This window comes from Shewanella sp. MF05960, assembly GCF_050849305.1.
Taxonomy (GTDB): domain Bacteria; phylum Pseudomonadota; class Gammaproteobacteria; order Enterobacterales; family Shewanellaceae; genus Shewanella.
On the sequence record NZ_JBOZPS010000009.1, the window covers coordinates 1 to 57,671 of the forward strand.

Annotated in this window: 45 protein-coding genes (1 of these 45 running past the window's edge); 25 read left to right on the top strand and 20 right to left on the bottom strand. The window is 41.3% G+C overall.

Features of this window, described 5'->3' with window-relative positions:
- Nucleotides 1–127 precede the first annotated feature (127 nt).
- On the bottom strand, nucleotides 128–1,300 hold the full coding sequence (locus ACROAE_RS10695; RefSeq protein WP_432401567.1) for a phytanoyl-CoA dioxygenase family protein: 1,173 nt from the start codon (nucleotides 1,298–1,300) through the stop codon (nucleotides 128–130).
- A gap of 109 nt (nucleotides 1,301–1,409) precedes the next feature.
- Between ACROAE_RS10695 and ACROAE_RS10700 the strand changes: the two genes are divergently transcribed.
- On the top strand, nucleotides 1,410–2,084 hold the full coding sequence (locus ACROAE_RS10700) for a TetR/AcrR family transcriptional regulator (RefSeq protein WP_432401569.1): 675 nt from the start codon (nucleotides 1,410–1,412) through the stop codon (nucleotides 2,082–2,084).
- A 70-nt stretch (nucleotides 2,085–2,154) separates the two neighbouring features.
- Here ACROAE_RS10700 and ACROAE_RS10705 read toward each other — a convergent pair whose 3' ends face one another.
- Nucleotides 2,155–2,718, bottom strand: coding sequence for a TetR/AcrR family transcriptional regulator (locus ACROAE_RS10705; RefSeq protein ID WP_432401571.1), 564 nt, complete (start codon nucleotides 2,716–2,718; stop codon nucleotides 2,155–2,157).
- Between the two features lie 171 nt (nucleotides 2,719–2,889).
- Here ACROAE_RS10705 and ACROAE_RS10710 point away from each other — a divergent pair, with 171 nt between their 5' ends.
- From ACROAE_RS10710 to ACROAE_RS10725, 4 genes are all read left to right on the top strand, one after another.
- Nucleotides 2,890–3,534 (top strand): peroxiredoxin-like family protein, encoded by a 645-nt coding sequence (locus ACROAE_RS10710; protein WP_432401573.1) that lies wholly within the window; start codon nucleotides 2,890–2,892, stop codon nucleotides 3,532–3,534.
- An 11-nt stretch (nucleotides 3,535–3,545) separates the two neighbouring features.
- Nucleotides 3,546–4,616, top strand: a complete 1,071-nt coding sequence (locus tag ACROAE_RS10715) for an L-dopachrome tautomerase-related protein (protein ID WP_432401575.1) — start codon at nucleotides 3,546–3,548, stop codon at nucleotides 4,614–4,616.
- Between the two features lie 415 nt (nucleotides 4,617–5,031).
- Complete coding sequence (locus ACROAE_RS10720; protein ID WP_432401577.1) at nucleotides 5,032–9,918, top strand: PAS domain S-box protein; 4,887 nt, start codon at nucleotides 5,032–5,034, stop codon at nucleotides 9,916–9,918.
- 3 nt (nucleotides 9,919–9,921) lie between these two features.
- Nucleotides 9,922–10,881 (top strand): diguanylate cyclase, encoded by a 960-nt coding sequence (locus tag ACROAE_RS10725; protein ID WP_432401579.1) that lies wholly within the window; start codon nucleotides 9,922–9,924, stop codon nucleotides 10,879–10,881.
- 33 nt (nucleotides 10,882–10,914) lie between these two features.
- On the opposite strand, the gene ACROAE_RS10730 is transcribed toward ACROAE_RS10725, so the two are convergent.
- Entirely contained in the window at nucleotides 10,915–11,880 is a 966-nt protein-coding gene (locus tag ACROAE_RS10730) for a DUF3187 family protein (RefSeq protein ID WP_432401581.1), read from the bottom strand.
- Nucleotides 11,881–12,481: 601 nt separating this feature from the next.
- Between ACROAE_RS10730 and ACROAE_RS10735 the strand changes: the two genes are divergently transcribed.
- A complete protein-coding gene (locus ACROAE_RS10735) occupies nucleotides 12,482–12,820 on the top strand; it encodes a hypothetical protein (RefSeq protein WP_432401583.1) in 339 nt (112 codons plus the stop codon).
- A gap of 31 nt (nucleotides 12,821–12,851) precedes the next feature.
- On the opposite strand, the gene ACROAE_RS10740 is transcribed toward ACROAE_RS10735, so the two are convergent.
- Together ACROAE_RS10740 and ACROAE_RS10745 are read right to left on the bottom strand one after the other, a co-directional pair.
- Nucleotides 12,852–13,163, bottom strand: a complete 312-nt coding sequence (locus ACROAE_RS10740; protein ID WP_432401585.1) for an EscU/YscU/HrcU family type III secretion system export apparatus switch protein — start codon at nucleotides 13,161–13,163, stop codon at nucleotides 12,852–12,854.
- A 52-nt stretch (nucleotides 13,164–13,215) separates the two neighbouring features.
- Nucleotides 13,216–15,276, bottom strand: coding sequence for a flagellar hook-length control protein FliK (locus tag ACROAE_RS10745; RefSeq protein ID WP_432401587.1), 2,061 nt, complete (start codon nucleotides 15,274–15,276; stop codon nucleotides 13,216–13,218).
- Nucleotides 15,277–15,618: 342 nt separating this feature from the next.
- Here ACROAE_RS10745 and ACROAE_RS10750 point away from each other — a divergent pair, with 342 nt between their 5' ends.
- A complete protein-coding gene (locus ACROAE_RS10750; RefSeq protein WP_188957907.1) occupies nucleotides 15,619–16,398 on the top strand; it encodes an MlaA family lipoprotein in 780 nt (259 codons plus the stop codon).
- A gap of 46 nt (nucleotides 16,399–16,444) precedes the next feature.
- Nucleotides 16,445–17,566, top strand: coding sequence for a response regulator (locus ACROAE_RS10755; RefSeq protein ID WP_223418449.1), 1,122 nt, complete (start codon nucleotides 16,445–16,447; stop codon nucleotides 17,564–17,566).
- Between the two features lie 104 nt (nucleotides 17,567–17,670).
- On the opposite strand, the gene ACROAE_RS10760 is transcribed toward ACROAE_RS10755, so the two are convergent.
- The gene (locus tag ACROAE_RS10760) at nucleotides 17,671–19,179 is read right to left on the bottom strand and encodes a peptide MFS transporter (RefSeq protein ID WP_432401589.1); all 1,509 of its coding nucleotides are present in this window, start codon (nucleotides 19,177–19,179) and stop codon (nucleotides 17,671–17,673) included.
- Between the two features lie 530 nt (nucleotides 19,180–19,709).
- Between ACROAE_RS10760 and ACROAE_RS10765 the strand changes: the two genes are divergently transcribed.
- The 5 genes from ACROAE_RS10765 to ACROAE_RS10785 all read left to right on the top strand — a co-directional run bounded on the left by ACROAE_RS10765 (nucleotide 19,710) and on the right by ACROAE_RS10785 (nucleotide 23,517).
- Nucleotides 19,710–20,351, top strand: coding sequence for an OmpA family protein (locus tag ACROAE_RS10765; RefSeq protein WP_223418446.1), 642 nt, complete (start codon nucleotides 19,710–19,712; stop codon nucleotides 20,349–20,351).
- A gap of 25 nt (nucleotides 20,352–20,376) precedes the next feature.
- Entirely contained in the window at nucleotides 20,377–21,210 is an 834-nt protein-coding gene (locus ACROAE_RS10770; RefSeq protein ID WP_223418444.1) for a mechanosensitive ion channel family protein, read from the top strand.
- Nucleotides 21,211–21,276: 66 nt separating this feature from the next.
- On the top strand, nucleotides 21,277–21,867 hold the full coding sequence (tpx, locus tag ACROAE_RS10775) for a thiol peroxidase (protein WP_188957897.1): 591 nt from the start codon (nucleotides 21,277–21,279) through the stop codon (nucleotides 21,865–21,867).
- A 47-nt stretch (nucleotides 21,868–21,914) separates the two neighbouring features.
- Nucleotides 21,915–22,934, top strand: a complete 1,020-nt coding sequence (gene ltaE / locus ACROAE_RS10780; protein WP_432401591.1) for a low-specificity L-threonine aldolase — start codon at nucleotides 21,915–21,917, stop codon at nucleotides 22,932–22,934.
- 214 nt (nucleotides 22,935–23,148) lie between these two features.
- Nucleotides 23,149–23,517, top strand: a complete 369-nt coding sequence (locus tag ACROAE_RS10785; RefSeq protein ID WP_160053957.1) for an acyl-CoA thioesterase — start codon at nucleotides 23,149–23,151, stop codon at nucleotides 23,515–23,517.
- 91 nt (nucleotides 23,518–23,608) lie between these two features.
- On the opposite strand, the gene ACROAE_RS10790 is transcribed toward ACROAE_RS10785, so the two are convergent.
- Both ACROAE_RS10790 and yiaY read right to left on the bottom strand, forming a co-directional pair.
- Nucleotides 23,609–23,974 carry a cytoplasmic protein gene (locus tag ACROAE_RS10790; protein ID WP_188957893.1) on the bottom strand — a complete coding sequence of 122 codons (366 nt, stop codon included), beginning with the start codon at nucleotides 23,972–23,974 and terminating at the stop codon, nucleotides 23,609–23,611.
- Nucleotides 23,975–24,200: 226 nt separating this feature from the next.
- Nucleotides 24,201–25,349: an L-threonine dehydrogenase gene (yiaY, locus tag ACROAE_RS10795; protein WP_223418440.1), complete on the bottom strand. Its 1,149-nt coding sequence runs from the start codon at nucleotides 25,347–25,349 to the stop codon at nucleotides 24,201–24,203.
- Between the two features lie 421 nt (nucleotides 25,350–25,770).
- Between yiaY and ACROAE_RS10800 the strand changes: the two genes are divergently transcribed.
- The 3 genes from ACROAE_RS10800 to ACROAE_RS10810 all read left to right on the top strand — a co-directional run bounded on the left by ACROAE_RS10800 (nucleotide 25,771) and on the right by ACROAE_RS10810 (nucleotide 31,332).
- The gene (locus tag ACROAE_RS10800; RefSeq protein ID WP_432401867.1) at nucleotides 25,771–28,836 is read left to right on the top strand and encodes an EAL domain-containing protein; all 3,066 of its coding nucleotides are present in this window, start codon (nucleotides 25,771–25,773) and stop codon (nucleotides 28,834–28,836) included.
- 157 nt (nucleotides 28,837–28,993) lie between these two features.
- The gene (locus ACROAE_RS10805) at nucleotides 28,994–30,268 is read left to right on the top strand and encodes a DEAD/DEAH box helicase (protein WP_432401593.1); all 1,275 of its coding nucleotides are present in this window, start codon (nucleotides 28,994–28,996) and stop codon (nucleotides 30,266–30,268) included.
- Nucleotides 30,265–31,332, top strand: a complete 1,068-nt coding sequence (locus ACROAE_RS10810; protein WP_188957885.1) for a CobW family GTP-binding protein — start codon at nucleotides 30,265–30,267, stop codon at nucleotides 31,330–31,332. The genes ACROAE_RS10805 and ACROAE_RS10810 overlap by 4 nt, the downstream gene beginning before the upstream one ends.
- A 91-nt stretch (nucleotides 31,333–31,423) precedes the next feature.
- Here ACROAE_RS10810 and ACROAE_RS10815 read toward each other — a convergent pair whose 3' ends face one another.
- The 3 genes from ACROAE_RS10815 to nadK form a co-directional block, all read right to left on the bottom strand.
- On the bottom strand, nucleotides 31,424–34,228 hold the full coding sequence (locus ACROAE_RS10815; RefSeq protein ID WP_432401595.1) for an FAD-binding and (Fe-S)-binding domain-containing protein: 2,805 nt from the start codon (nucleotides 34,226–34,228) through the stop codon (nucleotides 31,424–31,426).
- 135 nt (nucleotides 34,229–34,363) lie between these two features.
- A complete protein-coding gene (locus tag ACROAE_RS10820) occupies nucleotides 34,364–36,016 on the bottom strand; it encodes an L-lactate permease (RefSeq protein WP_432401597.1) in 1,653 nt (550 codons plus the stop codon).
- Between the two features lie 329 nt (nucleotides 36,017–36,345).
- Nucleotides 36,346–37,224 carry an NAD(+) kinase gene (gene nadK, locus ACROAE_RS10825; protein WP_432401599.1) on the bottom strand — a complete coding sequence of 293 codons (879 nt, stop codon included), beginning with the start codon at nucleotides 37,222–37,224 and terminating at the stop codon, nucleotides 36,346–36,348.
- Between the two features lie 154 nt (nucleotides 37,225–37,378).
- Between nadK and grpE the strand changes: the two genes are divergently transcribed.
- A complete protein-coding gene (gene grpE / locus ACROAE_RS10830) occupies nucleotides 37,379–37,984 on the top strand; it encodes a nucleotide exchange factor GrpE (RefSeq protein ID WP_432401601.1) in 606 nt (201 codons plus the stop codon).
- Between the two features lie 156 nt (nucleotides 37,985–38,140).
- Here grpE and dxs read toward each other — a convergent pair whose 3' ends face one another.
- Genes dxs through xseB form a run of 3 tightly spaced genes read right to left on the bottom strand, consistent with a single transcriptional unit; the run spans nucleotide 38,141 to nucleotide 41,183 of the window.
- Nucleotides 38,141–40,006 (bottom strand): 1-deoxy-D-xylulose-5-phosphate synthase, encoded by a 1,866-nt coding sequence (dxs, locus tag ACROAE_RS10835; RefSeq protein ID WP_432401603.1) that lies wholly within the window; start codon nucleotides 40,004–40,006, stop codon nucleotides 38,141–38,143.
- 21 nt (nucleotides 40,007–40,027) lie between these two features.
- Nucleotides 40,028–40,909 carry a (2E,6E)-farnesyl diphosphate synthase gene (gene ispA / locus ACROAE_RS10840; RefSeq protein WP_432401605.1) on the bottom strand — a complete coding sequence of 294 codons (882 nt, stop codon included), beginning with the start codon at nucleotides 40,907–40,909 and terminating at the stop codon, nucleotides 40,028–40,030.
- A 37-nt stretch (nucleotides 40,910–40,946) separates the two neighbouring features.
- Complete coding sequence (gene xseB / locus ACROAE_RS10845) at nucleotides 40,947–41,183, bottom strand: exodeoxyribonuclease VII small subunit (protein ID WP_432401607.1); 237 nt, start codon at nucleotides 41,181–41,183, stop codon at nucleotides 40,947–40,949.
- A gap of 388 nt (nucleotides 41,184–41,571) precedes the next feature.
- On the opposite strand from xseB, the gene pomA reads away from it, so the two are divergent.
- From pomA to thiI, 3 genes are all read left to right on the top strand, one after another.
- Entirely contained in the window at nucleotides 41,572–42,339 is a 768-nt protein-coding gene (pomA, locus tag ACROAE_RS10850; RefSeq protein ID WP_432401609.1) for a flagellar motor protein PomA, read from the top strand.
- A 2-nt stretch (nucleotides 42,340–42,341) separates the two neighbouring features.
- Nucleotides 42,342–43,268 carry a flagellar motor protein MotB gene (locus ACROAE_RS10855; RefSeq protein WP_432401611.1) on the top strand — a complete coding sequence of 309 codons (927 nt, stop codon included), beginning with the start codon at nucleotides 42,342–42,344 and terminating at the stop codon, nucleotides 43,266–43,268.
- A gap of 299 nt (nucleotides 43,269–43,567) precedes the next feature.
- Nucleotides 43,568–45,022: a tRNA uracil 4-sulfurtransferase ThiI gene (gene thiI, locus ACROAE_RS10860; protein ID WP_432401613.1), complete on the top strand. Its 1,455-nt coding sequence runs from the start codon at nucleotides 43,568–43,570 to the stop codon at nucleotides 45,020–45,022.
- A 127-nt stretch (nucleotides 45,023–45,149) separates the two neighbouring features.
- Here the strand turns inward: thiI and ACROAE_RS10865 are convergent, their stop codons facing one another.
- Nucleotides 45,150–45,374 (bottom strand): hypothetical protein, encoded by a 225-nt coding sequence (locus ACROAE_RS10865; RefSeq protein ID WP_432401615.1) that lies wholly within the window; start codon nucleotides 45,372–45,374, stop codon nucleotides 45,150–45,152.
- A gap of 176 nt (nucleotides 45,375–45,550) precedes the next feature.
- Between ACROAE_RS10865 and ACROAE_RS10870 the strand changes: the two genes are divergently transcribed.
- The 4 genes from ACROAE_RS10870 to rlmM all read left to right on the top strand — a co-directional run bounded on the left by ACROAE_RS10870 (nucleotide 45,551) and on the right by rlmM (nucleotide 48,752).
- Nucleotides 45,551–46,462 (top strand): transcriptional regulator GcvA, encoded by a 912-nt coding sequence (locus tag ACROAE_RS10870; RefSeq protein ID WP_432401617.1) that lies wholly within the window; start codon nucleotides 45,551–45,553, stop codon nucleotides 46,460–46,462.
- On the top strand, nucleotides 46,443–47,153 hold the full coding sequence (locus tag ACROAE_RS10875; RefSeq protein ID WP_432401619.1) for an alpha/beta family hydrolase: 711 nt from the start codon (nucleotides 46,443–46,445) through the stop codon (nucleotides 47,151–47,153). Before ACROAE_RS10870 ends, ACROAE_RS10875 begins: the two co-directional genes overlap by 20 nt.
- A gap of 31 nt (nucleotides 47,154–47,184) precedes the next feature.
- Nucleotides 47,185–47,565, top strand: a complete 381-nt coding sequence (locus ACROAE_RS10880; RefSeq protein ID WP_432401621.1) for a DUF423 domain-containing protein — start codon at nucleotides 47,185–47,187, stop codon at nucleotides 47,563–47,565.
- 98 nt (nucleotides 47,566–47,663) lie between these two features.
- A complete protein-coding gene (gene rlmM / locus ACROAE_RS10885) occupies nucleotides 47,664–48,752 on the top strand; it encodes a 23S rRNA (cytidine(2498)-2'-O)-methyltransferase RlmM (protein ID WP_432401623.1) in 1,089 nt (362 codons plus the stop codon).
- A gap of 370 nt (nucleotides 48,753–49,122) precedes the next feature.
- On the opposite strand, the gene ACROAE_RS10890 is transcribed toward rlmM, so the two are convergent.
- Nucleotides 49,123–50,133 carry an isocitrate dehydrogenase gene (locus tag ACROAE_RS10890; RefSeq protein WP_432401625.1) on the bottom strand — a complete coding sequence of 337 codons (1,011 nt, stop codon included), beginning with the start codon at nucleotides 50,131–50,133 and terminating at the stop codon, nucleotides 49,123–49,125.
- A 396-nt stretch (nucleotides 50,134–50,529) separates the two neighbouring features.
- Between ACROAE_RS10890 and ACROAE_RS10895 the strand changes: the two genes are divergently transcribed.
- On the top strand, nucleotides 50,530–53,349 hold the full coding sequence (locus tag ACROAE_RS10895) for a prolyl oligopeptidase family serine peptidase (RefSeq protein WP_432401627.1): 2,820 nt from the start codon (nucleotides 50,530–50,532) through the stop codon (nucleotides 53,347–53,349).
- Nucleotides 53,350–53,473: 124 nt separating this feature from the next.
- Here ACROAE_RS10895 and xni read toward each other — a convergent pair whose 3' ends face one another.
- The 4 genes from xni to ACROAE_RS10915 form a co-directional block, all read right to left on the bottom strand.
- The gene (gene xni, locus ACROAE_RS10900; RefSeq protein ID WP_432401629.1) at nucleotides 53,474–54,238 is read right to left on the bottom strand and encodes a flap endonuclease Xni; all 765 of its coding nucleotides are present in this window, start codon (nucleotides 54,236–54,238) and stop codon (nucleotides 53,474–53,476) included.
- Nucleotides 54,231–55,595, bottom strand: coding sequence for a nucleotide 5'-monophosphate nucleosidase PpnN (ppnN, locus tag ACROAE_RS10905; RefSeq protein ID WP_432401631.1), 1,365 nt, complete (start codon nucleotides 55,593–55,595; stop codon nucleotides 54,231–54,233). The genes xni and ppnN overlap by 8 nt, the downstream gene beginning before the upstream one ends.
- A gap of 62 nt (nucleotides 55,596–55,657) precedes the next feature.
- Nucleotides 55,658–57,214: a GGDEF domain-containing protein gene (locus ACROAE_RS10910; RefSeq protein ID WP_432401633.1), complete on the bottom strand. Its 1,557-nt coding sequence runs from the start codon at nucleotides 57,212–57,214 to the stop codon at nucleotides 55,658–55,660.
- 190 nt (nucleotides 57,215–57,404) lie between these two features.
- A protein-coding gene (locus ACROAE_RS10915; protein ID WP_432401635.1) for a tetratricopeptide repeat protein crosses the window boundary here: on the bottom strand, nucleotides 57,405–57,671 show its 3' portion. It continues 1,890 nt past the right edge of the window; the window shows 267 of its 2,157 coding nt (coding positions 1,891–2,157); its start codon lies beyond the right edge, outside the window — the gene reads right to left on this strand; it ends in the stop codon at nucleotides 57,405–57,407.

Genomic DNA, 57,671 nt, shown 5'->3' on the forward strand with positions numbered 1-57,671 from the left:
GACCTGCTGATCAGTGATTCGTGTTCCCGGCACAGTGAACTCCTCCGTTCTGCTGTACCGAACCTTATCAGATCAACCGGCCAAGATAATTGTCGCTAGACCGGCCACCGTAATTGTCGCTTAATAGTTATATACTGAGATCGCGTAGGTTGTAATCTTTAATGTCTTTTTTAGCGTGTTGATCCCAGGTGTATTGCACACCTTTATCGATAAATGGTTGATATTGATAAGGGGTTTCGTCTGGGTATTTTTGCTGACGGGCATCAATAGCGTAACCAATCACTTTAGAGCGTTCATCGATAAGTGCTTCTGTGTATTCTTGCGCTTCACTGTGCATGCCTGCCCCCATGACGCCGAGCACTGATGAGCGACGATGAAATCCAAAATTGACAGTGACGCGTGGCTCAAAGCCGGTATTGGCAAATGATCCATGTAGCAGTTGTCTGTTGCAAATGACCACATCGCCTGGGCCACATAGTAAAGGTACCAGCCCTTCAATACGCTCGCTTCCTGATGCTTCGATAAGATTTTTGATGTCGATTTTGCCGGTTTTATGGCTGCCAGGTAATACCCAAACGCCATTTACAGCTGTGCTGCCATACACTTGAGCCATAAAGTTAAATCCATGAATCCCGTCATCAAAATGCTGGCTGTTCCAATGCGTATCACCGTCTTGATGCCAGGATACTGCGGCGCCTACACCCGGATCTTTAATAAATAAGCATTCATGAAAAGGCGCAAAATCGGCGCCATTGATACACTCGGCCACACGTAATAATTGTGGGTGGCCGTAAATTCGTAAACACGCTTCTGAAAATTGCAGCGAGCCGAGTAATACAAATGGCGCATATTCTGGCGAATCTTTAGCGGCTGTTGGTTCAAATAGTTTTACCTGGTGACGGCCATTTGCAATAGCGGTGCCACCGAGAGGATCGCCTAACGATTTAGACCAGATTAAACTTGGCGCAATATTGTCTGCACCGAGCGCAGGCTTACCGTCAGCGGTTGTTTTACCATAGGGCGCGGCTGAAAATGTGCTGCGCATTTGGGCTAAATCAGCTTTAACATCATCAAGCTCGGCTTCACTGAGTACATTTTCAAATATGTAAAACCCACATTGTTGATATTCAGCAAGGATATCTTTGGCAAGGGCGCCGTTTTCATCAAACTTAATCGGGCCGCGGTTATTCATTTTATAAGCCTGGGCTTGACCATTAAGCAGGTAGGATTTCATTTGTTCAGCGTGTTCGCCATAGTGCGCGGCACATGCGTTGATTGATTTAGTTATATCTTGGTTCATAATGAGGGCCTTGTTTTTATTTTACAGTTTTTATTCTGCAGTTTTTATTGTAAGTAAAATTTAACGCACAATAAAATCTGTGGTCAAGTTTTATTTTAGGCTCATTCCCATGACACAGATAAGTAATGCCCGTGGCAATGCCACTCGCCAAGCCAATAAAGCGTTAAGAAAAGAGAGGTTACTCTCTATCGCCAGAGAGCTTATTTCGAATAATGGTTTTGAAGCCTTTACCATCAATGAGTTGGCGTCTAAGGCGCAGTTGAGTATTCCTACTGTTCATAACTTATTGGGTAAAAAAAGCGATATTTTTGAACAGCTTGTTGTTGAGATGGTGGCTAAGGTTGAAGTCGCTTTAGCGCAGCCTAATATTCACGATCCTATTGTGGCTACCGAAGCGTTTATTGACAGTTTGTTAGATCTTTTTGCGGCCAATGAAGCCTTTTATAAAGCAGCATTTGTTGCAGGTGAACGCACTCAGTTTTTTGATCATGAATTACCTAACGGCATCTTTAATAAATCGTTAGCGATTGCTACACAAGTGTGTGTCGATGCCCAAAACAATGGTTTTTTAAAGGGACAGGTTGACGTAGCCTGGTTGGCTAAACAGCTGTTTGGTTGCCAACGTTTGGCCAGACATGATTGGGTAAATGGTTATATTAGTTTGGCTGAATATCGTGTCCAGGTGTTGATTGGTGCTTTTATCACGCTGGCCGCAGATGCGACACCGTCATTTCAAGAGCGGCTTTATGAGGTCATTAAATCACTTACAGATACACAGCTTTAGCTTTCAAGCCGTTTTTGACCTGAAAGCTCTGTTGATAAGGTGATAATGAGCATTTATCGCACTTATCGGATTAGTGCTCATTTAACCAGGGTAGCAGCGCGTTGAATGTTTGGGTGATGGTATTGGCCGAATCTGCCTGGTAACCGTATATACGAATACCAAAAATGACCGTCATCAGTTGTGCTGCATACGTTTTAGCCAGTTGGTCGCTATAAACGCGACTGAGGTAATCGACATAAATTTTTTCTATGCTGGCTAATTGCGCTGATGCAAATTGGTACAAGGTATTACCTTGTGAAGCCAACTCAAGTTGTGTTTTGATCAAAAAACAGCCGCAATAATCACAGGCTTTTGACTGTTCTATTAAATCAGTCAATATTTGCTTGATACCTTCATTGACGTTAGAGGCATTGGCTATTTTTTGGTGAATGGAAGCAATTGAAGACGCGGCATAGCGAGCTAACGCTTCCTGAAACAGCTTCTCTTTACTTTCAAACTCATGGTAAATACTGCCCGGCTTCAATCCCGTCGCTTTGGTGATCTGTTGGACACTTGATGCGGCATAGCCTTGTTGCCAAAATAAAGTAATAACCTTATCTAATACGTCTTCGCGTTGATAATGTTTCTTCGCCATAGCGCTTATTCCTCAATCCTACTGCATAGTTAAAATAGCCTGATTGAATGAGTTATCCATAAGGCTTGTTTAGAATAATAACACCACTTGAATGATTGTTCAAAAAAGCTTGCTTATCTTAGCAATAATCGTTATTTTGAATGTATATTCAAGTTAGAAGTGAGCGTAACAATGTCTTTATCTACCCAACTCGATCAACAACGCGAAGCCAGTGCCGTTAAAATTCCTCCTGAGTTAATGGCGATTATGTCGGATGCGACACAAAAACTGCAATTATCAGGTGTAATTGAAAAAGCGCCGAAAATCGGTGATGTATTAACGCATTTTGAGTTACCTAATCAATTAGGCCAAATTCGTAATTTGGGGGATTTGCTCGCCAATGGGCCATTAGTGGTTACGTTTTATCGTGGTGGTTGGTGTCCTTATTGTAATTTAGCGTTACGTGCATATCAGCAGCATTTGGACACGTTTGCACAGCTGGGGGCCACGTTTGTCGCGATAACCCCTGAATTACCCGATATTTCATTATCGACAACTGAAAAAAATGAACTTAAATTTGAAGTCTTGTCTGATATCAATGCCGATTATGCGCGAGCACTTGGGGTTGTATTTTCATTACCCGATGAAATCCGTGCTTTGTACGCTAAATTTGGTGTGGAAGTTGAAAAACATAATGGTTCTGGCCAATTTGACTTCCCATTAGCGGCGACGTTTGTGGTAACGAAAGACGGTATCATTGCCGATGCATTTGTGAATGCTGATTATACTTATCGCATGGATCCACAAGACATTATTGCAACGCTGAAGACACTATAAGGTTTATATTCATGTCGATTAAATGGGTATTGGTATCAATGTTTACCGCATTGACGCTATTGAGTAGTACAACATTTGCAGCTGATTATTCTGTTTTTCGTGAGCTCGATAAACAACACCCTCCAGGTAATGTAGCTGTGTCTGCAACAGGCCGTGTCTTTATGAGTAATCATCACTTTTACGGTGTGGATGCGCGAATTGTAGAGCTTAAGCAAGACGGTACGATAATGGATTATCCAAGTCGTGAATTTAATCAAAAACTTAACCCTGTGCTCGGCGTTGTGATTGATGAACAGGGTATTTTATGGATGCTTGAAACGGCTACTGGTCATGACAGAGCAGGGCATTTAATCGGTTGGGACACGTTAAATAACCAACTGTATAAAACCATTGAGTTATCGGCCGCAGTATTGCCGGTCAATTCATTTTTGAATGACTTAGCGGTCGACCGCGATCATGAAGCTGTTTACATCAGCGATCCTGCTGGTGGCGATAACGCCGGTTTACTTGTGGTTAATTTAACCACTGGTCAGGCCCGCAGAGTCTTAGACAGCAGCATTTATACTCGTCCAGAAGATATTGATGCCGTGATTGATGGCAAAACATTATCGATTGGCGGTCAGCCTATTCGTATTGGTATCGATTCGATTACGTTAGACATTAACAATGAGTGGGTTTATTTTGGCGCGTTGAGCGGTGAGAAGCTGTATCGAGTTCACACTCAATATTTATTAGACGCTAAAATTTCGGCCAATATGTTGCGCAGCAAAGTCGAATTTTATGCCAATAAGCCTATCAGTGATGGTATCACCATAGACAATAGCGGCAATATTTATGTGACTGACATGACCCACAATGCAGTGGGCTATATTGATACGGATCGCCAATACCATATTTTGCATCAAGACGCCGATAAGTTCAGTTGGGCAGATGGTTTTGCCACCACGGCAGATGGCAAAATTCTGGTTGCGGTGAATAAGTTACACTTATCGCCAGCGGTGAATAACCAACAAGATAGGAGCGATGGGCGTTATTACATTATCCAATTTGACGCCCTGGCCGAGACAACCGTAGGCCGATAATGATGAACAGATAACAAAAAGGCTACCTTGGGGTAGCCTTTTTTGTGCGAGCGATATTGCATGACTGTTCAATACTAAAAGCTCAACGTTGTTGATGCTTGTGTAGATTTTGGATGATGTGTTTGATGTCAATAAAGATGACTGGCTGCACGATTTTACGGACTTAAATTTGATTGCCGCACTCTATTTCAATTTCTTTTTTTACGATTAAGGGGTTCAGCTACGGTTGTAACTCACCTTTGTGCAGTACGATTAACAATATACCTTTGAGTAATCCCAAGTGCAGTGTCACCAACGTAGTCATTGTAGCGCAACGGCCTTTAATTTGTGAAAATACTATGTTTTTCAATGTGTAGCTTGTAAAAAAGAAGGTTATCGTCCACAGTTAAACTCCCTTAACTTGAAACGCATAAACATGACCAGATTTGCTAATTATAAAAACGCGCTTAAATTGGGTGTCGGAGTCTTCGCTTTTGGCATAGTCATGAGTGTGGGCGCGATGTTAAGTGTTAAAAATCAAAATAATAACATCATTGTTAATGAACTTAAGGCCGTCACAGAGCAGGTCGCCAATAACATTACTGACCGTATTCAGCTATATCAGTATGGCTTACGCAGTGCGCGCGGCATTATTTTTACCGCAGGTGAAGAGAGCATTAATCGGCAAGGGTTTCAGAAATACAATTTGACGCGCGATATCGATGAGGAGTTTCCTGGCGCTAGAGGTTTCGGGTTTATTCGGCGCGTGAGTGTTGCTGAAGAAACCAATTTTATTACCGCAGCGCAATTAGATGATTGGCCCACCTTCGGTGTTAGGCAGCTCAGTACTCACAATGGTGAGCGCTATATCATCCAATATATTGAGCCTGTAGCGCGTAACTTTTCCGCTGTCGGATTAGATATCGCCTCTGAAGCAAATCGTAAAAAAGCGGCTTTAGATGCGATGTTAACTGGAGAGGTGAGATTAACCGGGCCAATAACATTAGTACAGGCTACGGGGAGTCCGTTACAGGCATTTTTAATTTTAATGCCGATTTATCGTACAGGTGGAACCCCTGACACACCAGCGTTAAGGGAGCAGCAAGCTTTTGGTTGGAGTTATGCGCCGCTGGTGGCCAATGAAGTGTTTGACGATTTATCGCTATCGCGACTAAATACTAAGTTATTGGTCAAAGACATTACCGATGATGCCAATGTTGTGCCTTTTTATGAAACCCATGTCGATGACTCAAGTCAGTTAACTGAGCATATTGTTACCGTCGAACGTGAAGTTTTTGGTCGTCATTGGCAAATATCATTAGTTGCTTACCCTAACTTTGTCAGTAGATTGCATTTAACATCGCCGAATATTGCATTTATTTATGGCTTTATTTTGAGTTTATTGTTGGCGTCTTTTGTTGCCTTTTATAGTTATGCCTTAGGCAGAAGGCAACTGGTCTTAGCCGATAATGAACGACGCGCCAACATTTTAGAGCACTCACAAGATGCCATCATTAGTTACGATTGCGACGGTGTTGTCACAGGGTGGAATCAAGGTGCGGAACTTACTTTTGGCTACACCAATCGTGAGGTTGTTGGGTATAAAGAGCATGGTTTTATTGTTGCCGACGAAGGGCAAAGCCAGGAAAATACACATTTTGATCACGTGTTAAACGGTAAACCATTATTGAACTTTATTGGTCATCACAAGCGTAAAGATAATGAGTTACTCACAACCACAATGACCTCATTAGCCATTTACAATGAGTCCGGTGTGATTACTGGGGTGAGTCAAACCATTCGAGATATTACTGCGCAACAAAACGCAGAAAAACAAATTTTAAGTTTGAATGCTAGCCTTGAGCTAAAAGTCACTGAGCGTACACAAGCTTTGCAGCAAGCCCTTTCTGAAAATAAAACCTTACTCGATAATATTAACCAACAGCTCTTATATTCTGAAACAGATAAAAATGGCGTGATATTAGCGGTTAACGACAACTTTTGTATTGCTTCTGGCTATACGCGTGCGCAAATGGTAGGCCAAAAACATTCTATTTTAAAATCGAATCAACATGATGAAGCATTTTGGAAAGACATGTGGGAAACCATTATTAATGGTAAAAGCTGGCATGGTGAAGTGTGTAACCATGATAAGCAAGGTGATGAGAAATGGTTTGATACCGTCATTACTCCCATTATGGATAGTCATGGTGAGTTAGAACGCTGTGTTGCTCTGCGAATTGATATTACCGAGCGTAAGCATACTCAACTTGAAAACCTTAAACTGACCTCATTATTGACCAATGTGCTTGCTGCAGCTTCTGAAATTGCCATTATTTCAACTGATAGCGATGGCATAATTACCATGTTTAATCGTGGTGCTGAATTGTTGCTGGGTTATAGTGCGAGTGAAATTGTCGGCAAAATGAGCCCGGCAATTATGCATGTACCTGCCGAAGTTAGGGCGCGCGGTAAAGAGTTAACCGAGGAATTTGGCGAAGAGATCAGTGCATTTGATGTGATGGTTTACAAGCCCAGAAACTTTGGTCCCGAGACGCGTATTTGGACCTATGTCCGTAAAGATTACACTCAATGCCAGGTGTCATTATCTGTTACCGCAATGCGTGATGAGTCTGGTGAGCTTGTAGGTTATCTTGGGGTTGCCGTTAATATCGATACCATGTTGAAACAGCAGGAAGCGTTAGTGTCTGCCAGTAATCAATTAGCCAAAGCCGCCGAGGTTGCAGAGCTGGGTATATGGGACTTTGATTTATTAACGGATGAATTGCAATGGAACGATCGTATGTTTGTGATGTACGACTACCCGATTGAGATAAAAGAAAAAGGCCTTAATTATCGACATTGGCAACAGCGCATTCATCCTGATGATCTTAATATGGCTGAACAAGCATTACAGGAGGCCATTGAAAACCATTCGACTTATGAACCGACGTTTAGGATCATCAATCGTGCAAACCAGGTGCGTTATATTCATGCTGGTGCGCAAATTAGTTACGATAAAATAGGCAAAGCGGTCCGTGTTGTGGGTATTAATCGGGATATCACTGAGCAACGAGAACTAGAGCAAACATTACGTTTAGCTAAACAGGCTGCGGATTCCGCGAGTGCAGCTAAGTCGGCATTTTTAGCCAATATGAGTCATGAGATCCGCACCCCGATGAATGCAGTATTGGGGATGCTCCAGTTAGTACAACATTCTGATATGACTCGCCAGCAACTCGATTATGTGACCAAAGCAGAAATAGCGGCTAAATCTTTATTGGGGTTACTCAATGACATCTTGGATTTCTCAAAAATTGATGCAGGTAAGCTTGAGCTTGATTTACATCCATTTCAAATGGAAACCTTGATGCGTGAACTTGCGGTGATGTTGGCGACCAATGTTCACAGCAAAAGTATAGAAGTGATTTTCGACCTCGATCCAAACCTTCCTTATCTTATCGAAGGTGATGAGCAGCGCTTAAGGCAAGTTTTACTCAATCTTGCTGGTAATGCGATTAAGTTTACCTCACAGGGACATGTGATTGTTGGGGTGCATTGTCATCAGCTTAACCAGGATGAAGTGAAACTGACCATTTCAGTATCAGACAGCGGCATCGGGATCAGCAAAGAACAGGCTGATAAAATATTCCAAGGTTTTGTGCAAGCGGAGTCCTCTACCTCAAGGCGATTTGGTGGCACTGGGTTAGGGCTTGCTATCACTAAACGTTTAGTGGAGTTAATGGGTGGCGAATTAACCTTAACCAGTGAGTTAGGTCACGGCAGTCGTTTTGGCTTTGATTTGTCTTTTACTGTAGTCGAGATGAAAAATACTTATTTGGATATTGATTTACAAGGTAAAAATATTCTTATTGTTGATGACAGTAAAATGAGTCGTAAAATTTTATCAAAAACGCTGATGGCTCATGGTGCTTATGTTAACGAAGCAAGTAACAGTAAACAGGCTATTAATCTTATTGAACAAAGTTTACATGCCACCAACCACTATGACGTGATTATTATGGATTGGCGCATGCCTGACATGGATGGCCTAGAAACCGCACAGCATATTCAATTAATGTTTCCAGAAGGCGCTGCACCAGCCATTATTATGTTAACGGCTTACGGTTCTGAGGTGATGAAGCAAACCAAGCAGTATGAGCAACAACCTTTTGTGAATATGTTAACCAAACCGATTACGGCTAACTTAATGCTTGAGGCGGTACATCAGGCTATTAGCGGTGAAGAAATACCGTTAGAAACGAAAAAAGTAACCCACTTAGCCTTGCAAGGCATTAGAGTGCTGGTGGTTGAAGATAATCAATTAAATCGTCAAGTTATTGATGAGTTACTTAGATTACAAGGTGCAGTTGTTACATTAGCCGAAGGCGGTGTTGAAGGTGTGGAGTGGGTTACCCAATCTAGCAACACATTTGATATTGTTATTATGGACATGCAAATGCCGGATATGGATGGTTTAGAGGCAACGCGTTTAATCCGTGCTGATGGTCGATTTAATGATTTGATGATTTTAGCGATGACCGCCAACGCTTCGTTGGCGGACAAGGCGTTATGTCTTGATGCTGGGATGAATGAACATATTGGCAAGCCGATAGACATGACGCGTTTACTGCCTTGTATGTTGGGATTGTTAGGTCAAAGCGCACCTTCATTGGGCGGTGTAAATGATATAAATGCATTTGTTGAGTTACCTGATGAATCCACTAACGACGATGATGTGATTATTGAAGACCCTGAGTCGATATTAAGGCGCTTTGGTGGTGAGTTAGCATTTTTTATCGATGTAAAACATCACTTTGCTGTAGAAATGTCAGAACAACTCTCAGCATTAACCCAGGCGTTTACACAACAAGACACCGATAAAATAAGCATAATTGCTCATACCATTAAAGGTACAGCCAGTAATATTGGTGCAAAGCGTTTAGCCGCTTTTGCTGCATTGCTTGAACAAAACATAAAACATAACGTTAAAATAGATCCGGATGTTTATTTGAGTCAGATCCAAGGGCAAATTAACGACAGTTTACATGTGCTCGACACTTTATTTCCTGATGAAACGGTGGCGCTAACAGCAAATGAGCTGGATAAAACGCAATTATTGCCGATAACCAGTATATCGTCAGTCAAAATGGATAAGTTAATGGCATTATTAGTTGAGCAAAATTTAGATGCTATTAGCTATCTTGAGCAATTATCAGATAATATAGCGACAGATAAAGAGTGGTTAAGATTGAAGTCTCAGGTCAGTCAGCTCGAGTTTTTGGATGCTATCGATACCCTAACATCGATAATTAAGGAGTGATGCGTGTTCATAGATGAGTATATTTCTGGTGCAGCTCCAGTAAAAGGCAAAATACTGATCGTTGATGACCAAGTCGTCAACATTAAAATATTGCACCAGTTACTGCAAAATGATTACGATATTTATATGGCCAGAGATGGACATCAAGCGATTGATATGTGTAAAAAAGTCAATCCTGATATGGTGTTGTTAGACATTGAAATGCCAATATTGAATGGATTTGATGTTTGCGCACACCTTAAAAATGATCCCGTTACACAAGACATTGCGGTTATTTTTATCAGCGGACATTTTGATGAAGAGAAAGAAGTTAAAGGTTTTAATTTAGGGGCTGTCGATTTTATTCATAAGCCCATTAACCCGGTTATCACGAAAGCACGGGTGAAGAATCAACTCATGTTAAAGTCACAATCAGACTTACTTCGTTCTATTGCGCTGCTAGATGGCTTAACCGGTGTGGCAAACAGACGTAAATTTGAGCAGGTGTTACCTGTGAGTTGGCTGCAAGGTTGCCGTGAGCAACAACCATTGACGATCATTTTATTAGATATCGATTTCTTTAAGCTATTTAATGACACCTATGGACACACTGAGGGGGATGCTTGTTTACGACAGGTTGCCCAGAAAATTCAAGATACCGTTAATCGCCCTTACGATTTAGTCGCGCGTTTTGGCGGTGAAGAGTTTATTTGTATTTTACCCAATACCGATTTAATCGGGGGCACTTATGTGGCTCAGCAAATAGTCGATAGTATTATTTCGCTTAAAATTGCGCATGAAACCTCTGCTGTCTCTCATTTTGTTACCGTCAGTGCAGGTGTATCAACCATAGTGCCTACAAGAGATATTCCCGAAAAGGTATTAATTGAAGCTGCTGACAAACAGCTTTATTTAGCCAAAGAGCGCGGCAGAAATAGAGTGCTAGGCGCGCAAGTGACGACAGAAGAGTTAATTACTGTTTAGCGAATATTACAGGGCAATATTTTGCCCTGTTGATTAAAATTTATGACGATATCCTAGCGTGTAAGCAATATCTACACTGTTATCCATATTTTCAAAGTTTTCAACCAGAGTGAATTCTATTGCACTGGTGTTTAAGTAATAACGGTAGCCTAGTAAGGCTTCATTAGACGCATCTGAGAAGTTTTCATCCCAGCTAACCAAGCCTTCATATCGGTGTATTTCGGCTAACCAACCATGGCGTCCGCTACGATATTCATAACCGATCCCAAACGTGGTGAAACGAGAGTCATAATGATTAGATGATATCGACTCCGAGTCTTCAATAAAGCTGACACCAAAACTTGAGTTCACATGATGTTGGCCATTTTTGTAGCTGTAGTTTATTTGAATGCTTTGCGCAAATGAATCTTCAGCAAATGGGCCGCTATCGACAGATTTTAAATACAGGCTAGCACCTACAGATAATCCATGGCGCTCAGTTTGTATGAGCTGGTAACCTAAGTATGCTGTTAAGGCATTTTCAAGCGTTTCACCGCTTAAGTCATCAACGTGAATACCATATTTTTCTGATTGAATTTGGTTTTGATGTTTGGCTTGATCTTGTCTGCCATTTTGATCAAACCCAAACGCGTCATGGAACCACATTGTGAGTGAATCTAAATGGTTATCAGCGCTAAATCCCCATCGATAATTGATATCTAACATTAATGCATCTGACATTTGCCACTTTATGCCACCAGTAACAGCATTTTGATAATAATCGGCTAACAGTACATCTGATTCAGACCACATGCTCGCGATATTGGCTGTGATATACCATTCGCGCTGTCCTTGAGGTAATGAAAAACCTGAGCGAAGTAGTGGTGTGTGATTGATCGATTGCATTGGTGATTGGGCATACACTCTTAGCGGACCGTAATCGTCAAAATCGACCATTTGAGCTTGAACAGCAGGTAAATATGTTAGTCCTAATAAAGTGAACAATAGATTCTTTTTCATCAGCATAGCGTTCTCATGTTATTCGCGTAGCTCATCACCGTTTGCTAGCGACTTGCAGATTAAATGGAATGGCTTATTGTTATAAATGACGTTTGATACTGCCAAGGCCGGCATTATGATTGCGTGCAATATAAATTTAAACAACAAAAAGTGAACATAATATGCAAAACAATTATATTGAGACACATTGTTAAGGTAAATATGTGATGTATTGCGGTATGCTTTGATGGCACGATAAAAGTATGATAATGGATAATTTTCACGTAACATGTTGATTATTATTTAATAGCACGGTATAAGGTAATTGTTTGAAAACAAATTTAGTCTGTAAATAAGATGCATAAATTTGTAATGGACAGACAAGTTTAAATGGAATTTATAATGGATTATTCAGCGTCATACTTGAGTTATTGTGCCCAAATATTAGTGGCCTTTAAAAATGTTGTACCACAGTTGCGCCTACTTCTACTTGGTTGTAGTGACCATCTCCTAAAGTACTCTGTAATAAATACCTTTGTTAGTGGTTCCTTTATTCATAAGTTTCAGACTCTTTATGCACAGGCTCACTTCATAAAAGTGCGTCATGGATTAAAGGGGTAGCATGGACTTTTTTCTGTTACTTGGCTTACTCGTTATCGTGATCCCTCTGCAAATGTTGTTAGATATAGCCATTGAATCAAAAACCAACTTTACTCATAAAGGTGGTGATTTTTTGTTGGCGTTTATTCCGCTATTAACGTTTTTTTACCCTGAGCATTATTTGTATAGTTTTCTTTCACTGGCTGTCATTGTGTTGTACGGCATTTCATTACGGTTTTATGCCGCATTTAACGATTGGCTGGAATTTGACCAAGATCGATTAGCTGAGTTGTGCTTGGGTGGGCTCGGGTTAGGTGGGGTATTTATTATCTCAAAATTTGCCTATCAATTTTTGCTGTAGCGCGATGTTCATACCTTCGTCATGTTGGCCATTAGGCTTGGGCAACAATTTTTTGGTGGAGATTATTCCACTGCTCAGGAAATTTACCATCGAGCATATAAACAAATGCGATGAGTTCAGCAATCAACAAATATAACTCTTTAGGGATTTCTTCTCCGAGTTCTAGTAATTGCAAAAACTCACTCAAGTGCGGATCTTGATGGATATGAATACCGGCATTTTTTGCAATCGCGATGATCTCTTCAGCAATGAGATCTTTACCTGATGCGGTAATTTTGGGTGCACTTTTGCCATCAAAACTTAATGCGACAGCTTGTTGGATTTTTTTCGATTCGTCACTCATATTTAGTCCCTTGACTTCATTTTGATTTTGTTTTATTCAAGCTGTTTTTTAACTATGCCCTTGTCTTTACTAAGAAGTGATCCCCAGGCAATAACGTTGCGGGGACCTGGGTTAATTGGGTGCTAAACGTGCCAGGCGTTAAACCGATTTGGCTAATTTTATTGGCTAAGGCACCATTAAAATTATCGACCTTTGACAGTAGTGCTTGGCTGTTGCCTTTAAATTGTATATCGAGTGTGTCGCCCTGTTTGTGGGCGCAAATGAGTAACGATCCTTGTGCTAAATTAAATTTTAATTGTAATTTCCAACCATTAACTTTGTCTTTATCTTGTTCATTTTCTTGTTCAAATTTGCCCTCAAACTGCTCATCTCGCTGGTTAATGGAGTAGGGCAAGGCAAAGTACCAAGTCAAAGCTTGGTTAGGATCGGCACTCGCTTGTTGATACATTGCGATACTGCCGGCAAGTTGTGCCATAGAATCCGCTCCTCCAAGTTTATCAAGTGCACTTAATAAGCCTGAATTTCCCGATAACTTAGCGAGGGTACGTTGTTGTATTTGATTGAGATGCTCTTGCAATTTTGCACTTATCCCTGAGCCTGTCGTTTTTGCCTTTACCCCTAATAACAGTTGAAATAGTGTCGTTATAGCTCCACCAGAATAGAGGGTAGAAGAGACTGAACTATTCGCCTGTGATGATGTTTGCGCTAAGTTTAATCCCGCAAGGCTTAGAAGCTCTTGGCTTAGTAAGCTTGGGTCGCTCAAGGCGCTCAGTGGGTGTGGACTCATCTGCGGTAAATGTTTTAGTAATTCAGTGGCTAGACTATTAGGGATTTGCAAAGCGAGTTGTTGTTTTATAGGCATTGCTCCGGCTTTAGACAATGCCTTGTTTAATACTTCTATTGGTTGAGGATCTTTGTTAGCCGTCGGTTGAAGTGTTGCTTGAGCTGATGCTTGATTTTGGCTGCCTTTTACTTCGACAGTATTAAGATTCGCGGCTGTTACATTGACATCATTAATATTACTTTTTCCTTGCAGAGTGCTCTGCTGCGCAGGTGATTGCTGTAAAATATTATTTGGTATATTCGAGTTACCAGTTTTTACACTCAACGTATCGGCTTTTGTTGACGTAGCTATTTGCCCTTGCTGAATATTTTCACTTGTCTTTGAACCTTGACTCATCGTATTCACTGGGTTTGCTGTTGCTACTGGCATTGCACTTGAATCGGTTTTATTGATGCCTGTTTGATTTGTGTTTGCAGTAGGGAGTGGCGTCGCTTCGAGTTTTTTTAAAAACTGACTTAAAATCTGTGCAGGTTCATTTTTAGTTATCACGATATTGTCTTGCTGCAATGATGCTATTACTGGCGCTTGCTTAATCAAATCGACTTTTACTTCTCCAATCACAGGGGTTAATGCGAGTTGTAATTGTTGTTGATTAACGACCACTTTTGCAAGATATTGGCCGTCGTTTAATACGATATTGTTAGGTAGCTTAAGACTTGGTCCATCGGTAAATGTTAGTTGACCTTGTGCGATTAGCGCAGTGGGTAAAGGGTAACCTTGAGCTCTAGATGCTAAAGAGGCTAATTGCTGTGTCGATACGCCATTTTGTTTGGCTAATTCAGTTAACGATTGCGGTAAAGCTAATTGCACTGTTTGTGCTAACAAAATGATTTGAGTCGAGATTGGTTTTATACTCGAAGCGGTTTGTTGTGTTGTTTGCTGCTGGGTAGCTTGTTGAGCTAATTCTGCAGATGTCGTTATTTGAGTTGCTGCAACCTTTGCGACCAGCTTAGCTTGATCACTGGCGATGACAACTTGAACGGTTTGCTGCAATAATTTTTGTAATTCGACGGTCTTATTGAGCTGGTACTGCTGCTCTTGAATGCTCACATTAACTTGGGCGCTACTTGATGTCTGTTTTTGTTGTATGTGAACAGGCAACAATAATGTTGAAAGATCGGATTTTATATTGGCTTCAATGTTTTTAGTGGTCGCAGATAGATTTTGAGGTTGCTGATTTTCGGGTGTGTTGGTTTGACTTGCACTGGCAGGTTTTGGTGTTGTAGGGGCGGTTACCGTCGTTGCTGTATTAATTATCGGCAAAACCATAAATATCCTATTAAGCAAACAAACCAAAATGTCTTTTAAAATCAATCAAAGAGTTATTGGAATATTCATCTTTTACAAATTTTTGATTGATATTGTCAACAGTGACAGTATCCTTAGCGTTCTTGTTACCCATATTGGGGCAATTCATTCCAACAAAGTGTCTATTGTGTTGATGATTGCTGGTAACAGGAACAAGCTTAATGTGCTGCAGGAATAAAATATCAAGGCAAATCCTTGCTGAAGCCCGTTAAATTATATCGACTTGAACAAAAATTGCTTTAATAAAAAGACAAAAATAGCAGTTTGTTGAGTAACCCCTTTTGTCATTTAAAGAGAGTTTGTATGAAGTATAAATGGATATTACTTCAGGTGATTGTTGCTTTTAGTATACCTGTGTATGCCGAGAGTGAAGCGCCTCAAGTTGCCACAACACCACAACCTGCGATTGAAATTACTTATAACGATCCTCGCGATCCGTTTGAAGAAATTAACCGCACAATGTGGGATTTTAACTATTTATTTTTAGATAAATATATCGCTAGGCCGGTCGCTCATGGTTACAAGAACTATGTGCCTAATCCGATAAGAACTGGGGTGATTAACTTTGTCTATAATCTGGAAGAACCTAGTTCGCTTGTCAACAATACCCTACAAGGTAAATGGGGCTGGGCGGCAAATGCTGGCGGACGCTTTACCGTCAACACCACAATCGGTCTACTTGGGGTAATCGATGTTGCTGAAATGATGGGTATGCCACGTAAACAAGATGACTTTAACGAAGTCTTGGGATATTACGGTGTGCCAAATGGTCCATATTTTATGGCGCCTTTTTATGGCCCTTTTGTGACAAGAGAAATCGCATCAGACTGGGTTGATAGTCTATACTTTCCTTTATCAGAACTGACTTTTTGGCAGTCTGTGCTGAAATGGGGTCTTAAGGGACTGCATTCGCGAGCTGAAGCGATTGATCAAGAAAGGTTACTAGACAATGCTCTTGATCCTTATGCTTTTGCTAAAGATGCTTATTTACAGCATATGGATTACAAAGTTTATGATGGCGATATGCCGTCAAATCAAGAAAACGATGAGTTACTTGATGAATTTCTAGATGAGCTAGAATAGTCGGAGTGTGTAACAACCCCGACAGTAACATCTGCGGGGTTGTAGTATGGCGTTAACTGATGTCGATATTCTCTTTGTTGAGGATGACCCGATATTTCGTCAAGTCGTTGCCGATTTTCTGCAAGGACAAGGGGCTCGGGTGCATCAAGCATGCGACGGCCTTGAAGGCGTATCTGCTTTTTCCCAATCGATATTTGATATTGTGATTGCCGATCTTGGTCTGCCAGGTCTTGGCGGTCTTACTATGCTTAAACAAATGCAAAGTATTAATCCGGCAGTCCCTTTCATTGTGGTATCGGGTAACGATGTCATGTCTGATGTTGTTGAAGCATTACGTATTGGTGCGAGTGATTATCTCACTAAACCGATTGCTGACTTATTTATTATTGAACATGCAATTATTCAGGCGATGCTCACAGCGGCAACGCCAATGAATGCGTCAGGGCAATCACATTTACATGAAATGAATGAGCTGTCCTATCAAGAATTAACCGATAACTTGCTGTTGCTCGAACAAAATGCACATGCAGCTAAAAGTGTTCAACAGCAGCTCTTTCCCGCTTCTCATGTGGATTATCCACATGCATTTATAGATTACAGTTTATTTAAAAATAATGATGTAAGTGCATATTTTATCGACTCTACCATGGTCGGGGAGCATCACTTAGTGATGTATATGGCACATTTCCATCCAGAAGATAACAGCGCTGCTTTTGGCTGTGTGTTACTGCGAAGCTTCGTTAACCAAAAACTTAAATTGTTTCGAAATGGCCTAAGTACAACCTTAATTGAACCTGCAAATATGCTCTCTTATTTAAATAAACGCATGGTGACTTCTGGGTTACATATTTTGGCAGATATTATTTATGTGTGCGTTGATTTACAGAAATACCTAGTGTCAGTTGGTCAAGCTGGAAATGGCTTACGATGTTATTTAAGGCATGATAATCACCTGATGCCTTTAGTATTCCCGAGTGCGCTTCAATTAGGCGATGTTAATTGGCATCAGGCAGGCATACAAATACGTACCTTATTGATAGATGAGAAACTGTGTATCGGCACGTCTCATCAGCAACATCAACAACAATTACTTGATAATCGTTTTACAGGCTTAATTTATCAGTCTGATATGAATGCTGGTGGTTTTATGCAGCTGTCTTGCCATTAGCATTAGCTAAGTGTTCTTAAAAAAAATCCCCTCCAAGAAGCCTTGAAGGGGATTTTGATTGATGATGAATCAGTGCTAACTCATCAAATTAATTATTTACTGTATTAGCGTTTAATCGCTTCATGTTCTGCAGTAACAGCAATTTCTTCTTCTAATGCTTTTTCTTCAGAATCATGTTTGCTCTCTGCACCGTGCATCCAGTCAACCAATTTATCTGACATTAAATATAAGATAATACCTGAAATAACAGCTGTGATAGCGATGCCTGCGAAGATTGCCATTGCGTTTGCTAACTGTTCTTCAACTGCGCCACCGTGGCCAATCAATGAACCCACTAAACCACCAATTTTGTTTGCCGCTGCAATAAATAGGAACCAAGCCCCCATCATTAAAGAAGCAATACGCAGTGGTGCAAGCTTAGTCACCATTGATAAACCAATAGGTGATAAACATAGTTCGCCCATTGTGTGGAAGAAATACGCACCGACTAACCACCACATGCTTGATTTAACAGACGCGTCGCCGCCCATTTCTAAAACGGCACCCATCATGAACAAGAAACCAACTGCTAATAGGAATAGACCTAATGCGAATTTGATTGGTGAGTTAGGTTCATTCTTACCGAGTTTGATCCAAATAGAAGCAATTACTGGCGCAAAAACAACAATGAAAATAGCATTAAGTGATTGGAAATAAGTGGTTGGAACTTCCCATGAGCCAATCATACGGTCAGTGAAGTTGTTAGTGAACAAGTTCATTAACCCACCGGCTTGCTCAAAGCCTGCCCAGAAAATAATAGTGAATAGACCCATGATCATAATGACTTTAATGCGGTCTCGTTCAATTTTAGTTAATGGTTCTTTACGAACTTCGCCTTTGGCTTCGTTCTTTCTTTGTTCTACTTTAGCAGCTGGTACAGTACCGATGTCGCCAAGTAGTTTTTGTGCAAAGAAAAATTGAATAATAAGTGAAATAATCATACCAACACCAGCGCAGAAGAAACCTGCTTGCCAGTTATTGATAAATACGTTTTGGCCGTCAATAACAACTTCATGACCGAATGAAGTATAAGCCCAAGCTACGATAAAGCCTGAAAGTGCAGCACCTAAGTTAATACCCATGTAGAAAATGGTAAAGGCACCGTCACGACGATGGTCTCCTGCTGGATATAGATCACCAACCATAGTTGAAATGTTTGGTTTAAAGAGGCCATTACCTATAATCAGTGTACCTAAACCAATATAAAACATTGTGGTTTCTAGTCCAGGCATCCAGCTATGTGGTGCAGCTAAGGTAAATTGACCTACAGCCATCAACAAGCCACCAATATAAATGGCTTTGCGCTGACCTAATATGTTATCTGCTAACCAGCCACCAATCAGTGGGGTTAAATATACTAAGCCTGTAAAGGTACCGTACAATGACAATGCATCAGCTTCAGTCCAGCCTAAGCCTCCTCCAGCCTGGTCACTTTGTACTTTATCCACTAAATAAAGTACTAGGATTGCGCGCATAGCGTAGTAGCTAAAGCGTTCCCATAATTCCGTTGTAAATAGTAAGAACAGCCCTTTAGGGTGTCCAAACATCGTTCCTTGTGGTTTTGCTTCACTCATTAAGTCTTCCACCTTAAGCTTGTGATTGCCTGTGCGAAAATGTCGACACAGAAATTATTTGTTTGCATTTATCGTCTAATAATGAGGTTACAATTTACTCTTGTAGAAACAAGAAAATTGCAAATACTTCATGACTGAGCGACTTTATTGGTTAATTTTTATAAGAGATTATGTCATTTTGATGCTAAAAGCTGACCAAACACCAAAAAGCTAACCTTATATACCCTTTTAGAGGCGATAAAGTCAATGTTAATGCGGGGAACAGAGTGGTTAACCCTGTTATAAATTGTGTCAATGCAAAAAAATAAAATGCTTGTTTGTTAGTGAGTTGTAAATTTTGTTTATAAAGTAAACGGTCAATTGGTTATGTTTTTTTACCTGCGGCCGATGAACCTAGCATACTTTGAAGACAGTTTTGTGAAAGCAGTTTTGCAAGGTATTGATTATTAAGTATTGTCTTTTAATTTTGTTGATAAACAGTTAAAATGTCATTTCTTAACGCATCTCGATACTATGTCGAAGGGGTTCTTATGACTATCGTTCGTACTTTGACATTGATCATTATCAGCTTTTTTATTAACAACGCATTTGCTTGGGTCGATACCGATTTTGATGGTGTCCCGGATAAGAAAGATGCCTGTAAAGAAACACCTGTTAATACTGTAGTCATGGCCAATGGCTGTATCGATACTGAAATTTTGGTTGTTGATGACGACGATGACGATGAGTTTGATGAAGGCGACATTGGCGCAACGGTGACCAATAATGCCGCATTAATTGCAGAGCAATGTCGCCAACAACCAGATGTAAATGTCGCAGCTGATTGTTTTGGTTCAATTCTTCAACCTGTGTATTTTGACTTCGATAGAGCGAACGTGTTGCTGACTCAACGGCCAACACTAGTTAGGGTTCAACAATACATTGAGCAACATCCTCAAGTAAGTGTTCGTCTAGAAGGGCATACCGATATCATTGGTGGTGAAGCGATTAATATGGCTTTATCTCTAAAACGTGCAAATGCAATTAAAGATTTATTGATTAATGAATACCAGTTTCAGCCAACATCTATTGAAGTTGTTGGTATGAGTAACAAAAAGCCGGCAGCGGATAATGCCACAGTCGAAGGGCGACAGCGTAACCGGCGTGTAGAGTTCATCATTTCGGCAGAATAATTCTGCTTATTTAAGGGAGAGAAAAATGGAAAACCTAGAAGGTTTAGATGGTCTGATAGAGCAAGCACCAGAGTTTTTTATGACTTATGGTCTTAAGGCTTTAGCAGCAATAGTTATCTTTATTATTGGTAAATATTTTGCAGGTGTTGCAAAACGTTTGACTATAAAGGTACTAAATAGCCGTAAAGTAGATGCCACTGTCGTATCATTTGTAGCTAATCTAGCTTGGGCATTGGTGTTTGTATTCACTATTATAGCAACATTAGGCCAAGTAGGCGTTCAAACTGCGTCATTAGTTGCTGTTATTGGTGCTGCTGGTTTAGCGGTAGGTCTAGCGCTTCAAGGTTCTTTATCAAACTTTGCTTCAGGCGTGTTGATTGTTTTATTCCGTCCATGTCGTGTAGGTGACTTTATTGAAGCTGCTGGTGTTGCAGGTGTTGTTGATGAAATTACTATTTTCTCAACTCGTTTACGCACTGGTGACAACAAAGTGATTATTGCACCAAACTCTGCGATTATGAACGGCACAATTACTAACTATTCAGCATTAGAAAAGCGTCGTATCGATTTAACCATCGGTGTGTCTTACACTGCTGATATCGCAGTAACGAAGAAAGTCATCGCTGACGTGCTTGATAGCAACCAATCTGTATTAAAAGATCCTGGTTACACAATTGGTTTAGCCGAACTTGCTGATTCATCTATTAACTTTGTGGTTCGTCCTTGGGTTAGTACTGGTGACTATTGGCCAACTCGTTTTGAGTTACTTGAGCAAATCAAGAATGCATTAGATGCTGCTGAAATTGAAATTCCATTCCCACAAATGGATTTACATGTGAAAGAAGTTCCAGCAAAATAAATTACGGCAACGTATGTTTATAAATAAAAACCAGCATTTGCTGGTTTTTTTATACTAGGAGTTTGTATGAAATTAATCACGACCCTTGCAGCAATGACTTTAGTGTCAGCGTCTATTGTCAGTAGTTTTACTATCGCGGGCGAAAAGACCATGATTACAATGGGTGGAAATCCTGTCGCACTTGAAGGTCAAATACCCAGCATTGGAACTCCTGCCCCATTGTTTAAAGTGGTTGACGAAAAGTTTAATCCTGTGAGCTTAAGTGACTTTAAAGGTAAAACAGTACTAATCAGTGCAGTACCAAGCCTAGATACCGGGGTTTGTGCATTACAAACCAAGCGTTTTAATAAAGAATTTAGCCAGTTTGGTGCAGATGTTGTAATGCTTACCATTAGTGAAGATTTACCTTTTGCTCAAAAACGTTTTTGCCAAACGGAAAGCGTGGATAAGATTAGCGTATTGTCAGATTCTGTTTGGCGTGACTTCGGTGAAAAATATGGTTTGCTAATTAAAGACCGTGGTCTGCTTGCTCGTTCTATTTTTATCATTGATGCGCAAGGCATTTTAAAATATCACGAGTTAGTGAGTGAAGTGAGTGAACACCCAGATTACGACGCTGCATTAACTGCACTTACCGAGATTGCTGAAGCCAAATAGTATATTTGACAGTTCAACCATACACCTTTGATAAAATAGAGTATTTCATGATTGATTTTCGAAGTGATACCGTCACTAAGCCTACCCAAGCTATGCGTGCGGCGATGACGCAGGCTGAAGTGGGTGATGATGTTTATGGTGATGATCCCACGGTCAATAGTTTGCAAGACATGGCAGCTGAAATGTTTGGTTTTGACGGTGCATTATTTGTTAGTTCAGGCACCCAAGCTAATTTGTTAGCATTAATGGCTCATTGTGAACGTGGTGATGAATATTTGTGTGGTCAGCAAGCGCATAATTATAAATTTGAAGGTGGTGGTGCGGCAGTACTGGGAAGTATTCAACCTCAACCCCTGATTAATCAAGCAGATGGTAGTATTTTATTAAGTGATATTGACTCAGCAATTAAACCCGATGACATCCATTTTGCCCGTACTCGGTTGTTGAGTTTAGAAAACACCATCGGCGGCAAGGTACTTGGTCAAGATTATTTAGCACAAGCGCAAACACTGGCCTTTAATCGCGGTCTAAAAATACACCTTGATGGTGCTCGTGTGGCTAATGCTGCCGTGGCTCAGGGGATTGCGATTGCTGACATTACGCAATACTTTGACTCGGTTTCTATTTGCTTATCTAAAGGTTTGTGTGCGCCTATAGGTTCGATTTTGTTAGGTGATGAGCGATTAATCGCAAAAGCGACACGGTGGCGAAAAATGCTTGGCGGTGGGATGAGACAAGCTGGGATCATTGCTGCCGCGGCTAAGTTAGCCATCACTGACCAAGTAGAGCGTTTAGCTGAAGATCATCACAATGCTAAATCCTTGGCATTATTACTGGAAGATATTGCTGAGCTGAATGTCGATGTTGAAAGCGTTCAAACCAATATGGTTTTTGCTAAGCTGGCCGAACACATTAATCCCAGTATGCTAGCTCATGCGTTAAGTCGTAAAGGTATATTAATCAGTGGTAGTCAGCAATTACGCTTAGTGACGCATAATAATATTAGCTGCCATGACATCAACACATTTGTACATGAACTCAAGCAAGCGATTCTCCTCGCTAAGTAATAAAAGTCACTTCTACATATTGAGACCGCCATGCGGTCTTTGTATTTTTTTGGTGCGTAATTGCCTTTAATTCGAGCATTTTCAATCTCACACGCTGTCTTTCAAAAATATCCCCTTGAATAATAACAATTAAATAATTGGCCTAAACGTTGCTACTCATTATGAGGTATATGCCTGATGGCATAAAATGAATGGATTAACACGCGAGGTCATCATGAAATATTTTACACGTCATATGGTTATGCCAATTAACCTTAACAGCAGTCAAAGTTTATGCTGCGGACAGCTATTGAGCTGGGTGAATGAAGAGGCGACCATTTTTGCCAGTTGCCAAATGCGCAGCCAATTTCATATTGCTAAAGTCATTTCCGAAATAAACTTTATGGCGCCAGCATATGTGGGTGACATTATTGAATTTGGTTTTGAACTTGTGAGCCTCGGACAAAGCTCAGTGACTGTACGTTGTAAAATTCGTAATAAAGTCAATCATGCCCCAATCGCTTTTATTGATAAAATGGTCTTTGTGAATATCAATGAAAATGGTTTACCTATTCCGCATGGCATGCGTGCCAATGCGGCTTAATATGCCAAAAAAAAGGAGCAAATAAGGGATTATTTGCTCCTAGGAATTCGTTATATCAATATACAAAGTGTTATTTAACTATGTTGTATGCTTATTCAACTTTAGCTATACGGTTTTGATAATCTTCGATTAAATGCTCCATTATCGTATTTGGAGATGCTTCTTGGCAGCAGTTATCTAAATATATTTTAAAGGTGACTAGCGCATGGCCATCGTGCTTTAAACGGCTACTTTGCATGGCAAAATAAGCTTCTTCATTATCAGCTTTTCTCACAACAAAATCTTTAAGCTCAAAAGATTTTGTACCTGAAAGGTTATGCCATTTGGTGATGCGGTCTAGCGCGATTTCACAAGATTGATTAACTTCGATATGGTTGAGCCATGTTGCTGGTTGTTCATTTTCTTTATAGTGCGGGCATCGAACGGTGTAATTATATACATGAGTGATTGCTGTCATTATTTACCTACCTATTCGCTATCTAAGTGGTTTCATCATAGTCCTTATTTTTTGTTTTGGTCAACGGTTATTTCGAGAAGTTAGATCTATGCATCACTTTTTACTAAATTATAAATAACCTATTGTCATCGTTGAATATTTGTTTTAAATAATCGTATTTATACCGTTAAAAAAATAGCACCATCAGATGTCTGATGGTGCTAATCATTCGTATAAATTGATGTTTTTATAGTGCGTTAGTAAAAATCTGACAGATTTCTTCATGCGTAGCTTGTTTAGGATTCGTAAAGCCACAAGCATCTTTTAAGGCATTATCTGCTAGCGTTGGTATATCTTCTGCTTTTACACCTAATTCGGTTAAATTTGCTGGAATATTAACGGCTACAGATAATGTTTTGATGGCTTCAATTGCTGCATTAGCACCTTGTTCTGCTGTGAGCGAGCTGACATCAACCCCCATTGCTTTAGCAACATCACTTAAACGTTCAGGGACCACTTTAGCATTGTACGCTTGCACATGTGGTAGCAATAGAGCGTTACATACACCGTGTGGTAAATCATAGAATCCACCAAGTTGATGTGCCATAGCATGTACATAACCTAAACTGGCATTATTGAATGCCATACCAGCTAGGAATTGGGCATAGGCCATTTGCTCTCTTGCATTAATGTCGTCGCCTTTTTTAACGGCATTGACTAAATTTGCTTTGATCAGTTCGATCGCTTTAATTGCACAGGCATCAGTTATTGGAGTTGCGGCGATAGAAACATAGGCTTCAATAGCATGAGTCAGCGCGTCCATTCCCGTTGCTGCTGTGAGTGATGCAGGCTTTTCTAGCATAAGTTCAGGATCGTTTACTGATAAAATCGGTGTGGTATTTTTATCAACGATGGCCATTTTAATGTGTCTTGCTTCGTCGGTAATAATACAAAAACGAGTCATTTCACTTGCAGTGCCGGCAGTCGTGTTAATGGCAACAAGAGGCATTTGCGGTTTTGTAGATACATCAACACCTTCGTAGTCTTTAATCTGGCCGCCATTGGTCGCCACAAGCGCGATACCTTTAGCACAATCATGCGGTGAACCACCACCTAATGAGATGATAAAATCACATTGATTACTGGTCAGTAAAGCAAGGCCTGCAGTAACATTACCTGTCGTTGGATTTGGTTGCACGCCGTCGAATATCACCACTTCAATACCCTGGGTATTGAGTTTGTCTTGTACTCTCGCCACAAGGCCAATACTGACTAATGGTTTATCAGTTACAATTAATGCCTTTGTAAAGCCTAATGCTTTAATATCATTAATCGCCTCATCTACACTACCTTGACCAAGAATGTTGACGCTTGGAATAAAGAATTTAGTCGCCATAAGTTGTACCCCTATATTTTAATTTTAAATTTTCTCTGTAGTAAAAGTACCAATATGGTTAAGAATATTGTGTGATTTACCTCTAAATATGGATCTACAACGCATTAAATGTATGTGCTTTTACTACATAATCGATGTTTAGCTGATTAATTGTGATCCCTGTCATCTTTGGGGCTGTATTGAGGCTAAATTGCTGAATGTTATCGTGGTTTGGTATGCTTCAATATTAACCGTGTAAGGTATACTTTTTATGTATATCGATATTAGATCTGGATTAAACCATTAATGGGATTTATTTATCACTGCTCATACGGTATAAAGAGCAAAAGAATCATGTTATTAGTTTGATTCTGCTACACTAATTAAAGACTGCTAGGATGCAAATGAGTTTGTTAAGGATGCTTAAGGGAATGTGTAGATGATCAATCTGAATGTTTTTTTCTCTTTTTTCGAAAATGCCGCGCTGCTGTTAGCGTTGGTGTATCTGTATTCGCTTTTTCCTTCCCACCAACATAAATCTCACTTATTTGCATGGCAATTTAGTATGGGCGCGCTGATTGGTATCATCGGTGTGATTATTATGATGAATCCATTGGCTTTCCAAGAAGGGGTATTGTTTGATACTCGTTCTGTATTGTTAAGCCTGTCGGGATTATTTTTTGGATTTATCCCAACTATCATAGCTTCTGTTTGCATGGCGTTATATCGATATAACCAGGGTGGAACTGGTGCTTTGGTGGGCATTTTGATGTTGTTTTGCAGTGGCTTTATTGGCGTGGCCTGGAACCATTACCGTAAAGACCACCTAGATCAAATTAGCAAATGGGCATTTTATACATTCGGTATAATAGTCCATCTTGTATTGTTGTCATCGTTACTGTTATTACCGCTAAATCAAGCCATTGATACGCTTTTGCATATTGGACTGCCCATCTTAATCATATTTCCGCTATTAACGATGGTAATCGGTCACTTACTGGCTCAAATTGTGTTTCGCGAACGTGATATGCAGGTAAAGCTTCAAGAAGATTTTCTTTTTAAAAATCAATTCGACATCGGTAATATTGGTATATCAATTACGTCGAAAGCTAAATACTGGCTTAAAGTTAATCCTTATTTGTGCCAAATGTTTGGCTACAGTGAGAGTGAGTTAAAAGCCCGTACCTGGGTCGAATTAACTTACCCAGATGATTTAAATAAAGACTTACTGTTATACGACAAGATGGTTAAGGGTGATATTGATGAGTATGAAATGGATAAACGTTTTGTGGCCAAAGACGGTTCTATTGTTTATACCCATATCACTATAACGTGCCGACGTAATGTCGAAAATAACGGTTTTTTGGTAATTGCTGGTTTCCTTGATATTACTAAACAGAAAAAAGCTGAGAAAGCATTATTGCAAAGTAAAGAGCAATTAGATTTAGTGCTCGACAGCAGTGAGCTGGGGGTTTGGGATTGGGACGTTGCCAATCGAGCCATGCAGATTAACCGTTATAGTGCTGATATTCTCTGTTGTTCGATGGAAGAATTAAATCAAACCCCAAAAATTTGGGTTGATGCCATTGATCCACAAGATAGGATTCGTTTTTTACGGTCAATTATCGATGTTCGTAAAGGCCGTTGTATCAGCCAAAAGATAGAGTATCAACTGATTAATCTATGGGGGGAAACTCGATGGATATTACAAACTGGGAAGGTCGTTGATATCGATGAGCGAGGAAAACCACTGCGAGTGTGTGGCACTTTAAGTGATATTACCGATATTAAACAGGTCGAGGCGTCGTTAAGTATTGCGGCGTCTGTATACCAAAATTCTAGTGAGGCGATGAGTGTATTTACATCCGATGGAATAATTGTTGACTCAAATCCTGCATTTTCAATGATTACTGGGTTTAACAAGGAAGATATCAAAGGTCAAAGTTTACGTGTATTCCAATCTGAACTACAACCGAAGAGCTTTTACGACCAGCTAGATAAACAACTGAAGCAACTCGGTCGTTGGCAGGGTGAGGTATGGATGCGGCGTAAAAATGGTGAAAACTACCTGATCCTATTAACGATAAACTCAATTAGCCAAACAAAAAATCAGTCTGCTCGTTTTGTTGCGCTATTTTCTGATATTACCGAGAAAAAACAAACGGAAGAGCTTATTTGGCGCCAAGCGAACTATGATGCACTCACTGGCTTACCTAACCGTAGGATGTTATTAGAGTTTTTGACTAAAGAAGTCCAACATAGCGACCGACAGCATAATCACTTTGCTTTGATGTTTTTAGACTTAGATTACTTTAAAGAAATCAATGACACATTAGGCCACGATATGGGTGATGTATTGTTGTTAGAAACCGCAGAACGCCTTAAAAGCTGCGTACGAGAGTCAGATGTCGTGGCGCGTTTAGGTGGCGATGAATTTACCATCGTATTAACCAATCTTGATCATAATCATGGTGTCGAACGCGTTGCGAGCCAAATACTTAAACGCCTAGCTGAACCTTATACATTAGGACAACAGACAGCCTACATAAGCGGCAGTATTGGTATTACTTTGTTCCCCGATGATGCCATCACCACAGAAGCGCTTCTAAAAAATGCCGATCAAGCTATGTATTCTGCAAAATCACATGGCCGAAATCGGTTTAATTATTTCACTCCAGCAATGCAAAGTGATGCCCAAAAACGCATGCAACTAGTGCAAGAGCTAAAAAATGCGGTGCTACAACAGCAATTTGAACTGTATTACCAACCTATTGTTGAGTTAAGCAGTGAGCATATCGTCAAGGTAGAAGCGCTGATCCGATGGAATCATCCTACGATGGGATTTATTTCGCCAGCGGAGTTTATCCCTATCGCAGAAGAGACCGGGATGATTATCGAAATTGGTAACTGGGTGTTTAGTCAGGCCGTGACACAATCTGCTAAATGGAAAAAACAGTTCAATGCGGATATTCAGATAAGTATTAATAAATCTCCGATACAATTTAGAGATGAAACCACAGACGTAAACGATTGGTTATCGCAAATGTCTGAGCAACATGTTGATGCAAAAAGTATCTGTATTGAAATTACCGAAGGGTTGTTGTTAGAAAAAGAACAAAACGTTGAAGCTAAGCTTTTAGCTTACCGCGAGGCGGGGCTTGAAGTGTCGTTAGATGACTTTGGTACCGGTTATTCATCGTTATCCTATTTACGAAAATTCAATATCGATTATCTTAAAATTGATAAATCTTTTGTCAATAATTTAGCCCCTGACAGTAATGATTTAAGTTTGTGTGAAGCCATTATCGTAATGGCACATAAATTAGGCATGAAAGTGATTGCCGAAGGGATCGAAACCGAACAACAGCGAAGCTTACTTGAGTTTGCTGGATGCGATTATGGCCAAGGTTATTTGTTTTCACATGCCTTATGTAGCGAGGATTTTGAAAAGAAATATATGCAACAATATGTTGTGCCAAGGCTGTCGGATGAACTTGTCACAAATTAAGGACAGCTTACTTTTTGCTTGAATCTAGTTCGAATTAAAGTGTTATCGATAGCGACATACGCCAATTAATAGCGTAATGCGAGATATAATTGAAATAGTTAATGCGCTTTAGATTAGTATACAATAGCAGCCTATTTCATTGTTTACTGAGTCTGTTATGTCATTTACTTCGCTAGGGTTATCGCAATTATTATTAGATGCGATTGATCAATCTGGTTATCACACCGCAACACCTGTCCAACAAGCGGTGATCCCACTAGCGCTCAATGGCCAAGATGTGTTGGCCAGTGCCGAAACCGGCACAGGTAAAACAGCTGCATTTGCGTTGCCACTTTTACATCAATTATTACAACAGCCTATAGCCGATATTATTCCCGGCCAGCGTTTGCGCGTGCTCATCATGACGCCGACTCGTGAGCTTGCGATTCAAATCGAACAAAACCTGATTAAGTACAGTCAATTTAGCGACCTTTCTAGCTTAGCTGTTTACGGCGGTGCCAGCATTAATCCACAGCGTAAAACCTTAGAACAGGGCGTTGATGTGTTAGTTGCAACTCCTGGGCGCCTATTTGACATCATTGGCCAACATGAATTGGATTTATCATTTGTGACGCATCTGGTGATAGATGAAGCCGACCGTATGCTTGACTTAGGTTTTGTTAAAGACATCGAAAAAGTAAAACGCCTAATTGCGAAGCCGCATCAAACCATGATGTTTTCTGCCACCTTTTCTGACGATGTAAAAAGTCTTGCGGCTAAAATGCTTAATCAACCTGAATATGTCCATGTTGAAACTCACACGACGGCTGCGAATGTCGCTCAGCAAGTCTATAAAGTGGATGCTCGTCGTAAAGCCGAGCTATTGTCTGAACTTATTGGTAAACACAATTGGCAACAAGTGATGGTTTTTACCAGCCGTAAAGAAACAGCTGAACATTTATTCCGTGAGTTGTCATTGGATGGGATTAAATCAGCGGTATTCCATGGTGATAAGAGTCAAGGTGCACGTAATCGTGCCCTAGAAGAATTTAAGGCCGGCCAATTGCGAGTATTAATTGCTACCGACTTAGCCGCTCGAGGCCTGGATATTCAGGCATTGCCACGTGTAATTAACTTTGAGCTGCCTGAAGAATGTGAAGATTATGTTCATCGTGTTGGCCGTACGGGTCGTGCAGGGTTGGCTGGTGAAGCTATTTCTTTAGTGAGCCCACAAGAACTTGAATTACTCAGTGATATTGAACAGCTTATTGGCCAAACGTTACCTGCACTGACTCCAACTGGTTATGAGGAAGGAGCGCCATTGCCTGCTAGATATCGAGATGTCAGCCCTGAAAAACCAAAGAAAGCCTTTAAGCATAAACGCGGAAAACCACCTCAAGGCGCCGCAAAACCAATGCGTAAAGGTAAATACGCTGCGAAAGTTAAAAAGTGATCACTAAACCGATAAAAACGAATATTATCACCGGTTTTTTGGGGGTAGGTAAAACTACGCTCATTAAAGCGTTGCTGGCCAATAAACCCGAGCATGAAGTGTGGGCGGTTTTAGTCAATGAATTTGGCGAGATTGGCATTGACGGTGGTTTACTCAATGCCGGCTCTACAGCAACTAAAGTCGTGATTAAAGAAGTCCCTGGTGGTTGTCTTTGCTGCGCGGCTGGAGTGCCAACCCAAGTTGCAATAAATCAAATTATTCAACAGGCTAAGCCTGATAGATTATTGATTGAACCTACCGGACTTGGCCACCCAGCTGAAATCGTTAAATTATTACAAGTGCCGCATTTGCAACAGGTGATAAAGGTACAAACTACAGTGTGTTTAGTCGATGCACGTAAGGTCAGTGACAGCCGCTATAATAGCCATGATATTTTTATCCAACAATTGCAGATAGCCGACACTGTGATTGCTAACAAAGCTCAACAATATGGTGAGCAAGAACAGCAACACTTAATCGAATTGATGGCTAGATTGGATAGAGCGGAAACGCCGATTATTAAGAGTGATGATTATTTTAGCCAAAAAGGGCAAGTAGAACAGCTGATCGCCATATTAAATCAGCCTAGTGGCCGAGCGACGGCTAGCATCATGTCAGAGTCCAAGCCTACCAGCTTGCTTTCTCGAACGGCAGATCAATGGTTATTGCCTATGGCTACATCAACTCAAGGTGGCGATAAATTACAACAACAGCTAGCTGAGCAGGGCTATATTTACAAAACTAATCAAGGTGAGGGCTGTTTTAGCTACGGTTGGGTTTTAGACAGCCAGCGCAGTGTTGATTTTGACCGTTTTATGGTATGGATTGACTCTGTAAAGTTGCTAAATGTAATAAGATTAAAAGCCATTGTCATTACCTTTGACGGCATTCTAAGTGTCAATATGGTTGATGATAAATTAACTCTCGACGAATTAGATGATGCCCTTGATTCGCGTATCGAGATCATTAGCGACAAACCGCTTGATGGTGGCACACTTCAACAACAGTTATTTGAATGCTATTGAGCTGATCAATTAGCAATAATCCAATAAAAATGGGCATTGATAAATAATCAATGCCCATTTTGCGTTTAAGAGGTTAACAATACTCTGCAGATTAGCGAGTACATTCCTCTAACAAATACGCTAAGTGTCGATATGAAATACCACTGTGTTGGGTTAATCCTACTTCACACATTCTGTTAGCGTAATACCCTTCTTTGGTTTCCGCTGGAATGAGTTTTTTGATATTACGTAAGGCGCTGGCGTTGATTTCAGGCTTGTACAAGCCTTTTTCTCCCGCATAACCGCAACACGTAATACCTGCTGGTAATACAACATGTTTAGCACATGCATCGGCAATCGCTTGTTGTTTAGGTTCTAGCTTCATCTTACGGGCACTACAGCCTTGGTGTAAGGTGACGTTAGATTTTTTAGTGATGGTCATGTTGGGTAGCAAATTATCGTGCATAAACTCGACTAAGTCTGTAATGGCTACTTTAGGGTTGCCAGTTAACGTACGATAAGTACAAGACAAGGCATCAACTACAACAGGCACTTTTCCGTTGTCAGATAGCTTGCTTAACGCATCAATGAGTTCATCACGTTTAGCGTCGGCATTTTTAAAATCACCTTTTGATTCCCACATCTGGCCACAGCATAAATGACGAGTATTATCTGGGATAATCACGTTGTAACCAGCACGTTCGAGTAAGGTAATAACCACTTCTGGTAAGGTGCGGTTATCAGGATCTTTTGGTGTTGGCCCAAAGGTTCTGCCGCCACAAGCAGGGAAGTATAATACCGTTTGCTGGCCCGGTTTATGAGGCGATGGCTTAGCGACTTTACCACCTTTTGGAAAATCTGGATTCCAATAGGGTACTTCTTTAGTGATCATTCTACCCGCATTCATCAGTGAGTTGGTGATAGTGTCACCGGTCACTTTATGAAGAATGCCAAGAATATCAAACCCAGTACTAATCACCTGGTTTACTGCACCAAAATGCTTCGCTTGGAAGTCGAGTACTTTTTGTTCTGTAGTGGTGATATAAGGGGTACGTAATTTACGTACTAACTGACCCATGCTGTTATCAACAGGGCAGGCGATAGTACATAACTGACAAGCAGCACAGGTGTCGATAACATCGTACTTCGAGCTGGCACGCATTTCTGCTGCCGCTTTTTTGTCACCTGACTGTTCTAGGCGTTCAATCTCACGTAATACTGCTATACGTTGACGTGGAGAGAAGTTAAGTGCCGATGTTGGACAGGTCTTTTCGCAGAAACCACATTCAATACATTTATCGACAAAGTCATCTACTACAGGGCATGGTTTAATATTTTTGACATGGACTTGTGCGTCGTTGTTTAAAATAACACCTGGGTTGAGCAAGCCGCTCGGATCAAAAATTTGTTTAATTTGCTTCATAAGGGTGTAAGCATCGCTACCCCATTCCATTTCCACAAATGGTGCGACAGCTCGTCCAGTACCATGTTCCGCTTTCATCGAACCATCGTATTTATTGATGACCATATCAGCGACATCTTGCATAAAGGCATGGAAACGATCGATATCGCCTTGCGAAGCAAACGTAGGGGTAATGATAAAGTGGAAGTTACCCGCAAGTGCATGGCCGTAAATCACCCCTTCTGGGTATCCATGCTTATGGAATAACGCAGTTAAATCTGCAGCTGCGCTCGCTAAATGTTCAAGCTCAAACGCCACATCTTCAATAATAACTGATGTTCCTTTAGGGCGTGCACCACCAATAATAGGGAACAAGCCCGAACGCATTGCCCAATACTGGCCAAATACCGCAGGATCTTTACTGAACTCAATCGGACGTTCGGTTTTAATGTGTGCAATTTTTTGGATCACGTCATTGGTATAGCTATCGAGTGTTTGAGAATCATTTGCGCGTGATTCAATCAACAAAATAGCAGAGCCTTCAGGTAACTGGCTTAGCCATTCAGGCATGCCGGTTTTGCCTGTCACTGATTTAATTGAGGCCCAATCGAGTAATTCAGCTGCAGCAACACTGTCACCTTTAATGAGCGGGATTGAGCTTGCAGCGTCTTCCATATTGAAAAACACTGCCATGGCAGACGCTTTAAATTGCGCTTCTTCTACCGTGTGATAAGTGATTTCATTAACAAACGCCAATGTACCTTCAGAACCAACAATAAGGTGATTGATGATGTCAAAAGGGTCATTAAAATCGACTAAAGAATTGATGCTATAACCCGTCGTGTTCTTAATCGAGAATTTCTTACGAATACGCGCTGATAGTGTTGGGTTATTTTGGGTTAACTGCGATAAATCAGTTAACGCAGCTAAAAGCATCGAATGCGATTGGCTGAATGCAGCTTTAGAGTGCGGACAACCGGTATCTAACTCGGTACCATCAGCAAGCATTAGCTTTGCAGACTTAATGGTTTGATAGCTGTTTTGCGCCGTACCACAACACATTCCCGAGGCATTGTTAGCAACCATACCACCGACTTGTGCTGAGGCGAGGGTAGCAGGGTCTGGGCCGATTTTCTTGTTAAATGGTTTTAATGCCGCGTTGGCATCAGACCCAATTACAGCAGCACCAAGCGAAATAGAGGATTTATCTTCGCTGATTTCAATAGTTCTAAAACCATCGTGACCAAGAATGAGCAAAATACCTTCACCAATAGCTTGGCCTGATAAACTGGTACCTGCTGCGCGAAATGTTACCGGTACATTGTGTGCTCTTGCTACGTTTAACGTTATTTTTACTTGTTCTATGGTATCTGCGTGAACGACGATTTCAGGGACGATACGGAAATAACTGGCGTCGGTAGACCAAGCAAAGCGACGAACCGGATCATTGGTAACACATTTGCTGCCTAATTGAGACGTTAAAATATCCATTACCACTTGATAGTTTATAGTCATAACATGCTCTCTTACACTGTAATGTTGTGTAGGCAGTTATGCCTACTGTTTTATACTCTTATGTTGGAGTTGTAACATTGTTGGCTACAACTCCAATCTGCTTGAGTATTTCGTTATCAATATGAATTTGAGTAATTAAAAACCGCCCCAGATAACCGCAATGGTGCCTGCAACAAGTGCATAACCAAGGGCGATAGGCATCGTTTTACGAATGATTTCAGACTCACGTCCAGCCATGCCAACTACAGTAGCGGCAGCAACAACGTTCATCACACACATCATATTACCGGCGTTCGCGCCAATACCTTGTAGTGCCAACGCTAACGCGTGGTTCATGCCAATGTTATCGGCTACAGAATATTGTAAGCCTGAGAACATCATGTTTGAGAACGTGGCAGAACCTGAAAGGAATGCACCGAAAATACCCACAACAGGTGATACCCAAGCCCAGACAGAACCCATGCTATTTGCGAGTAAATCGGCAAGTGCAACTGGCATTGACGCCAGGCCAGCTCCGTTTTCGCCAGAGTTCAGGAAGATTTTTACCATAGGCACAGATGCACCTAATGAAATGATGGTAGGTAACATTGATTTACATGACACAGTCAATGATTGCTTCATCGCTTTTGGTTTCATTTTGAATAACACAAAACCAAACAAACACACAGCAACAAAGAAAATACCAGGCGCATAGAAGGTGGCAAACCCCGCTTTTAGTTCGGTGCCTAACAAGCCTGTCCAGCTGATGTTAAAGCTCGTTAGCCAACTCTTAAATGGACCCACAACGCGAGATAGCACCAACAGCGCAGCCATAATGATATAAGGAGACCAGGCTGCAATTTGCGAGAACTTAACCGGTGTTTCGTCAATGGCTAGCTCTTCTTCTGACTTGTTATCATTTTCGCTAAAATCACACCAAGGTTGTGAAGGTAATAACCAGCCTTTTCTTGCCACGGGGATGACTAATGCCATACCGACAAGAGAGCCAATAACAGAAGGGAATTCAGGGCCTGCAAAGTAGTTAATTAACCATGCAGGGATGGTGAATGCAAAGCCTGCAAATATAGCGAATTTCCATATTTGCAAACCTTCTTTAATTGACTTATTACGACCAAAGAAACCCGTTAATACACACACCATCACTAATGGGATCAGTGAACCGGTAATCAAATCGATAGTGATCATGTGTTTAGCAATAAACTGCGCGTAACCCACAAACGTGCCGCCATGTTCAGCAAATTGTGCTGCTGCCATGTTAACGCCACCTTCAGTTAGACCCTGTTCCATACCAAATAAAACGGGTAAACCAATTGCACCAAATGATACTGCAGTCGAGTCACCGATTAAGGCTACCACCGCTGCGGCAATAGGAGGCACACCGAGTAATACAAGTAATGGTGCACCAATAGCCGCTGGGGTACCAAAACCTGCAGAGCCTTCAATGAACGAGCCAAATAACCAACAAATAATCACAACTTGCACACGTGCATCAGCACTAATGTTGGTGAATCCAGAACGAATGGTGTCCATCGCGCCAGAATATTTTAAGGTATTTAACAAAAACACCGCGCCAAAAATAATGGTAAGCGGTGTTAATGCAGAAAGGAGTCCTTCGACAACGGAAGCGGCGAGAAGCATCGTGTCCATTTGCCAAATAAAGATTGCTGCCAGACCTGTCGCAATCATTGATATCGGCATTGCTTTGGATGCCGGTAAGCGCATGAGTACTAAAAATACCATTACGCTGATAATAGGCGTTAAGCTTGCTAGTAACTGTAGAAATGTCATGTATACCTCTGTATCACTTATAGTGGGTATTAAATTGTTATTATTTGTTAGCTTTTCGCTAACTAGGGCGTAATAGACGTTATTTAAGTGTTAAATGTGTTGATCGAGATCATTTAACATACGAGAAACAGACTTTGCTTATCGAAGTGGGATCTACATCCAATAGCAGTATTTTGAATGTCGGTTTTAGATCACGTTTTTTGATAGCGAAAATAATCATAAAAAAAGCCAAGCGTTAAAAACGATTGGCTTTAAGATAACGTTAATTAGCGGTTGTGAATGTGAAGGGCTTCACGTGAACGTTTGAGAAGATGTGAGCTAGTTCAAATTTAAAAAAGTTTACTTCCCCAGCCTAATTTATTTCGCAGCACATGGAAGTAATTATGACCTTTCGGGTGGATTAGTCTGAGGCGTTCATTGGAGCGGCGAATAAAGATTTCATCACCTGGTAAAACGGCTAAATGCACATGGCCGTCACAACTGACTTCGAGGTTTTCATCATTATTGGGTGATACGACGAGCTTAATATTGCTACAGGCATCAACCACAATTGGCCGACAAGATAAGGTATGAGGAAACATCGGCACCAAAATAATGGCTTGTAAATTAGGGGTTAAAATAGAACCGCCAGCTGATAATGAATAGGCTGTGGAGCCTGTTGGCGTTGAAACGATCATGCCATCAGCGCGTTGGCTGTACATAAATTGCTCATCAATATAGACTTCAAATTGAATCATGTGCGCAATTTTTCCAGGGTGCAATACGGCTTCGTTTACGGCTGTATTACTTGCGATGATCTTACCGTGGCGATGCACTTCTGCTTCAAGTAAAAAGCGATGCTCTGTTTCAAACTCTCCGTCTAACACTTTAGATAACGCGTCTTCAAAGTTGTCTGGTGGCAAGTCGGTTAAAAAACCTAGATTACCGCGGTTAACACCAATAACGGCAACATCAAATCTTGCTAATACTCTAGCGGCACCTAACATATTACCGTCACCACCCACGACGATGGCTAAGTCGCAATGTTCACCCATTTCGAGTAAGTCCATTGAGCAAACATCAGGGCCTAACTCTGCAGAGACACGTTCTTCAACAATCACATTAAAGCCCTGAACACTGAGCCAATGAAGCAATCGCCGTAAGGTTTGATTGGTCCCTTCGTGATGCGGTTTGCCGATGAGGCCGATTGTTTTGAACAATTTAGTCATATTCGAGTTTGTTGTGCCTTTAGGACTTGAAACATATGAATTGATCCCCATAATATACTCAAACTTATTAAAAGTGTGATAATTGCTGTTAATTAATCAGTAAATAGTCACATTATTAGCATATCCAATTTTGCATTTTTTAGCTGGAGTGAAAATGAGCAACGAATCGAACAACGCACCGCAAGATCAAGTGGAAGAAGTGGTAACACCTGAAGTCGTGGCTGATGAAGCAAGTTTGATGGATGAATTGACCCACGCAAATTTTCGCATCGAAGAATTAGAACAGCAATTAGCTGAAACCCAAGCGGCACTAACCGAGCGTAAAGATGTTGAAATGCGCGCTGCGGCTGAAACGCAAAACATCCGCACTCGTGCAGCCAAAGATGTTGAGCAAGCACGTAAATTTGCTTTAGAAAAATTCGTTAATGAATTATTGCCTGTCATTGATAATATGGAACGCGCTCTGCAGGGAACAGACCCTGAGAATGAGTCGACCAAAGCCATTTATGAAGGTGTTGAATTAACCATGAAAGGGTTCCTGACTTCAGTTGAGAAGTTTGGTGTAACCCAAGTTAACCCTCAAGGCGATGCATTTAACCCTGAGCACCATCAAGCCATTGGCATGCAACCAAGTGCTGAGTTCCCAGCGAACACGGTAATGATGGTGATGCAGAAAGGGTATTTGCTCAATGAGCGTTTATTACGCCCAGCCATGGTAATGGTTTCTCAAGGCGGTAATAGCGTCGACGTTGAAGCATAGGTGTAGAAACGTAGAGGCTTACCCTATAGACAGAAACGTAATGTTGAAAAATCGATGTTAATTAGTTTCACTGTCAAATAGGCACAAAAAAGGACTGAATTATCAGTCCTTTTTTTATGGTTGCCATTTAATCTAGCGAACTAAAATCCACGTTAACTATGCAATAAACGCCTGGATTTGCGCTAAAATCCCTGCTGAATCAAGCTGTAATTCTGCTGTGATTTCGTCTGGTGCACCGTGTTTAATAAATTCATCAGGCAAACCTATTAATAACACCGGTTTTACAATGCGCATTTGTTGTAGTGCTTCGAGTACGCCAGAACCTGCACCACCCATGACCGCATTTTCTTCAACGGTAATAATCACATCATGGCTGTTTGCCAGCTCAGCCAGCAAATCAACATCAAGTGGCTTCACAAAACGCATATCAGCGACACTGGCATCAAGTTGATCAGCTGCCTCTAATGCGGCGGCTAATGTGGTACCAAAGTTAATAATGGCAATTTTTTTACCTTGACGCTTTAACAGCCCTTTACCAATAGGCAAGGTTGTCATTTTTTCGACCTGCTCAGCACCAGTCGCACTACCTCGAGGATAACGCACAGCGGTAGGGCCGTCTTGGTAACAATAGCCGGTGTACAGCATTTGGCGACATTCGTTTTCATCTGACGGCGCCATAATGACCATATTCGGAATACAGCGCATAAAGCTTAAATCGAATGCACCCTGGTGAGTCGGGCCATCGGCACCCACTATGCCACCACGGTCTATTGCAAAGAGTACCGGTAAACGTTGTAAGGCCACATCGTGGATTAATTGATCATAGCCACGCTGCAAAAAGGTGGAGTAAATTGCGACAACAGGCTTAAGGCCTTCACAGGCAAATCCAGCACCGAGTGTCACCGCATGTTGCTCTGCAATAGCCGCATCAAAATACTGCGTAGGGAAACGCTGCGAAAACTCAACCATACCAGAGCCTTCACGCATTGCAGGCGTTATCGCCATCAACTTATCATCTTGTTCGGCAACATCGCACAACCATTTACCAAACACTTGCGAGAAAGTCGGTAATCCGGGTTTTGTCGCTGGTTTTTTAAATAGGCTAGGGTCAAATTTCGGCACTGCATGCCAACCAATAGGATCTTTCTCTGCGGGTTCATAACCACGACCTTTTTTGGTCATGATATGCAGCATTTGAGGGCCTTTGAGGTTGCGCATATTACGCAAGGTTTCTACCAGCGAGTCCACATCATGGCCATCAATTGGGCCAATGTAATTAAAACCTAGTTCTTCAAATAACGTAGCCGGAACGACCATGCCTTTAAGGTGCTCTTCGGTGCGCTTAGCCATTTCTTTAATGACAGGCATGCCTTTAAGCACTTTTTTACTGCTTTCGCGGATGGTGGTGTAAAAACGTCCAGACATCAACTGAGCTAAATGATTGTTTAATGCACCCACATTTTCTGAAATCGACATTTCATTGTCGTTCAATACAACCAGCATGTCTTTATGCAAGTCTCCAGCGTGGTTCATGGCTTCAAATACCATGCCACCGGTCATCGCACCGTCACCAATAACGGCCACGACTTTACGCCCAACCGCTTCTTTGTCTGCGGCGACTGCCATGGCTAATGCGGCACTAACAGATGTGCCAGAGTGGCCAACGCTAAAGGTATCGTATTGACTTTCTTCACGCCACGGAAAAGGATGCAGACCATTTTTTTGCCTAATGGTGTGCATGCGCTCACGGCGATCGGTTAAAATTTTATGTGGGTAGGCTTGATGGCCGACATCCCAAATCAAACGGTCAAATGGGGTGTTATAGACATAATGAAGTGCCACAGTTAATTCAACTGTGCCTAAGCCAGACGCAAAATGTCCGCTGGAAATACCAACAGACTGAAGTAAGAATTGTCTAAGTTCATCAGACACTTGTGGAAGTAAACCTTGCGGTAACTTCCTTAATTCTTCTGGTGTATTAGCCTGAGCTAGTACTGGGAATTTAGAAATATCGAAACTCATAGCGAGATTTTCTGACTCTTATTATAATCTTCGCTCAATAATATAACGGGCGAAGTCTGCAATTAACTGGCTATTGTATGGCAATTTAGTCAGCGCTGATAGTGCATCTTGTATTAGTTGTTCCGCACAGGCCTTTGCACCATCAAGACCCAGTAGTTTAGGGAAGGTACTTTTATTGGATTGCTCATCACTGCCTTGAGGTTTTCCAAGCTCTTCCGTGCTTGCGGTAATATCTAAAATATCGTCCTGAACTTGAAACGCTAATCCTAATGATTGGGCGTATTGCATCATTAGTTGGTACTGCACTTTTGGCACATTGGCAGTAATTAATGCAAGTTCAACGGCGCAACTAATTAACGCACCGGTTTTTTTATTATGTAATTCAGTTAAGCGTTGTAAATTTATACTGTGATTTGTGGCGCTAAGATCAATCGCCTGACCACCACACATGCCTTGGTAACCCGAGGCTTTGGCTAATGCGCTCACCATCGCTAATTGTTGGCTTGGGGTGAGTGTTTCACATGGCGCTGTAATGATCTCAAACGCCAGCGTTTGCAAGGCATCACCGGCTAAAATGGCGGTAGCTTCATCAAAAGCAATATGAACGGTTGGCTGGCCACGACGTAGCGCGTCATTGTCCATTGCGGGTAAATCATCGTGTATTAATGAGTAAGCATGAATACATTCAATGGCTGCAGCCGCTTTATCAAGGGCGTCAATATTGACCCCTAGCATGTCGCCAACACTGTAAACCAAAAACGGTCGAATTCGCTTACCGCCTAATAACGCACCATGCAACATGGCCGCCTTAAGGTGAGTCGCGGCATCATCAAGTTGATTTAAATGTTCACTCAGAACAGCATCAACTCGTTTTTGGTAAGTTTTTATCGCTTCAGCTAACACGTATTAAGACCTATATTTCAACCTAAATGATTGACGATTATTCACTTTCGACTGAAAATGGTGCTAATTCAACATCATTTTCATTTAATAAAATAGACACTTTTTGTTGAGCTTGTTCAAGCTTAGTTTGGCTTTGACGCACTAAGGTAATACCACGTTCAAATTGTTTGAGCGCGTCATCTAGTGAGACTTCACCTTGTTCTAAGTGAGCTACAATGGTTTCGAGTTCTGTTAAAGATTGCTCGAAACTGAGATTTTCTGGTTTTTTAGCCACGGTTAATATTCCTCTCTTGGCGCGAGTGACAAGGTATATCAGCCCAGCGTATCGGTCAAATACAGTCGCTGGTTATTTGCTCAACAGCACGCTTTGTTATTGAATTTTTTTTAGAAACCTTAAAAACGGGCTAAACTTGAGCCAACTTTGTCCGATAAAGAGTTAAGATTTTAAATCGATAGCGTAAACTGCTGTTAGATTGATACCATCATGTAATATAAAAACGGGCATGTTATCTAAAGAGAGTATTGCAACTTTTACAGTAATGCATAACGATTGAGATTAAGATTGCTTGTTATCAATGTTAGCTGTGCTAAAACGTCATTATAAATTGCACTTAATAAAGCGCACAATAAAGCAGAATCATCACTGCGATTGAGGAGAGGTTGTGGATTTAGCTACCCTAATAGGTATTATCGGCGCGTTTGGGTTTATTATCGGTGCCATGGTTACCAGTGGCGGTATCGGCCTATTTATTGACGTTGCTTCAATATTAATTGTTATAGCCGGCTCTATTTTTGTGGTGATGATGAAATTTAACTTAGGTCAATTCCTAGGTGCTGTAAAAATTGGACTAAAAACGTTTATTTTCAAAATTGATAAACCAGAAGATTTGATTGAACAATCAGTTACTATGGCTGATGCCGCGCGTAAAGGCGGATTTTTAGCGTTAGAAGAAGCGGTCATTACCAATACTTTTATGCAAAGAGCTGTTGATATGCTTGTCGACGGTCATGACGGTGATGTTGTCCGTAATGCCCTTGAAAAAGACATCGCCTTGACTGAGGAACGCCATAAAACAGGGATAAGTATTTTTAGGGCATTTGGTGATGTAGCCCCTGCGATGGGTATGATTGGTACACTCGTAGGGTTAGTTGCGATGTTATCTAACATGGAAGACCCTAAATCGATTGGTCCTTCGATGGCCGTTGCCTTATTGACCACACTTTATGGGGCAATGATTGCTAACATGGTGGCAATACCTATGGCGGATAAACTTGCTCTGCGCATGGGCGAAGAAATGCTTAATCGTAATCTCATTATGGATGCTGTATTAGCTATTCAAGATGGTCAAAATCCACGTGTGATAGAAGGGTTCCTCAAAAACTACCTCGCGGAGAAACAACGCAAAGTTAACACGACAGACGGAGAATAGTCATGGCTAAGGCCAAGTGTCAATGTCCACCTCCTGGCGCCCCGATGTGGTTAGCAACCTTTGCTGACTTAATGTCGTTGTTGATGTGCTTTTTCGTGTTGTTATTGTCATTTGCAGAAATGGATGTTTTAAAATTTAAGCAAATAGCAGGCTCCATGAAGTATGCATTTGGGGTGCAAAATAAGGTTGAAGTAAAAGATATTCCCAAAGGAACATCTGTCATTGCGCTTGAGTTTCGCCCTGGTAGACCTGATCCCACGCCGATTGAAATTATTAATCAGCAGACTAACGAAATGACTCAGCCGACAATTGAATATCAAGCCGGTGAAGAAGACAGCGCGGGCGGCACACAAAAACAAAGTGGTGATCAGCGTGGTGGTAATGCTGCTGCAACGGCTCAGGAAGTCGCCGAGGCGGTCAAAAAAGATGCCGCTTCTGCACAAGAAAACATTAATGAACAAGTGAAAAAAATGGCTGAAAAACTCAACGAAGAGATCGTTGACGGCGCCATTGAAATTGAATCGCTAGGTCAACAAATCATTATTCGAATTCGTGAAAAAGGCTCGTTTGCTTCAGGTTCTGGTTTTTTACAGCCTAAATTTAAACCGATTGTTCGCTCCATTGGTGCGCTACTTAAAGATGTACCTGGTATTGTGACGGTATCTGGCCATACCGATGGTGCTCATATTAGTAACGAGCTTTATAGTTCTAACTGGGAGTTATCGAGCCAACGTGCAGTTGCCGTAGCGGATGAGTTGAGACGCGTATCAGGATTTGATGAAACGCGGATGAAGGTTGTGGGTGAAGCGTCAAATAGACCGCTTGTGCCTAATGATACCAATGAAAATCGCACTCGTAATCGTCGAGTGGAGATTTCCATTGAACAGGGCAAAGCAAAAGAATCAAATGAGATAACCGTAGAACAATAAGATGGTTTTCTGACAAAAAAGCGCAGCCTAAACAGGTTGCGCTTTTTTGTTATATGAATGTGTATTAACTGTGTTGTCTGCACAAAATGCATGATTAACCGGTGAATATGTTTGGTTAATAGTCAGCTTTTGGTATAATCCGCGAATTATTGCTTACGTTTTGGCTTTGGTTTATTAATAAACCGTGATGCATCAAATCTGTAAGCTGTGTTTTTAATTTATAATCAACGTATTACAACTCCTTTTAGCGAGCCACACTTTGTCTGTGCTAAGGGATAAGTTATGCCTGCGGACACCCCATGAAGTTTATTGTAAAGCTGTACCCTGAAATAATGATGAAGAGCAAGTCGGTAAGAATGCGTTTTACCAAAATGCTCGAAACTAATATTCGTAACGTGCTGAAAAAGGTTGATGAAGAAGCCAAAGTACAACGTTTATATGATCGTATTTTAGTGAGAGTACCAGTCAATAAGCCTGAATTAGTCGATGCGTTCGCCGAGCGTTTAGGCTGTATTCCAGGTATTGCTCATGTTGTGCAGGTGAGTGAATATGCTTTTGATTCAATTGATCATATTTATCAGCAAGTGTTGCCTAAATACCGTGATGAAATCGCGGGTAAAACCTTTTGTGTGCGAGTGAAGCGTTCAGGTAACCATGATTTTAATTCTATTGAAGTTGAACGGTATGTTGGCGGCGGATTAAACCAACACACCGACGCGCTGGGCGTAAAACTTAAAAATCCAGACGTAACAGTGAACCTTGAAATTGATCAAGACAAGTTATACATGGTTGAACGTCGAATTCCAGGTCTAGGTGGTTTTCCTATGGCGACTCAAGAAGACGTGTTATCGCTTATTTCTGGTGGTTTTGATTCAGGCGTATCGAGTTTCCAGTTTATTAAAAAAGGTGCCCGTACTCATTACTGCTTCTTCAATCTTGGTGGTGCTCAGCACGAGATTGGCGTAAAGCAAGTGGCTTACCACTTGTGGAAAACGTATGGCGAATCTCACAAGGTTCGTTTTGTGTCTGTGCCGTTTGAACCTGTAGTGGCTGAAATTCTTGAACGTATTGATAATGGCCAGATGGGCGTAGTGTTAAAACGTATGATGATGCGCGCCGCAACTCGTATCGCTGACAAATTTGGCATCCAAGCGTTAGTGACGGGTGAAAGTTTAGGTCAAGTATCAAGCCAGACATTAACCAACTTAAACGTGATTGATCGCAGTACTGATTTATTGATTTTGCGCCCGCTAATTGCAATGGACAAGCAAGATATTATTAATCAGAGCCGCGTGATCGGCACTGAAGATTTTGCTAAATCGATCCCTGAATATTGCGGTGTAATTTCACAAAAACCAACCGTGAAAGCGATTTTGTCTAAAGTGGAAAAAGAAGAGCTTAAATTCTCTGAGGATTTAATTGACCGTGTTATTGAGGCCGCTGTGGTGATGGATATCCGTGACATTGAAGCTGAAATGAATAAGCAAGTCACTGAAACTGAAACGGTGAAAGATGTGGCTTCAGGCGAGATTGTCATTGATGTGCGCGCACCGGAAGAAGAAGAGCGTAAACCATTAACGCTGGACAACGTGATGGTGAAAGCGATCCCATTCTTTAAATTAGCGACTCAGTTTGCTGATTTAGACAAGAGCAAAACGTATCTTCTGTATTGTGACCGTGGTGTGATGAGTAAACTGCAAGCGTTGTATTTAATTGAGCAGGGTTATACGAACGTTAAAGTTTACCGTCCATAAACATAACGCCAATCAATAATGCTGATGGCGTTATTGATTGGTTGATGATTTACAGATAATAAAAACTTACAGACAATAAAAAACCGCATTAAATGCGGTTTTTTATTGTCTGCGCGCTGAGCGAAAATTAGTTTGCCTGGGTCGCTTCAGAAGTTTTTTGTGCTTCTTCATTGTCTGCAACTAAAATGCTGTTAACATCATCATTGATGTCAACTTTCATCGCTTCAATGCTTTGAGATAATTCAGCATGCAAATCGATCATGTTGATAGGTTCTAGCTCTGTTGCTTGTGCAGTAGTCAATCCAATGATGGATGTCAGAATTAATGCCGCAATCGTTTTTAAGTTGAACATTGGGTGAGCCTCCAGGCTAATGTGTCACATTTGCCGGACTATCCCGATAACGTCGTAGAGATGTCCAACTGTATTTTCAATGATGCTAATTTAACCAAACACAGTGTTCTTTACAAGCGACAAAAAATAACGATAATCATTAGAAAAACTAATTATAAAACGAGAGATTGATCACTATGTCTAGACGATTGCCCCCCTTAAATGCGGTGAAAGCATTTGAGGCCGCAGCAAGGCATCTGAGCTTTACCCGCGCCGCAGAAGAGTTGTTCGTCACTCAAGCCGCAGTAAGTCATCAGATTAAAGCATTAGAAGATTTTTTAGGGCTAAAGCTGTTTAGACGTAAGAATCGATCATTATTGTTAACAGAAGAAGGTCAAAGTTACTTTCTCGACATCAAAGATATTTTTATTGAGCTGGGTGAAGCGACAAATCGCTTGCTTGCGCGCAGTGCTGTTGGCTCATTAACGGTTAGCATGTCTCCCAGTTTTGCGATCCAATGGTTGGTGCCTCGTTTGGCAAAATTTAGCGAGAAAAATCCTGATATCGACGTGCGTATTAAAGCCGTAGACAGTGACGCAAGTTCGTTAACCGACGATGTCGATGTGGCGATTTATTACGGCCAGGGTAACTGGCCTGGCTTACGTGCAGACAAATTACGTAATGAAGTGCTCATTCCTGTATGTTCTCCATTATTACTTAATGGCCCAAAGCCTTTATCTCAGCCCAGTGATTTAAAGTTCCATACTTTATTGCATGACTCTAGTCGCCAGGATTGGCAAGCATGGTTTAGGCAGTGCGGCGTTACCGACATTAACGTTAACCAGGGGCCGATATTCAGTCACTCGTCACTAGTGCTACAGGCTGCTGCTCACGGGCAAGGCGTGGCGCTAGGCTACAGCGTATTGGCAAGGCCAGATATTAAAGCGGGGCGCTTAATTTGCCCGTTTCCTGAAGTGTTAGTCAGTAAAGATGCGTATTACCTTGTTTGCCAGCAAAATCATTCTGAAATTGGCAAAATTTCAGCATTCAGAGAATGGATGGTCGACATGTTTGCAGAGGAGTCGCGCAGTGAGTTGCTTACCGGATAGTCAAACCGAACTGGCGCAAGATTATGTTTTACAAGGGGCTAAAAGTGATACCTTGATCATTTTTGCTCATGGAGCCGGCGCGAATATGCACCATGAGTTTATGGTCAATATGAGTGACCAATTAGTCACAGCGGGCTTTCAAGTGTATCGATTCAATTTTTTGTATATGCAAGCGAATATGCAAGATGGTAAACGTCGACCACCCGATCGCGCGCCCAAATTGCTGCATCATTTTGAACAAGTGTTGATAGACGTTGGACATAAAATTGAGCAAGGGCTAATTGCGCCTAAACGTATTGTACTTATGGGTAAATCAATGGGCGGACGAATGTCGGCTATATTGACCAGCAAACAACACTCCTTTGTGTCATCACAAGCGCAAGATATCGCTGCTCATATTAGCGCCGTGATTTGCTTAGGCTATCCGTTTATTCCGCTAAAAGGCGGCGAACCTCGTTTAGCGCCTATTCAAACTAATCCATTACCTATACTTATCGTTCAAGGTGAACGAGATAAGTTTGGTGGCCGTGAACAAATCCCTGCCTGGACGCTAACAGAAAAGACGCAATTATGCTGGATGAGCGATGGCGATCACAGCTTACAACCCCGAAAGTCGTCCGGTTATACCTTAGCGGGTAATATGCAACTGGCGATAAACAGTATCAGTCAATTTATTGCTTCTAATGGTTAACTCTTTTTAAGTATTCGATAGGAATAATGACATGAATAAAAGCTTGTTGCTTGTCGCAACCCTAAGTGGATTTTTAGCGGTGGCTCTGGGAGCATTTGGTGCTCATGGACTAAAAGCAATCGCACCACCAGAGTTAGTGAACATTTTTAAACTCGGTGTTGAGTATCAGTTTTATCATACTTTTGCATTGATCGCGTTAGCCTTTTCGGGTCATTGGATTACCTCTAAATTACTCAATTGGGCAGCTTACAGCTTCATTGCCGGTATGGTGCTATTTTCAGGCTCGTTGTATTTATATGCCTTTACTGGCGCGAAATGGATTGGGCCAATAACCCCTATGGGTGGTTTGTGTTTACTGATAGGGTGGGTGCTATTTGCTGTCGCTGTCTGGCAATCAAAAACCGATAAATAACGGAACACCTAAATTCTCCCCCCTGACGTTTTTTTGGGTATAATAGCGAGATTATTGTCTCGCGATTCTATGCGACCATCCTTACGTTAAGGCTCCAAATGAAAAACCTATTCCTATTTTGTCGTTCAGGCTATGAAAAAGACTGTGCGGCAGAAATTCAACAACGTGCAGCAGAACTCAATGTTGGTGGCTTTGTTAAAACCAACGTTAATGATGCTTATGTTATTTATCAGTGTTTTGAAGAGGATGGGGCGGATACTTTAGCTAAAGATTTGGCGCTAAGTTCATTGGTCTTCGCCAGACAAATGTTTGCTGCGGGCGAGTTGTTGTCGGATTTACCTGAGCAAGATCGTGTTAGCCCAGTGGTTGCTGCATTATCCGAGTTATCAAAATGTGGCGATTTACGCGTCGAAACTCCAGACACCAATGAAGCTAAAGAGCTGTCAGCTTTTTGCCGTAAATTTACGGTACCGCTTCGTCAAGGTTTAAAGAAAAGTGGCGCATTACTCAATGCAGATAATGATCGTCGTCCTATTATTCATGTGTGTTTTATTGGCCCAGGTAAAGCCTATGCGGGTTATTCGTTAAGTAGTAACAGTTCTCCACACTTTATGGGCATTCCACGTTTAAAAATGGCCAACGATGCACCGAGCCGCTCTAGTTTAAAACTCGATGAAGCTTTTGGTGTGTTTTTAACTAAGGAAGAGCAAGAAACGCGTTGTCGTAGTGGCTTGAATGCTGTTGACTTGGGCGCTTGCCCTGGTGGTTGGACATATCAACTTGTTCGCCGCGGTATGATGGTGGCTGCCATTGATAATGGCCCAATGGATCCTAAATTAATGGAAACGGGCCAGGTTAAACATTACCGAGCCGATGGGTTTCGTTTTGAACCACCACGTAAAAACATTTATTGGTTAGTGTGTGACATGGTTGAAAAGCCGGCTCGAGTCGCTGAGCTAATGGAAGCATGGGCGATTAACGGCTGGTTTAAAGAGGCCATCTTTAATCTTAAACTGCCAATGAAGAGCCGTTACAAAGAAGTCAGCACCATTTTAGAAACCATGAGCACCATTTTAACTGAGAACGAAATTGAATTTAAAATGCAGTGTAAGCACTTATATCATGACCGTGATGAAGTGACCGTACACTTATGGTTATTCCCTGAAAAGGGTGTGAGTTACGCTTAACCTTAGTTACGTTTAATGATTTTACTCAAGCAATAAAAAGCCCGCTGATAATTATTATCAGCGGGCTTTTTGTTAAGCTTAAAAGCTTGTAGAAAAAAAAGTGATAACATTCCGCGTTAATAAGTGATGACTCAGCGAGAATTTAAAAGGGCTTAAATAAGGCGCATGACTGAATGAATAGTTATTCTCTTTCGAAGTCATGCAACGCAGTGTAAGCCCTTTTAAAACTCGCCTGAAAGGAATGCCTCAGCCGCTTTTGCTCTGCGTTCTCGCTATTTAAAAGGGAACAAGCAGTACGACATAGCGCCGCCTTAATCAAAAACCGCTGGACGCATTCTGAGAGGTCACTTATTTATGCGGAGTGGTATGATTAACCTAAACGATCAAGAACGGCTTGAGTAAAGTCGGTCGTACCGTGAGTACCGCCTAAATCGCGAGTTGTACGATCGCCTTCTTCAATCACAGCAGCAACGGCATCACGGATCATGATGGCTTTGTCTGACATGCCTAAATATTCTAGCATTTGAATCGATGCTAAAATTACTGACGTTGGGTTCGCAAGGTTTTTACCTGCTATGTCAGGTGCACTGCCGTGTACGGCTTCAAAAATAGCGGCATCACGACCAATGTTAGCACCAGGTGCCATGCCTAAACCGCCAACCAGACCAGCACATAAGTCAGATAAGATGTCACCAAATAAGTTAGTGGTCACAATCACATCAAAGTTTTCTGGGCTCATGACTAATTTCATGCAGGTGGCATCAACAATCATTTCTTCAGTTGTAATGTCTGGGTAACGAAGGCTCACTTCACGCGCGACTTTCAAAAATAAACCTGAAGTCGATTTCATGATGTTCGCTTTATGCACGATAGTGACTTTTTTACGGTTCTCTTTACGGGCTAATTCATAAGCAAATGTGGTGATTTGCTCAGCGCCTTGGCGAGTTATAATACTGGTTGCTTCAGCCGTTTGGCCGTCATCTGATACTTTTTGGCCTAAACCTGAATACATGCCTTCGGTATTTTCACGAACCGTAATGATATCGATGTTTTCGTAACGTGCTTGAGTGCCTTTAAAAGAATTCACTGGGCGAACGTTAGCGTATAAGCTGAACTTTTTACGAAGACTGACATTGATTGAAGTAAAACCTTCACCCACAGGCGTCGTTAATGGACCTTTTAAGGCGATACGGTTTTTTTCGATAAGATCTAATGTACGTTGTGGTAATAGTTCACCGTGCTTTTCAAGTGCAGTTAACCCGGCATCTGCAAATTCGTATTCAAAGTCACATCCTGCTTTGTCGAGGATTTTTAAGGCTGAATCGATAATGCTAGGTCCAATCCCATCACCTGGGATTACGGTAATTGTACGTTTTGACATGAATAGTCCTTTCCACGGTTGTGGTTACAGCAAGTATTGAACCGCATCATTGCTACGGTCAGACGACGATAAAATCCGTCGTTTTTCTGCGGCGTATTTTAACGACTTTTAACGTTTATTTACAGAAAATAGTGAGTGTTATCACATTATTTCCGTTATTTTTAAGTCAATCCTAATCTGTTTGTTTTACTATGAACTTTCAATCAGTTCGATTTGGATTTTTCTGAGAACGACAATGGCTATTGGTAACCAGAGTCAGATATTGACCACGAATAGCTTATTCGCTAAAGCGTTTTTATATAGACGACTTTGGTCGAATGATCATCGATTTAATGACGCTGCTTGTCAGCTATTAAAAAAACAGACCATCCAACATGATAATAATTAGAGGAAACTGTGAAGGTATTTAATTTAATTCCATTGGCGATATGCCTGTCTTTTAGTGCTTCAAGCGTAGCGGCGCCTCGGGCATTAACCGTTGACGATATAATGAAGTTTGAAACGCTGCAGCAACCTGTTTTGTCAGATAATGGCAAGGTCATCGCGGTGCAAGCAATGCCTGACCGCGGTGATAGCCGTGCATTGGTGCGCTTTAGTGATAGCAATAAGCAATATCAAATTGAGCATGGTAGCAATGTTAAAGTGAGTGCCGATGGTCGCTTTGTGCTTGCGAATATAGAAGCGCCTTTGTTTGAACGAGAAACAGAGAAAAGCGACGATTTACCTCACTCAGTGGTGTTATTAGCCACAGATAATGGCACACAACAACAATTTGATAATGTCGATACCGCTATATTCAGTGACGATGGTGCTTATTTATTGGTGAAATACAAACCTGTCGACGCGGATGATGAAAAAGCTGAAACATCGGCTGTGGAATCTGATAAAAACGTTATTGCTGAAAAAGCCAATGCTGGACAAGCCGAAGCCGAAAAGCCTGCTGATAAAAAAGATATAGGCACTTCAATTACGTTGGTCAAACTTGCAACTAATGAACAGTTGTCGCTAAACAACGTCACGCAATTTGCGTTTGATAAAGCGGGTAAGTTCTTAGCGGTGCTACAAAATCAGCAGCAACCAGCATCGCATAACCTGACCTTGGTTAAGCTTGAGTCATTGACCAGCGAAAGCGTATTTAACAGCGATAACGAGCAACTTGAATCATTAGCCATTAGTCCCGATGGACGTTTTGTTGCATTGACCAAAGGTAACGCCGCTGTTGAGCGTTATGGCCGTGAGCATGAACTTGTAGTGTTTGATACTAGCAGTAACAAGCAGCGTACATATGGTAAAGATAATCGTTGGAGCTACAACCAATACTCCAGTGTGCAGTTTTCAAAAGATAATCAACGTTTATTTGTTGGTCGAGTGCCGAGTGTGGCTCAGCAAGTTGAACAAGCAAAATACACTAACGCTGAAGATGTATTCAATCCCGAGGTTATCACTGCGCAAAAGCAGTTGAGAGTGTGGCATGGCGACGATGCGAAAATTAAACCGCAAGAGGTTAACGAATACGCAAAAGAGCTAAAACGTACTTATTTGGCCGTCTTACACCTTGATACCAATAAAATGCTGCAATTAGCTGACCAAACGGTGCCAGATGTTACTTATGGTGAACAAGCCGATTATTTGTTAGCAAGCTCAGATGTACCGTATCAAAAAATGGTCACTTGGGCCGGTTTTTACCGCGATGTGTATCTGGTTAATTTGAACACAGGCAAAAAACAGCCAATATTGGTACAGCAGCCGAGTGATGCCATGCCGACATTGTCGCCAAATGCTAAATACCTGGCTTATTACCAGCAGGGTAGTGTGTATTTACGCGATATTATGTCTGGTCGTAAAGTTAATTTAACACAACACATCAGCACGCCATTCGCCGATGAAGACCATGATTATCCCATTGAAGCACCAGGATACGGGTTTGGCCCTTGGTTAGCAGATGATAGCGGTGTGACCTTCTATGATAAATACGATATGTGGCAATTTGATACATTGTCACATAAAGGTTTTATGCTAACAAATGGAGAGGGACGTAAGAGTAAAACACAATTTAGAGTTGTGGGTTTAGTAAAAAAGAAGCGGCTACCAGCGACGATAACTCAGGGCCAACAACTGTTGTTACAAGGTTACAGCCATACAACCAAAGCCGATACCTTTTACGCTGCGACAGTGGGTAAACAAGGTGTTCGTGCAATGACCAGTGGCGACAGTAAGTTAACCGTATTAGCCCGCGCTAATGATGCTAACACCGTGGTCTTTTCTAAACAGCGCTATGATGTGTATCCAGACTTATACAGTGCTGATGTCAATAATGTACAAAGTGCCAAGCAACTCACCACACTTGATGCTCAACGTAATGATTTTGCTTGGGGCAATGCCGAGCTTGTGCATTGGCGTGATGGCGATGGTGTAAAAATGGATGGCGTCTTAATTAAACCGACCCATTACCAAGCGGGTAAAGCGTATCCAACCATGGTGTACTTTTACCGTTTTATGAGCGATAGATTGCATGCTTTCCCTGATATGAAGTTGAATCATCGCCCTAATTTTGCATGGTATGCAGACAATGGTTATGCCATCTTTTTACCCGATATCCGTTTTGAAATTGGTTATCCTGGTATTTCGTCTGTTAAAGCATTAACCGCAGGTGTGCAAAAACTCATTGAGATGGGCGTGACAGATCCCGATGCTGTCGGGATCCAGGGTCACTCATGGGGCGGTTATCAAAGTGCATATGCTGTGACTCAAACCAACATATTTAAGGCTGTGGTCACTGGCGCTCCAGTGTCAAATATGACCAGTGCTTATAGCGGTATTCGTCATGGTTCGGGCTTAGCGCGTCAATTCCAATACGAAACGGGTCAAAGCCGCATAGGTGCTAGTTTATTTGCTGCCCCGCAAAAGTACATTGAAAATTCACCTATCTTTTATGCCGATCGTATTCAAACACCGATGATGATTATGTTTGGTGATAAAGATGATGCAGTGCCTTGGGAGCAAGGTGTGGAATTGTATTTAGCGATGCGCCGAGCAGGCAAAGACGTGGTGTTTTTACAATATCAAGATGAGCCGCATCATTTGAAAAAATACCCCAATAAATTGGATTACAGTATTAAAATGAAACAATACTTTGACCATTATTTAAAAGGTGAACCAGCACCACAATGGCTATCTCAAGGTGAAGCCTACCAAGAGTATAAAAAAGCCGATTAATCCACTATGTGGTAAAAATCTTAAGATTAAACGTTCAGGTTTAAACTTAAGATTAAAACAAAACGCCTCAATATCAATGATACTGAGGCGTTTTTGTTAAGCTGTTTTGCGTGTGTAATATGAATTACTCAGCGTTTTTTGCTCTAAATTGTTTTAAGTTCACATTGAGTGGAATATCAGTTTGTAGCTGCGCAAGCTTGTAGCTAATTCGCGCCATTTCTTTTCCCTCAGCCAGTTTTTGCGCCTGTTTAGCACCCAGGTTATCAAGCGATTGGTATAGGTTGGCCAGGGTTCTAAATTTGTTGAGTAAGTCGGCAGCCGATTTAGGCCCTATACCGGTGATTCCCGGAATTTTATTACCACTGTCTCCAGCAAGCGCGATAAAGTCGAGGAACTGATACTGTTCAACCCCGAGTTTTTTTTCGTATTGATGGATATCAAACGTTTGCTGATTAAAATGATCCCACAAGGTGAGGTTTTTAGTGGGGAGTTGACTAAAACCTTTGTCGGTTGACACGATAACCACTTCACCATGATTGCTGATCACTTTGGTCGCAATCGTAGCAATAACATCGTCGGCCTCCGATTGTGCATCAAATGAGTGAATATCATTGTCTGCTAATGTCGTTTTGATTTTTGCCAGCCCTTCGCTTAATGCGGTGGGCATTGGCTTGCGGCCTTTTTTATAATCGTCATACAGAACCTTGCGCCAAGACGTCTCATTACCATCCCACACGACGATAACGTGAGTAGGTTGATGTTGCAGGAGCATTTTTTGCGATGCAGCCAGAGAGCGTTGTTGAACGCTCTCTATGTCGTTTTCATCTGGTAGCGCTGCGTGAATACGGCGCACAAGGTTTAATCCATCGATAATCAGCAGTTTATTCATTGGTTTTTATTATGTTGTAGCAGGGCACATACGCGCTACCTGGTAATTTCATCCGTTGTTGTTTTACAAATGCCGTTAACAGGTTATCCATCATGTGCATGAGTTGCACATCACCTTGTATGTTAAAAGGCCCGTGTTGTTGGATAAGTTTAATCGTGTCGCTTTTAACATTACCCGCAACAATGCCCGAAAATGCTTTGCGTAAATTAGCGGCAAGTTCTGCTTTGTTGTCTTGAAAGTATAAGTTTAAATTTGCCATAACTTCATGGGTTGGATCAAAGGGTAATTGAAATTCTGGCTCTATTTTAAGTGACCATTGGTATTGATAAGCGTCACCTTTATTTTTGCGGTAGTTTTTGACCTCAGCCATTCCCTGTTTCATTATTTGGGCCACTTGGACCGGGTCATCAATAATAATCTGATATTTACTTTGAGCCTCTTCACCGAGTGTTGCACCAATAAAGGCATCTATTTCAGTAAAGTATTCTGCGCTTTGGGCAGGGCCAGTTAATATCAATGGAAATGGGCTATCGCAGTTATCTTTGTGCAATAAAATACCTAAAAAGTACAGCAGTTCTTCAGCCGTGCCCGCACCACCCGGAAATATAACAATGCCATGCCCAAGGCGCACAAAGGCCTCTAGTCGTTTTTCAATATCCGGTAAAATCACCAGTTCATTCACAATCTGGTTTGGTGGCTCTGCAGCGATAATGCTGGGCTCTGTTAAGCCGATGTAACGTGCATTATGTATGCGCTGTTTTGCATGGCCAATGGTGGCGCCTTTCATGGGGCCTTCCATAGCTCCTGGGCCACAACCGGTGCAGATGTCGAGACCGCGCAGCCCTAATTGATAACCTACATCGCGCGTGTATTGATACTCAACAGGATTAATACTGTGGCCACCCCAACAGACAACCACATTGGGATCTTTCATCGGTGATATGGCTTGAGCATTTCGCAAAATATCAAACACCACATTGGTAATGTGACTGGCATTGGTTAAATCAATGTGTTTTAAATTATCGTATTTATTGCTGATGTAGATAATGTCTCGCAGTACTGCGAATAAGTGTTCTTGAATACCAACAATAATTTCGCCGTCGACAAATGCTTGAGTGGGCGGATTAATTAATTCGATTTGAATGCCGCGTTCACGCTGTAAAATATTGACGCTAAAAGATTCGTAGCGGGTAAATAATTCTTCTGAGCTGTCGCTGATTAAACCTGAGGCGAGTACTGCAAGTGAGCAATTTCGATATAATTGATAAAGGTCGCTTTTGGCACCTTGTTTTAGGCGTTCTACTTCTAATTGAGACAGTTGGTCTAGGCTACCGCGTGGACTAATTTTTACGATCATAAGCAACTCCTTTGGACTCGAATGTTTGTTATCGAGTCCAAAGAACATTGTTTTGCAATGGACTAGATATCAATAACGACTCGGTCTCTGCCGTTGTTTTTTGCTTGGTATAATGCTGCGTCGGCTCTTTCAAATGCTTCTTCGAGCGTCTCATTTTCCATTACTTGTGCAGCACCTATAGATAATGTAACTGTAATTCTCTGATTTTTAAACTTAAACGGAATATTTTTAATCTTTTCTCTTACTCGGTTAAGCATCAGTGAGATGTGTTCATCTGTAATGCCTGGTAATAATAAGACAAACTCTTCACCACCATAACGTGCCACAAATTCACTGTCACGCAATGAGTTTTTAAGTGCCATAGCAATGACTTGTAGGGTTTTATCACCCGTACTGTGGCCAAAATTATCATTAACGGTTTTAAAATGATCGATATCGGTTACGGCAATCCACAATGGCGTTTTAAAGCGCAGGTGGTTGCGGTATTCCTGATCCATTCTGTCTTCTAACGCGGTGCGGTTTGACAGTTGAGTGAGTGGATCTAATAGATTCAGTTTTTGGTGTTCGAACAGCTTTTCTTTGTAAGTGTTTGCTTCGTTACTCATTGCGTTAAGCTCTTTTCGCATAGAGTCTATCGATTTGCGTAAAATGGTTTGCTCACGTTGCTCAAGCGCTTCTTTGCGCGATAGGGCATCACGTAGAGACGATAATTGTACGGTAAGTTGTGTTTTTAACTCAGTAATATTATCAAGATCAACCACTAATGAATCAGCATTGCTTACACGTAAGTTAATTTCTTTGTTTAATTGACCTTTTATTTGCTCGCTGCGTTGGCTGTTGTTATAGGTGTTGTTAACCACGTCACGGACGATACTGAGCGCATCATTTAAGGCAAACAAAAAGTCTTGTGAAGCGGTTTTTTCACGAGCAATATTATCAAGTAGTAAGCTTAAGATGGTTTGGTATGCGTCGAGTAAACCATTAACATGAATATCGCCGAGTAATACCTCTTTAATCACCAGTATTTGATCGCGTTGATCTTTTCTAAACTCGACTTCTGCTATTTTTGCTGCCAGTTCTCTGGCCAATTGTATGTGTTGCGGCAAAATGTCGTAGTTGTCAGTACCTGAAATTTCTTGTTTTAAAATCTCTTCGTAAAAAAAGATGAGCTTTTCAACCTTGGGAATGTATTCCCATACGGTGTGAAAAGGCTTATTGAGATCTTGTTTAAAGTAATTAATTTCTTTTTTGAGTTTATCGGGTGCTGAGTTGATGCGTTGAATTTGACGAATAACACGTGTTAGGCCAAGACGACTGTCTTCTAAGCGTGACATAGTATGGCTGTATTGTGATTTAAGTAGACGTTCTATATCAACCAATTCAGGAAGGGCTTCATCAATTTGCTCAAAATTTTGCATATGATGACGCAACTTAGCCAGTTTATTGTCTAGCTCTAAGTTTTGACCTTTACAGGCAAGGCTTAAATGGCTAATAAACTGGATCAGCGTTTTTAATTTGTCATTGCGATCGGTATTAATATCATCCAGCGCAAGCTTTGCTGCATGAAGCTTTTGCTTCATTAAGGTAATTTGCGAAATCGCTGTATCAGACTCTTTCATTATTGTATTGCCTACTATTAATTAGATAGTAATAAACCATCTAGTGCCACAATCCTAGTGCTGCAACCCCAGTGCTAAGGATGATCTCTTAGTCCATATAGTATAGATGTTATCTCATTAATGTTGTGCAACAAATCTAATTGCTCATAAACATTCACTATTTAATCATAACTGCTAGTTTATTAGTCAATTAGCTTTTTGGCCAATTGATTTCTAAAGTATTCCGATTGCTTTCAGCTCGGATGATGCCTCTGTTTAATGCTTGGGTCAGATTTAAATATAGTGGCGGCATAAAAATAGCGGCTGGAGCAAAGTTAAGTGGCCTTAATGAAACATAAGCAGGCTTCTCTTTAATGCCAATGGCAGCCGCTAATGCATACTGTAATGTTTCGAAATGCAATTGAGCACTGATGTTAACGTCTGGATTGGCTAACAAGGGTAAATTGATGTGGCCAAT

What these genes read in the sequence shown, in the direction of transcription:
- ACROAE_RS10805 (WP_432401593.1), top strand. Translation starts at nt 28,994, where the DNA reads ATGTCATTTACTTCGCTAGGGTTATCGCAATTATTATTAGATGCGATT.
- ACROAE_RS10785 (WP_160053957.1), top strand. Translation starts at nt 23,149, where the DNA reads ATGAAATATTTTACACGTCATATGGTTATGCCAATTAACCTTAACAGC.
- ACROAE_RS10700 (WP_432401569.1), top strand. Translation starts at nt 1,410, where the DNA reads ATGACACAGATAAGTAATGCCCGTGGCAATGCCACTCGCCAAGCCAAT.
- ACROAE_RS10820 (WP_432401597.1), bottom strand. Translation starts at nt 36,016, where the DNA reads ATGACATTTCTACAGTTACTAGCAAGCTTAACGCCTATTATCAGCGTA.
- ACROAE_RS10720 (WP_432401577.1), top strand. Translation starts at nt 5,032, where the DNA reads ATGACCAGATTTGCTAATTATAAAAACGCGCTTAAATTGGGTGTCGGA.
- ACROAE_RS10695 (WP_432401567.1), bottom strand. Translation starts at nt 1,300, where the DNA reads ATGAACCAAGATATAACTAAATCAATCAACGCATGTGCCGCGCACTAT.
- dxs (WP_432401603.1), bottom strand. Translation starts at nt 40,006, where the DNA reads ATGAGTTTCGATATTTCTAAATTCCCAGTACTAGCTCAGGCTAATACA.
- ACROAE_RS10760 (WP_432401589.1), bottom strand. Translation starts at nt 19,179, where the DNA reads ATGAGTGAAGCAAAACCACAAGGAACGATGTTTGGACACCCTAAAGGG.
- ACROAE_RS10790 (WP_188957893.1), bottom strand. Translation starts at nt 23,974, where the DNA reads ATGACAGCAATCACTCATGTATATAATTACACCGTTCGATGCCCGCAC.
- ACROAE_RS10755 (WP_223418449.1), top strand. Translation starts at nt 16,445, where the DNA reads ATGGCGTTAACTGATGTCGATATTCTCTTTGTTGAGGATGACCCGATA.
- rlmM (WP_432401623.1), top strand. Translation starts at nt 47,664, where the DNA reads ATGAAAAACCTATTCCTATTTTGTCGTTCAGGCTATGAAAAAGACTGT.
- ACROAE_RS10770 (WP_223418444.1), top strand. Translation starts at nt 20,377, where the DNA reads ATGGAAAACCTAGAAGGTTTAGATGGTCTGATAGAGCAAGCACCAGAG.
- grpE (WP_432401601.1), top strand. Translation starts at nt 37,379, where the DNA reads ATGAGCAACGAATCGAACAACGCACCGCAAGATCAAGTGGAAGAAGTG.
- ACROAE_RS10815 (WP_432401595.1), bottom strand. Translation starts at nt 34,228, where the DNA reads ATGACTATAAACTATCAAGTGGTAATGGATATTTTAACGTCTCAATTA.
- nadK (WP_432401599.1), bottom strand. Translation starts at nt 37,224, where the DNA reads ATGACTAAATTGTTCAAAACAATCGGCCTCATCGGCAAACCGCATCAC.
- ltaE (WP_432401591.1), top strand. Translation starts at nt 21,915, where the DNA reads ATGATTGATTTTCGAAGTGATACCGTCACTAAGCCTACCCAAGCTATG.
- ACROAE_RS10880 (WP_432401621.1), top strand. Translation starts at nt 47,185, where the DNA reads ATGAATAAAAGCTTGTTGCTTGTCGCAACCCTAAGTGGATTTTTAGCG.
- ACROAE_RS10865 (WP_432401615.1), bottom strand. Translation starts at nt 45,374, where the DNA reads ATGTTCAACTTAAAAACGATTGCGGCATTAATTCTGACATCCATCATT.
- ACROAE_RS10750 (WP_188957907.1), top strand. Translation starts at nt 15,619, where the DNA reads ATGAAGTATAAATGGATATTACTTCAGGTGATTGTTGCTTTTAGTATA.
- xni (WP_432401629.1), bottom strand. Translation starts at nt 54,238, where the DNA reads ATGAATAAACTGCTGATTATCGATGGATTAAACCTTGTGCGCCGTATT.
- ACROAE_RS10890 (WP_432401625.1), bottom strand. Translation starts at nt 50,133, where the DNA reads ATGTCAAAACGTACAATTACCGTAATCCCAGGTGATGGGATTGGACCT.
- ACROAE_RS10745 (WP_432401587.1), bottom strand. Translation starts at nt 15,276, where the DNA reads ATGGTTTTGCCGATAATTAATACAGCAACGACGGTAACCGCCCCTACA.
- ACROAE_RS10730 (WP_432401581.1), bottom strand. Translation starts at nt 11,880, where the DNA reads ATGAAAAAGAATCTATTGTTCACTTTATTAGGACTAACATATTTACCT.
- ACROAE_RS10765 (WP_223418446.1), top strand. Translation starts at nt 19,710, where the DNA reads ATGACTATCGTTCGTACTTTGACATTGATCATTATCAGCTTTTTTATT.
- ACROAE_RS10855 (WP_432401611.1), top strand. Translation starts at nt 42,342, where the DNA reads ATGGCTAAGGCCAAGTGTCAATGTCCACCTCCTGGCGCCCCGATGTGG.
- yiaY (WP_223418440.1), bottom strand. Translation starts at nt 25,349, where the DNA reads ATGGCGACTAAATTCTTTATTCCAAGCGTCAACATTCTTGGTCAAGGT.
- ppnN (WP_432401631.1), bottom strand. Translation starts at nt 55,595, where the DNA reads ATGATCGTAAAAATTAGTCCACGCGGTAGCCTAGACCAACTGTCTCAA.
- tpx (WP_188957897.1), top strand. Translation starts at nt 21,277, where the DNA reads ATGAAATTAATCACGACCCTTGCAGCAATGACTTTAGTGTCAGCGTCT.
- ACROAE_RS10735 (WP_432401583.1), top strand. Translation starts at nt 12,482, where the DNA reads ATGGACTTTTTTCTGTTACTTGGCTTACTCGTTATCGTGATCCCTCTG.
- thiI (WP_432401613.1), top strand. Translation starts at nt 43,568, where the DNA reads ATGAAGTTTATTGTAAAGCTGTACCCTGAAATAATGATGAAGAGCAAG.
- ACROAE_RS10710 (WP_432401573.1), top strand. Translation starts at nt 2,890, where the DNA reads ATGTCTTTATCTACCCAACTCGATCAACAACGCGAAGCCAGTGCCGTT.
- ACROAE_RS10715 (WP_432401575.1), top strand. Translation starts at nt 3,546, where the DNA reads ATGTCGATTAAATGGGTATTGGTATCAATGTTTACCGCATTGACGCTA.
- ACROAE_RS10910 (WP_432401633.1), bottom strand. Translation starts at nt 57,214, where the DNA reads ATGAAAGAGTCTGATACAGCGATTTCGCAAATTACCTTAATGAAGCAA.
- ACROAE_RS10870 (WP_432401617.1), top strand. Translation starts at nt 45,551, where the DNA reads ATGTCTAGACGATTGCCCCCCTTAAATGCGGTGAAAGCATTTGAGGCC.
- ACROAE_RS10705 (WP_432401571.1), bottom strand. Translation starts at nt 2,718, where the DNA reads ATGGCGAAGAAACATTATCAACGCGAAGACGTATTAGATAAGGTTATT.
- ACROAE_RS10740 (WP_432401585.1), bottom strand. Translation starts at nt 13,163, where the DNA reads ATGAGTGACGAATCGAAAAAAATCCAACAAGCTGTCGCATTAAGTTTT.